This window comes from Streptomyces sp. NBC_01537 (genome assembly GCF_045040445.1).
Taxonomy (GTDB): Bacteria; Actinomycetota; Actinomycetes; order Streptomycetales; family Streptomycetaceae; genus Actinacidiphila.
The window spans coordinates 5283129-5339230 of record NZ_CP109392.1 but is presented as its reverse complement, the minus strand read 5'-3'; the positions used below and the strand labels follow the sequence as shown (position 1 = coordinate 5339230).

Below are 56102 nucleotides of genomic sequence, written 5' to 3'. Positions count from 1 at the left end.
CAGCGTGCTGCTGTCGATGACCAGGGTGCCCTCGCCGAAGACGAAGTCGGTGTCGCCCTCGACGTAGGAGCCGGTGACGAACTGACGGCCGCCGCCGGAGTAGAGGGTGTCCTGGTTTCCGAGCACCCGGATGTTGCTGTACGTCTGCTTGTCCGCGTCGGCCCAGAGGGCGACGGCCTGCTCGTTGCTGGCGGTGCCTTCGGCGTACGCGTTCTCGACGGTGAGGTTCGAGACCGTGAGGCCGGGGGCGTAGGCGCGCAGCGTCGCCGTCTCCTCGTTGGTGAGGGTCTGGTTCGCGGCGGTGCCGTCGTCGTCGCGGCCGAGGTCCGAGGTGATGACGGTGTCGGTCGCGGTGGTGGTGCCGCCGATGATCGTCAGGCCGGTGAGCGCGGCCGGGATGTTGACGGTGCCGGAGTGCGTACCCGGCTTGACCAGGATCGTCTGGCCCGCGGAGGCCGCGTCGACGGCCAACTGCACGGTCGCGTAACCGCCCTTGCCGACGGTGAGGTCGCGCAGCGGCCAGGCGATGGTGGTCGCGGTGGCTCCGGCGGAGGCCGCGGACTCGTTGCCGGAGGCGTCGACCGCGGTGACCGTGTAGGTGTAGGTCCGGCCCTCTTCGGCGGTGTCGTCGGCGTACGACGAGCCGTCGGTGATCAGGGCCGGGGTGAGCAGCGTGCCGTCGCGGTAGACCTTGTAGCCGGCGAAGTCGCTGTCGGAGACCGCGCTCCAGGCCAGCGGCACGCTCAGGTCCTTGCCGCCGGTCGCCGTCAGCCCGGTGGGCGCGGCGGGGGCGGTGGTGTCGGCGGGGGCGGGGCGGGTGGCGGTGACGGTGTCGGAGGCGGCGGAGATGTTGCTCGCCTTGTCGAGGGCCACGATGTAGTACGAGGTCGTCTGGCCGATGACCGCGGCGATGTCGGTGTACGTGGTGCCGTTCGTCGACACGACGTAGGCGAACGAGCCGTCACCGCGCTTGGCCCAGACCTGGTAGACCGTCGTGTCGTCGGTGTTCGCCGTCCAGGTGAGGACGTTGCCGTCCGTGGTGCCGTCGGCGCTGACGCCGGTCGGGGCGGACGGGGCGGTGTGGTCGCCGCGGGTGCTGCTGACGGCGGTGGACGGGGCCGATTCGTTGCCGGCCGCGTCGAGGGCGCTGACCGCGTAGTAGTAAGTCGTGCCGTCGGCGGCGGTCTTGTCGCTGTACGCCACGCCGGAGGCGGTGCCGATCGAGGTGTACGTGCCGTTGGCGGAGGCCGAACGGTAGACCTTGTACTTCGCGGCGCCGCTCACCGCCGTCCAGGCGAGGCCGTTGCCGTCGGCAGCGTCGGTGACCGTGAGACCGGACGGCTTGGCCGGGGCCGTCTGGTCGACCGTCGTGATCTTCATGGCGGAGGTGTTCGCCGAGGCGTTGCCCGCCTTGTCGACGGCCGCGACCGCGAACTCGTACGCGTCACCCGTCGACGGTGTCTTGTCCGTGTACGACGCGGCGGTGATCGGCGTGGTGCCGCTGATCAGCGTCCACTTCGTGGCCCCGGCGAGGCGGCGGTAGACCTTGTAACCGGCCAGGTCCATCTCGACGTTCTTGGACCAGGTGACCTTCGTGCCGGTGGTCTTGCTGTACGCCGCCTTGGCGCCGGAGGGCGTCAGCGGCTTGACCTTGTCCACGGTCTTGGAAGTCCGGGGCGCGTAGGTGAACTTCACGTTCGCCTTGCCGGTGAAGGCAGCGAAGTCGACCCGGATGGTGTGCGTCCCCTTCGGGACGGTGAGGTTGACCGTCTTCTTCTGGGTGGAGGAGACGTTCTTCCAGATGTTGACCTTGCGCGTGCCGTCCAGGTACACGCGTATGCCGTCCTGCACGGCGACGGTGAAGGCGAAGGGTCCGCCCGAGCCGTAGTTCCGCTTCATCTCCCACCGGACACCGAAGTTGTCCTTCGGGAGGGTGACCCCGGCCGGGTCGCCCGTCCCGTAGTTCTCATTGATCGTCGTGTCGCAGACGGTCTTCTTCGGGTCGCCCTTGAAGGTGGTGTTGGCGTAGTACTTCGCCTTCCACACCGTGTCCTTGCAAGTGACGGCGGCTTGGGCGGACACCGTGTAGATCAGCGTGCCGCCTATGGACAGCGTGGCCAGCGCGGCCACGGCCGCCGTCCGTCTCCGGTTCCAGCGACTGGCGCGGTGCCGGTGGGTGTTGAGCTCAGGCATAGGTGGGTGGGCCCTTTCTGGCCGGGCAAGGCTGGGTGCGCAGGACCTGACGCGCGGGCGCGTCAGGCTCGGCGCTGAGCGAATGTCAAAGGTGGGCGTGGCACCGGGAGAGGGACACAGCGGCCATGCCCGCACGATCTTTACAGATCCAGCACATATTTGGTGAGCGGCGGAAAGCCTTTATCGAACCGAGACGTCTGCTCATGACGATATGTCAGCGTTGCTGCCGAAGAGGGCCGGTGCCCCCGGAGGGCACCGGCCTTCTTCGCAGGTCAGCGATCGGATCAGGGACCGGATCAGGCGGCGAGTTCGGCCTCCCGTTCCTCGGTTGCGACAGCCTCGGGCTTGGCGCCGCGCATGACCAGGGTGGCCACCAGCGCGGCGGCGAGGACGCCGATCGCGCTGACGGTGAAGGTGGTTGACATCGAGGCGGTGAAAGCCTCCCGGGCGGCGGCGATCAGGCCGGCGTCGCCGTGGGCGACGGCCAGCGCTCCGGCGATGGAGTGCTTCGCCTCCTCGGGTGCGCCGGCGGGCATCTCGCGGGCGAAGCCGCTCGACAGGAGCGAGCCGAGGATCGCGATGCCGAGCGCGGTGCCGGCCTGCTGGATGGTGTCGTTCAGGGCCGAGCCGACGCCCGCCTGTTCCGCCGGGATGGTGCCCATCAGCGCGCCGACCGCGGCCGGCATGGCCAGGCCCGCGCCGAGCCCGAGCAGGCCGAGCGCGACGGCCGGGACAGCGAAGCCCGTACCGGCCGAGACGGTGGTCAGCAGCGCGAAGGAGGCGGCCATGACGAGCATCCCGGCCAGCACCAGGAGGCGGTTGCCGAGCTTCGCGGCGAGCCCGGCCCCGGCGAAGTTGCCGGCCAGCGCGGCGACGGCCAGCGGCACGAACGCCAGGCCCGCCTTGACCGGCGAGTAGCCGAGCACGAACTGCAGGTACTGGGTGAGCACCAGCAGCAGGCCGCCGTTACCGATCTGCACCAGGGCCAGCGACAGCGAACCGCCGCTGAAGTCGCGGTGCTTGAACAGGACCAGCGGCACCATCGGCGCGGTGGTGACGTTCTCCCAGATCACGAACCCGCCGAGGGCGACGACCGCGACGGCCAGGGTGATCCCCGACCGGCCGCCGAACGGGCCGCCGAACGCGCCGTGCTGCGGAAGCTCGATGATCCACCAGACCAGCGCGGTCATGCCGGCCGCCGACAGCACCGCGCCGAGCGGATCGGGCCTGAGCCAGGGCCCCTTCGACTCCGGCATGAGGACGAGGCCCGCCAGCACGGCCAGCGCCACGACCGGGACGTTGATGAAGAAGATCGAGTGCCAGGAGAAGTGGTCGATCAGCACCCCGCCGAGCACCGGAGAGCCGACCAGCCCGAGCATCGACACCGAGCTCCACGCCGCCATCGCCCTTCCGCGCTCCTGCTCGTCGAAGACCGTGATGAGGATCGACAGTGTCGAGGGCATGATCAGCGCCCCGCCGACGCCCATCGCGATCCGTACGGCGATCACCTCACCGGGGCTTGTGCAGAAGGTCGCGGCCAGCGAGGCCGCCCCGAAGAGCAGCAGGCCGATGATCATGACCTTCCGGCGGCCGAACCGGTCGCCGAGACTGCCGGAGGCGAGCAGCAGCCCGGCGAAAACGAGGATGTAGGAGTCAAGGATCCACTGGATGTCCTGCGCACTCGCGCCGATGTCCTCGGTCATCGCCGGCACCGCGACGGTCAGCGCCATGCTGTCGACCACCAGGACCAGCGAGCTCAGGCACAGCACGACGAGGATCCACCAGCGGCGTGGGTTGCGGGCTTCCATGGGTTTTCCCTCCGACTTCCGGCTTGCGTACGTCGTTCCTTCGTTGCGAACACCGTACGCACTCCGGAACAGTGTGCGCAAGTATCTATTCCTGTACGCTAAGAGCGAACGATGTACGCACCGAGGAGGGCGGAGGGCCGTATGGCCGCCAGGACGAACCCGATCAAGACGAGCCCGATCCCTTCCGTATGGGCACGCCAGCAGCGCGAGCCCGACCAGCCCGCGCTCAGCCGGGCCACGATCGTCCGCGAGGCGATCGCCATGCTGGACGCCGACGGCATCGAGGCGCTCAGCATGCGCAAGCTCGGCGCCCGCCTCAACGCCGGCGCGACCTCCCTCTACCGGCATGTCGCCACCAAGGACGAGCTGATGGAGCTCGCCGTGGACGAGGTCTTCGCCGAGATCGCCCTCCCGCCGGCCGACAGCCCTGCCGGCAGCCCCGACTGGCGCGCCGCCGCCACCGCGGCCGCCCGGTCCTTCCGCACGACCGCCCTGCGCCACCCCTGGCTGGCCTCGGTCCTCGGCCAGGCCGGCCTGGCCTACCTCGGCCCCAACCTCATGTCCTTCACCGAGCGCCTGGCCGCCCTCTTCACCGCCGCCGGCTTCCCCGAGCCGAGCCGCGCGATCGACACCGTCCTGTCCTACGTCATCGGCATGAGCACCACCGAGGCCGCCTGGCTCACCACCGTCGCCCGCTCCGGCGAGACCGAAGCCGCCTTCATCGCCCGCCTCATGCCCGCCGCGCAGCGCGCCGCGGCCGGCCACGAGCACCTAGCCGGTGCGTACGCCGCCGCCGAGGTTCTCGACCCGGCCGAGATCCGCGACGGCAAGTTCGCGTACGGCCTGGAAGTCGTCCTCGACGGCCTGGCTCTCCGGCTCCCCCGCTGAGCGCTCCGCACCCCGCATACCCTCGACACATGCGACCTACCCGAGCCATCGGCACCGTGACCCGGGGCACGACGAACCCGAATCGGCTGCGACGGATGGACCGCTGGATCGCGGCGACGCACGGGGCGGCGATCCGCCGGGCCGAGGAGCCGGTGGCCGTGGACCTCGGGTACGGCGCGGCGCCCTGGACGGCCGTCGAACTGCTGGCGCGGCTGCGCAAGGACGTCCGGTCGGACGCCCGCGTCGTGGGCATCGAGATCGACCCGGCCCGGGTGGTGGCGGCGCAGCCGTACGTACGCGAGGGGCTGAGCTTCGTCCACGGCGGCTTCGAGGTCCCGCTGACCGGCGGGGTCCGGCCGACGCTGATCCGGGCGGCGAACGTGCTTCGCCAGTACGACGAGGCCGAGGTCGCCGAGGTCTGGGCGCGCCTCACCGCGCGCCTCGCGCCGGACGGGCTACTGGTGGAGGGGACGTGCGACGAGATCGGCCGGCGCCATGTCTGGGTGGCCCTCGGCCCGGAGGGCCCGCTCCCCCGGACGGTGACCTTCGCGACGCGCCTGGGCTCGCTCGCCCGCCCCTCCGACCTCGCGGAGCGGCTGCCGAAAGCGCTGATCCACCGGAATGTGCCGGGAGAGCCGGTGCACGCCTTCCTGACGGACTTCGACCGGGCCTGGGCGGCGGCCGCTCCGTACGCGTCACTGGGCGCACGGCAGCGCTGGATCACGGCGGTCCGCACGCTGGCGGAGACCAACGGCTGGCCGGTGACCGACGGCCCGGCGCGCTGGCGGCAGGGCGAGGTGACGGTGCGCTGGGAGGCCCTCGCGCCCCGCTGATTCCCCTGCGCGGTGTCGTGCTTATTCCCGTGTGCGGTGTCGTAGGGCCGGCGTGACGCGCGCCACGCGCGCACAGGTCCCAAACGTGACGTTGGTCATGTCCGGTTCGTCCCCTCGGAGGCGAAATCCCCTGCTCGCGGCCGCATATGACACGGGTGGTTTACTCTCAGCCCTCCCGCCGGACCGCCCGCTGGCGCTATGGTCGCCACTCAACGCACCACCCTCGGGGGGAGGGAAGGAAATGGGACTTGTCCACAACCGGGGTACCTCACGCCTCCGTCCCGGGGCCGCGCCAGCAGCCGCCGGCCGACGTCCGGACCTCGGCCATGCCCTCGCCCGCTTCCCCCGCCCCTCACGCCTCCCCCGCCGTGCCCGCGCTCACGCTGCTCGCGATCGGTGACGACCCGGCCGGGGCGTTCACCGTCCCCGACCTGCTGGACGTCTCCGGCACCCGGGTCCGGATACGCCGCGCCCGCAACCTCACCGAGGCCGAGCGGCTGCTGAAGGACGACGTCAACTGCATCCTGCTCGACCTGGCCGGCGAGACCGAGCTGCTGGACAGCCTCCGCCATGTGCTGCGCCTCGCGCCCCGCACCGCCGTCCTGGTCCTGACCAGCACCGGAGAGGCCGACGCCGAACGCGCCGCCGAAGCCGTACGGGTCGGTGCGCAGGACTACCTCACCCGCGAGGAGCTCGACCCCTCGCACCTCACCCGCGCCATCCGCTACGCCGTCGAGCGCAAGCGCGCCGACCTCGCGCAGCGCCAGCTCGCCGAGACCCGGCTGCTCGCCCAGGAGAACTCCCGCCTGGAGCGCGGCCTCCTCCCGGTCCCGCTGCTGGCCGGCGCCGAGGCCTGGCTGCGCTTCGCCTCCCGCTACCGCCCCGGCCGCAGCCGGGCCCTGCTCGGCGGCGACTTCTACGACACCGTACGGACCCCCGACGGCACCGTGCACGCCATGATCGGAGACGTCTGCGGCCACGGCCCCGACGAGGCCGCCCTCGGCGTCGAACTGCGCATCGCCTGGCGCGCGCTCACCCTCGCCGGGCTGACCGGCACCGTACTGCTCTCCACCCTCCAGCAGGTCCTGGAGCACGAGCGCGCCGACGACGAGATCTTCGCGACCCTGTGCGCCCTCGACATCGCCCCCGACGGCGGCAGCGCCGACCTCTACCTCGCCGGCCACCCCGCCCCGCTCCTCTCCCGCCCCGGTGAGGTGCCCCGCCTGCTGCCCTACGAGCACGGCGGCCCCGCCCTCGGCCTGCTGCCGGAGGCGGACTGGACCAGCGAGCGGATCGAGCTCGGCGAGGCCTGGACCCTGATGCTCTACACGGACGGCCTGATCGAAGGCAAGATCGGCGAGGGCACCCAGCGGCTCGGCCAGGACGGCATGGTCCGCCTCATCGCGGCCCGCCTGTCGGCAGGGCTGCGCGGCGAGGAGCTGCTGGACGCGGCGGTCACCGAGGTGCGCGAACTCAACGGCGGCGAGCTGACGGACGACGTCGCGCTGGTGCTGCTCGACCGAATCTGACGGTCAGCACAGGCCAACGCAGATAAACACAGGTCAGCGGTTGTACGGGCCGTACGGGCCGTCGCTGCTACTGCCGCCCCCGCGCCGCCGCGGGCCGCCCTTGCCGGAGACCTCGCGGAGCTTGGGCCGTACGTCGACGGTGTAGACGATCACCGCGACCAGGCCGATGATCGGCAGGAACGAGATGACCGAGAAGAGCTTCATCACCACGGCCGCGATGCCGAGGACGATCAGCCAGAACGCCTTGGTGTTCTTGTCCGCCGCCCGATAGGCGTCCTCGCGGTGGATGGCCGCGTCGACGAACGCGTACAGCGCGAAGAAGAAGAGCGCCCAGGACACCAGCCCCAGAACACTGAAGAATCCCGCCACCAGCATGTGCCGTCCACCTCCGTCGGTCCGGATCCACCGTACCCGTAGAACGGGCCGGGCACGCATGGCGTGCCCGGCCCGCTGTCACGGTCTCGTCACCGCGGTGACTGCGTCACTGCGATCACTGCGATCACTGGCCGGGCTTGGCCGGCGTCTTCTTGGCCGTGGCCTTCTTGGCGGTGGTCGTCTTCTTCGCAGGCGCGGGGGCGGGAGCGGGCGCGGCAGCCGCAGCCGGGGCGGGGGCCGCGGCCGGCTCAGCCACGGGCTCCGGCTCGATCGCCGCCGCGATGTCCACGACCTCGTCGGCCGCCTCGCCGCGCCAGGTCGCGACCGCGCCCTTGCCGCGCTCGGCCAGCCCGTCGTACGTCTCCCGGGCCTTGACCGCGTACTCCGCCGCACGGCCGACCTGCTGCAGGGCGAAGTCCTGCGCCGCGTCGCGCAGCTTCTTCACGTCGCCGTCGATCGTCCCCAGCAGCTCGCTGACCTTGGCCTGCGCCTTGGTCTGCGCGTCCTTCGCCTGCGCGGTGACCTTCTCCTGCACAGCCTTCGGGTCGGTCCCGCGCACCTTCTCGAAGCGCTCCGGCGCCTCCGCCTTCAGCTTCTCCAGCAGCGGCGGGACCTCCTTCAGCTTCTCCGCCGCGAGGTCGGCGGTGCCGGCCAGCGCGTACAGGGGCGTCGGGTCCTTGATCGTCTTCACGATGTCTTCGGTGATCGCCATGAGGGGGTTCTCCCGTATGAGGTGAGGGTTTTGGTGGCTTTATCCGGCGGCCACGGCGTCATCGCCGCCGCCACTGGTCGTCCTCGGCTTCAATACGGCGACAGCCTTCTTCGCCGCCTTCTTCGCCACGCGCTTGCGCGGCGGCACCGGCCGCACAGGCGTCTTCGGCTGATCGTCGTCCACGGCCCCGTTCTCCTTGCGGAACGACTCGTAGATCTGCAGCAGCACCTGCTTCTGCTTCTCGTTGATCGCCGTATCCGCCAGAATCGCGGCCCGCAACTCAATGCCCTCCTGGGCACGCTCGTCCAGGATCCCCGCCTGTACGTACAGCGTCTCCGCCGAAATACGCAGCGCCTTCGCGAGCTGCTGCAGGATCTCCGCACTCGGCTTGCGCAGCCCGCGCTCGATCTGGCTGAGGTAGGGGTTCGACACTCCTGCGGCATCCGCGAGCTGACGCAGCGACAGCTGTGCTGTGCGGCGCTGATCGCGCAGATACTCGCCGAGGTTGCCGACGTTGAGTGAAGCCATACCTCGATACTGCCGGGTGGTGCTAACTTTTGCAAGCGGAGCGCTTGCAAGTGTCACCCTCGTCACCCATGGCCGTCACGCACGGCCGTCTCGACCGTTCCCGGAAATCACAAGATCACGCTCCCTCGGGCTTCCGGGCCAGCAGAAATGCCTGCGGCGTCTTCTCCGGCCCCTTCGGCTCACGCACCAGCCGCGCGTCCACCGCGATCCCGGCCCGGTCCAGCAGATCGCTCACCTGGTCGGGCCGCAACCGGTAGGCGTAGTACGACAGGCCCGCATGGCCGTACGCCTCCTCGATGTGCCGAACCTCGTCGCCCACCTGGAAGGCGAGCAGCAGATGACCGCCCGGGGCCAGCACCCGGTGGAACTCCGCGAACACCGCCGGCAGCAGCTCCGGCGGGGTGTGGATGATCGAGTACCAGGCCACAACGCCGCCGAGCGAGCCGTCCGCCAGGTCCAGGGCCGCCATCGCCCCCTCCTCGAACCGCAGTCCCGGGTGCCTCCGGCGGGCCTCCTCGACCATTCCCGGCGACAGGTCGACCCCGAAAGCCTCCAGCCCGAGCGAGTCCAGATGCGCCGTCACCCGGCCGGGGCCACACCCCAGATCGCCGACCGGCCCGCCACCGTCGGCCCGTACGAGTTCGGCGAACGTGCCCAGCATCGCCCTGTCCAGCGGCTTGGCCGCGAGTTCGTCGCTGAGCAGCTCGGCGTAGTCGACGGCAACGGTGTCGTAGGCCGTCCGGGTGATGCTCAGGTAGGTGGGCTCGCTCATGGCCGAGGACCCTAGTCGCTGCCGCTGACAGCACGAGTCCGCAAGCCGTGCAACCTGGTCCCGGGGTCAGGCGTGACAAGTCACTGAGGGCGCGAAATCCCTCGAACTGTGATGCGGAGGGGGCATATGCGCGACCCGAGTGACTTCGACGCCTTCTACGCGGGCAGCGTGCGCCGGCTGATCAGCCAGATGTACGCGATGACGGGCAGCCGCACCGAGGCGGAGGACCTGGTGCAGGAGGCCTACGCCCGCGCTTGGCAGAGCTGGGAGAAGGTGTCCGCATACCGCGACCCGGAGGCCTGGGTACGCACGGTGGCCTGTCGCATCCGGGTGAGCGTCTGGCGTAAGACGGTCAACCGGATGGCGGCCCACCGTCGCCACGGCGTGGAGGACGAGGTCCCCGGCGCCAGCGCCGACTATGTGGCGGTCGTGGCGGCGCTGCGCCGCATCCCCTCCGAGCAGCGCCGGGCGATCGTGCTGCATCACCTGGTCGGTCTGTCGGTCGAGGAGGTCGCGCAAGAGACGGGTGCCCGGCCGGGAACGGTCAAAGCCCGGCTCTCCCGGGGGCGCCAGGCGATGGCACCGTATCTGTCGGACATCGCTCCGGGCCCCCGCCCGGCGGCCGGCCCCACCGACCAGGAGGTGTCCCACCATGGCTGAGGACTTCGAAACCATCCTCAAGGCCGGTACGGCCGATTTCGCCACGCAGATCACCCCCCACCCCGCGCCATCCGTTCGAGCTCGCGGTGAACAGCTCCTGCGGCGACGCCGAACCGCCACCGCCGCCCTGGCCGTCGCCCTCATGGCCGCGGTCGCCGGCGGGGCGTTCGCCGCCACTGGCCTGTCCCTCCACAGCACCTCGCCGGCGGCGGTCGCGACCCAGCGCACGACGAGTACGGGCTCCTGCCGTTCGCTGGTTGTACCGCAAGCGGTGAAGGACGCCGTCACCGAGGCATACCGCCAGTCGCAGACCGGGCTGGTCCACATCGCACCGGTGAAGGGCAGCTTCTACTACGGCACATGCGACGGCACCTCCTACGCGGCCACCAAATTCACCCCCGCCTCCGGCGCCACGCTGGGCGAGCAAGTACAGCTCCAGGACGAAGGCAGCACAGCGAAGTACTTCACCAAGCCCCCCAACGGCACATGGACCTACGTGGCCACCGACGGATTCCCCAGCAGCCCCCGCGGCTGCGCCGCCATACCCCAGATCCCGGCCTCCCTCGCCGCCCTCTGGGCCGACTGCAAGTAGTGGACAGGCCCGCGCTCAGCGCCGGACGTCGTTGAGGAGTGCCAGCTCGTCCGCCGAGAGCCGCAGCGCGCCGGCGGCCACGTTGGCCACCAGGTGGTCCGGGTTGCCGGTGCCGGGGATGGCGAGGACATGCGGGCCGAGCTGGAGTGTCCAGGCCAGGCGGATCTGCGCGGGGGTCGCGTCGTGGGCGCGGGCCACGGCGAGCAGGTCATCGCTTTCGGCCGCGCCCGCGCCCGTCTCGCGCCCCGCGCCGGCGATCGCGAAGAAGGGGACGAAGGCGATGCCCTGCTCTCCGCAGGAGCGGAGGAAGTCGTGCTCCTCGGTGGGGGAGCCGATGCCGAAGGCGTTCTGTACGCAGACCACCGGGGCGATGGCCTGTGCCTCGGAGAGTTGGGCGGGGGTGACGTTGGAGACGCCGAGGTGCCGGATGAGCCCTGCGGTGCGCAGGTCGGCGAGGGCGCCGAAGTATTCGGCGACCGAGCGGCCGTTCAGCCTCGGCGGGAGACGCAGGTTCACGACATCGAGGTGATCACGGCCCAGCTGGCGAAGGTTCTCCTCGACCTGCCCGCGCAGCCCGGCGGGCGTGACATAGCTCCACTCGCCGGAGGGGTCGCGGCCCGGCCAGACCTTGGTGGTGATCACCAGGTCGTCGGGGTAAGGGCCGCCGAGAGCGCTGTTGATCAACTCGTTGGCGGAACGCAGCCGGGAGAAGTAGAAAGCGGCGGTGTCGATGTGGTTGACGCCGAGCTCGACCGCACGGCGGAGCACGGCGATCGAACGGCCCCGGTCGCTCGGGATGTCGGCGCCGAAGGGCTCGCTGCCGGTGAGGCGCATCGCGCCGAATCCGAGGCGGTTGACGGTGAGGTCGCCGAGTTTCCAGGTGCCGGCGGCCGCGGCGGGGATCGTCTCTGAGGCTGAAGTCATCCGACGGATCATGCCACCGCGGCCTTCGGGGGTCACCCTCTTTTCGGCATGGCGTTGCGGACAGAAGCTGACCGCAAGCCCTCGTACCGTCGAGGTATCGGAACCACCGAAATCAGCGAGAGGTGAACGCCATGCCGACACTGGTACGCGCGGAGAAGGACGAGCGAGACGGCCTCCTGGCCTTCCTGGACGCACAGCGCGGCGGCATTCGCCGGGCAGTCCTCGGGCTGACCGACGAACAGGCCACCGCCCGGCCGAGCGCCAGCGAGCTCACCCTCGCCGGACTCGTCAAGCACGTCGCCCGCACCGAGGAGGTCTGGATCCAGAGCACCCTGATGGGCCGCCCCGAGTTCGCCGGCAACGAGGCCGACTACGTCAGCGGCTTCCGTCTCCTCGAAGGCGAAACCCTCGCCTCCGTCCTCGCCCGCTACGCCGACGTCGCCCGCGCCACGGAAGAGGCCGTCAACGGCCTCCCCGACCTCGAAGTCACCGTCGCCCTCCCCGAGGCCCCCTGGTTCCCGCCCAACATGAAGGTCACCGCCCGCTGGATCCTCCTCCACGTCATCGAGGAGGTCGCCCGCCACGCCGGCCACGCCGACATCATCCGCGAGTCCCTCGACGGCCGCACCGCGTTCGAACTGGTCGCGGCGGAACGCGGCGGTGACCACGACCGCGGCGGCGTCTAGGGCCGCGTCAACCCGGCGAGGTGGGCGTCCATCGGATCGACAGCCCGGGCAGCGGCTCCTCCAGGTCCCACCACCGCATCGCCGCGACCTCCTCATTCGGCTCGAAGCCGCCGGGCGCGGCGAAGCGCCCCGCGCGTACCGCGCATACCCGACGAAGACGACCGGGCCGTCGGGCCGGCCCGTCGGACGGTAGGCGCCGTTGCGTTGCCCTCTGCCATGGTTGGCGGTTCCGTCCTCAAGCGCCGGACGGGCTGGTTGGCCTGGGGGTCGGTGCCACCACCGGGGATCTCTCCTCGGCGCTCGCGACTCTGGTCGACCCGATCCGTGTCCGGGATCCTCGCTCGTCGCGCTGCGGGAGAACCCCGGCGTGTCCCCTCCCGGCCGGAGACGTTCACTTCAGCCCGTCCGGCGTTTGAGGACACGCCCGCAGGGCGTCCGGGGGTCCAGGTGGCTTGCCCCCTGGTTTCGGGAAGGGGCGGGGTGGGGGAAACCCCCTCACCCAAGGTGCCCACGGCCCGACGGCCGGAGGCCACAGCGCACGGGGATAGGTCCGTCCGGCGCTTGAGGACGGAACCGCAAGCCATGGCAAACGGCACCGCAACAACCGGGTCAGTCGCGCGGCTCCGCCGCGACGAGCTCCGCGATCTGGACCGCGTTGAGCGCCGCGCCCTTGCGCAGGTTGTCGTTGGAGAGGAAGAGCGCGAGGCCGTGCTCAACGGTCTCGTCGGCCCGGATGCGGCCGACGTACGACGCGTCCTTGCCGGCGGCCTGCAGCGGAGTCGGGATCTCGGAAAGCTCGACGCCGGGAGCCCGGCCCAGCAGCTCGTAGGCGCGCTCGACACTGATCGGACGCTCGAAGCGGGCGTTGACCTGCAGAGAGTGCCCGGAGAAGACCGGGACGCGGACGCACGTGCCGGAGACCTTGAGCTCGGGGATGTCGAGGATCTTGCGGGACTCGTTGCGGAGCTTCTGCTCCTCGTCGGTCTCGAAGGAGCCGTCGTCGACGATGGAGCCGGCCAGCGGGAGGACGTTGAAGGCGATGGGCCGCTTGTAGACGCCCGGCTCGGGGAATTCGACGGCCTCGCCGTCGAACGCCAGTTCCGCCGCGCGGTCGGCGACCTTGCGCACCTGCCCGTCCAGCTCGGCGACGCCGGCGAGGCCGGAGCCGGAGACGGCCTGGTAGGTCGTGGCGACGAGCGCGGTCAGCCCGGCTTCGGCGTGCAGCGGCTTGAGCACCGGCATCGCGGCCATGGTCGTGCAGTTCGGGTTGGCGATGATGCCCTTGGGGCGGTCGGCGATCGCGTCCGGGTTGACCTCGGCGACGACCAGCGGCACCTGGGGGTCGCGACGCCAGGCGGAGGAGTTGTCGATGACGACCGCACCCTGACCGGCCACCTTCTCGGCGAGCGCCTTCGAGGTCGCGCCGCCGGCGGAGAACAGGACGATGTCCAGCCCCGTGTAGTCGGCCGTGGCCGCGTCCTCGATGACGACCTCGCCGTCCTTCCACGGCAGCGTACGACCCGCCGAGCGGGACGACGCGAACAGCCGCAGCTGCTCCACCGGGAAGTCGCGCTCGGCGAGCACCTTGCGCATGACCCCGCCGACCTGGCCGGTGGCTCCGACGATTCCAACCCTCATGCCGTCTCTCCGATCAGTACGTCTCTACGTTCCCGAGTATCCCCCGGCACCCCGAGTGCCCGAAGTGCCGTCTCAAGCGCTGGGCGCCCCGCCGCCAGCAGCGGCAGCCGTACGGCGGGGGACGGGATCCGCCCCTGCGCGTACAGCACCGCCTTGATCAGCACCGGATTCGGCTCCGCGAACAGCGTCGCCGCCATCCCCGCCAGATCATGCCCGAGCCCCGGCTCGTACGCCTGCCCCAGCCGCACCCACCGGTCGGTCGCGAGATGCGCCGACGCCAGGATCCCGCCCGCCGCGCCCATCGCGAGCAGCGCCGGCGCGAACACATCGTCCCCGGCGAACAGCGGCACCTCACGGACCAGCGCCACCGTGTCCGCGTCGATCCCCCCGACCGCGTGCTTGAAGCCGATGACGCCCGGGATGGCGGCGAGCCGCCGCACCGTGTCCGCGCTCAGAGTGCGCCCGGTGCGGTACGGGATGTTGTAGACGATCAACGGCACCGCCGAGACCCGAGCCAGCGCCTCGAAGTGCGCCACCACCCCGTCCTCCGACGGCCGCACGAACGACGGCACCCCCACCAGCGCCGCATCCGCCTCCAGCCCCCGCAGCTCCTCCCCCGTCCGCCGGGTGTCCGCCGACCCCGCCCCTACGGTGAAGTGCGCCCCGAACCCCCGGCACACCCGCCCCACGGCCTTCCGTACGGCGGCCTTCTCCCCCTCGTCCAGGCTCGCCGCCTCCGCCGTGGTCCCGAGCGCGACCAGCCCGGCAGCGCCGTCGTACAGCAGCCCGTGCGCCAGCCTCTCCAGCGCGCCGACATCGACCCGCCCGTCCTCACCGAACGGCGTGATCAGCGGTACGTGAATCCCCTGCATACCCATGCGAGCGAGCCTGCGCCCCCACCACCCACAAGGTCCAGTTAATTGTCCTGCACAAAACCCGTAAGCACCGCTACCCTCTCGCCCCATGACCGCCCCGTACGAGATCTCCACCGACCCCGCCCGCCTCGACATCCCCCTCATCCACCACTGGCTCTCCACCGACGCCTACTGGGCCCTCGACCGCCCCCGCCCCAAGACCGACGCCGCCATCGCCGCCTCCCTCAACTTCGGCGCCTACTCCACCACCACCGGCGCCCAGCTCGCCTACGCCCGCCTCGTCACCGACCACGCCACCTTCGCCTGGCTCTGCGACGTCTACGTCTCCCCCACCGCCCGCGGCCAAGGCCTCGGCACCGCCCTCGCCACCGCCGTCCGCGACCACTGCCGCCCCCTGGGCCTACGACGAATCCTGCTGGCGACGCATGACGCGCACGGGGTCTACGCCAAGGTCGGCTTCGAGCCGTTGGAGAAGCCGGAGCGGTGGATGGCGCTCAGCCTGCTCTGAAGGACGCGAGGATCGCGGCGATCCTCTCCACCGGAAGTACGCGTTCCACGCACAGCGGTTCAGCGGCTGCCAGGAGTGCCCGCCTGACCGACTGCGCGGAGCGCATCGGCACGGCCTCACCCTGCGGCCTGCGGGCGAGTACAACGGCTCGAATGATGTCCGTGTGCACCGACTGGATCCGCTTGTACGCGAGGTAGTGCGGGAGATCGGCCTCAGCGCCCTTGACCGCGTCCCGCCTCACACTCCCCACACCGTCCTGCCACCGCCTCACCATCTCCCTTTCCTGGTCCTCGGAATAGCGCATGAGGTGCAGATGAGTGGCGAGGTCGTACAGCGGATCCCCGATGCGGGCGAGCTCCCAGTCGATGGTCCACAGGTCGCCGGACCCGTCGATGATGAAGTTCTCGCGGTGGAGGTCTCCGTGCAGCAGCTGGTACGGGCGCGAGGTCAGCGGAACGAGGCCCGCGGCGAAGTCGGCGAGGGCGTTGTCCGGCACGCCCAGGTCGTGGAACAGGCTGTCGTACTGCCACTCCTGCGAGGAGTGAACCGTGTTGATGTTGTGTTCGATCAGGCCGACCAGGAAGCCGGACGAATCGCTGCGCCACGACACGGCAGCCTGATCGCAGACCCTCCTAAGCCCCTCGAAGGCCCGCACGTCGATTCCGGCGAGGCTCTGGAAGAGCTCCCCGATCTGGACGAGGTGTCTGCCCTCCACTCGCTTGGAGTCAGGGGTGAGCGCGCCCAGGGTGTCCCCCTCGATGAAGCTCTGTACGGACACCCTCTCGTCGACAGGCAGCACTGCCGGGATCCGGGGCACTCGGTTCTCCCGCAGCAATTCGAGAAGTGCCTCCTCGGACTGGAAACAGCGCGAGTCGTACCAGAAGACGCCCGGGCGGGGCTCACGGAGTTTCAGCCAGGCAAAGCGTGACCTGAAGGGAGAATCCGCACCGAGGCGTACTGCATAGGCTTCGTGGTGATGGCCTTCCAGGGGGCCCATAACTAAGTCCGCTCCCAAAGCAGAAGAAATTGCCTCTGAGGATGTGGTCACCGAATCCCTCAACTGTTCAGCATTCTTATGCAGCCAGCGCCGCACGGTAGAGCGGCTGAAGTGATCCGACCACATAACGAGCCCCGGCGTCCCGCAGTTGCGCTTCCTTGTCTCCCTTCACCCTCTTCTGCCCCTTGACTCTCTCGTCCTCGTAGTCTTTCAAAAAGCCAAGGAAGGAGACGCCGGCCTGTTCCGCCGCGAGAAAGTCATCGGGAGAATCGCCGATCATGAGACAGTCGGCAGCGGAGGCACCCGTGCTCTCCAACGCACGCTCCAGGATGTACGGATGCGGCTTCATCAGAGTGGTGTCGGCCAGCCTGCCATGCACATGAGGCCCGAGGGGCTCGGCAAGGCCAGGGATTCGCAGGTAGTTGGCGACGGCGCTCCCGGAGTTGTTCGTCGCTATCGCGACCTTGCGGCCCTGACGGGCCAGCAGACGCACCAGCTCGTCGGCGTACGAGGTCGGCTGGGCTGACGCTGTCGCCACGAGCTCCTGTTCGGCGAGGAGATTCTCCAACTCACAGACGCGGTCGTGCTGTGCGTGCTCGCGGACCACTTGAACCGGGTTCTTGCAGTGCTTGAGGGTCTCCTTCAGCCCGTTCCACTCCGTCAGACGTTTCTTGAGGACATCGGCGACGACGGGCGCCGGGAGACCATGGAACAGCCTGGCCAGAGGCCCGTCGAAGTCGAACAGCACACAGGTGGCCGAAGCGATCAGTCGCACAGCACGGGTATGTCCGTTGCGGGGGAAGGCTGCTGGATCACTCGAAGAGTCTCAACGGCTCAGCGATGGTTGACCAGAGCGCCTCGAACCATTGGGTAGTCTCATTCACAAATGCAGCGCTCATCGGGTCCGCCTCGGCTTTGCCGGAGGAATGGTGGAAGAGCTTCGTCTCCAGGCCCAGCACGTCGTAGATCGACACCTGCTGATCGCCGAACCATTCATCGCGCTCAACGACTCGGTAGTAGCCGGTCAACGCCTCGGTGCCATTGAGGAGATAGGCCTTCTGCAGGGGAGTGACGGCTACCGCCCGGCGTTCGATGTTGACTTCGGGTACCAACTTGCGGTCCTTGCGCGCCAGGGCACGGATGGAGCTCTCGAACGAGACCGCATGGGCCTTCACAAGCTCATGCAGACGGGCCAACGGCCTCTGGTCAGCCGGGTCGTTCGCATTCCGGGGCAGCGCGAGCACCGCCTCCAGGCTCGGCAGCAGCAGACGGATGGTGACCGACTGCGGCCGCAGCTCACCGGCCCGAATGCGCATCAGACTTGGCTGCACAGCCTGATTGAGGGTCTCCGTGGTGAGCGTGAAGGCATCGAGCGTTACATGGTCCGCCTCGAAGGCAGCCGCGACGTGTTCGCCCAGGGCCACCCCAGCCTCGGCCGGTTCCAGCTGCCGCGCCGGACGAGGAACACGGCCCTCCGACTGCCTCAGGACATAGGTACCCCGCCCCTGTTGCGAGTCGATGTAGCCCCCCTGCCGCAACTCGTCCAACGCTCGCTGCACCGTGGCACGGGACACGTCGAACCGCTTGACCAGGGACTTCTGGGTCGGGAGCTGCTGCCCCACGGGGTAGCGGCCATTGTTGATCTCATCGCGCAACGCCTTCGCGATGCGGCGATACGGCGGGGGTTGCGTGCCATTGGCAACTGCGTTCTCCGGGCTCACAAGAAAACGTTACCGCCTTTCCGTCAACTGGGACATATCTTGGGCAAGTTGACTAGCCAATGATTTGCGATGCACCATCAGACGGGAACAATACTATTGAGCATATTCAGTCAACGGCCTCGATAACTGGCGAGATTAACCTCAGTTGACCAAGGGCCGGCGCACATAAATCCCCCTCTTTCAGCCGGGCCACGTCCCTGACGTGTCACGTCCCCCCTCAGTCACGTGACGCCTCTGAGCCTTCGGCGATTCTTCAGGTGCCACTCCACGAGAGCGAACATGATCTCGGCATGCAGGGGTCCGTCTCAGAGCAAGTGGCCCACGGGTCAGCCCGAGGGCCATGGCCGTATGCATCAAACGCACCACCGAAATACCTGCGAGTTCCGCTTCCTGCTCCGGTGGATAGCGCACAAGCGCAGATGGGTGGCCAGGTCATAGACCAGATCGCCGATCCGTGCAAGCTCCCGTCAATACGCCCCACAGCCAACGTCTGGCGCTGAGCGCAGTCCTACTGCTACCCCGTCAGGACTCCAACGACGCCATTTGCACCAGCACCAGTTACGCGTCCCGCAAGGCGATGCAGAGGTCCTGGAGCGATCGGATGACATGGCTGGCTCCCGCGTCACGGAGCCGTGTCTCCTTCTGCGGTCGGTGCGCATAGCCCAGAAAGGTGACACCGACTTGCCGGGCAGCCTCGTAGTCGCCCACCGAGTCCCCGATCATCAGGCATTCCGCGGCGTAGGCGCCGGTCGATTCCATGGCGCTGACCAGGCAGTGGGGATGAGGCTTCATCAAGGACGGGTCGTGTGTCCGACCGTGGATATGCGGGCCGAACAAGTGGGCCAGTTGCCTGCCCTGAAGATAACGGGTCACGGCGAGCGGCGAGTTGTTGGTAGTGATGGCGACCTGGTGGCCACGCGCTACCAGCAGACGCACCAGATTGTCGGAGTACGGCGTAGGAGTCGCCATCGAAGCGGCGTGGATCTCCTGCTCTGTGAGCAGCTTCTCGAGCTCGCTCGTCCTGTCACGGTGGGCGAATCCCCGGATCACCTCCAAGGGGTCCTCACTGCCCCGCAGGGCGGGCGTCAGCAACCCCCACTCGTCCAGCCGATCCGTCAGCAGCCTTGCCACATCAGGGGCAGGGTGACCTGCGAAGAGCCTGGCCAACGGCCCATCGAAATCAAAGAGCACACATCTCACGGAGGCGGCCAGAGCCTGGAGGTCGGAGATATCCGTCGAAGCGGAGGGGCGCAACGTCACTCGAAGAGTCTCATCGGCTCGGCGATGGTTGACCAGAGGGACTCGAACCACCGCCTCGACTGCTCCACGAACGCCACGTCGTAGAGGTCCGGTTTCTCCCCGGCGGCAGAACGGTGGAAGAGCAGTGACCCCAAGCCCAGGAAGTCGTATATCCGCAGCTCTTCACCCCGGTACTTCACGAAACGCTCAACCACGCTGTAGTAGCCGTGCAGGACTTCTGTCTCATTGAGCAGGTAGACCTTGTGCAGTGGGGTGGCAGCCACAGACTTGACCTCAACGGAGACGTCAGGGACCAGACCGAGGTCAGACAGCGCCTGGATGGAGCTCACCAGAGTTCCGGTCTGATTGCGGACCAGTTCCCGCAGCCGTGCCATGGGACGCTCGTCGTCCGGTTCGTCGACCCTCCGGGGAACTGCCAACGGCTCCTCCAGGTTCGGGAGAAGCACCCGGACGGCGATCGACTCCGGACTGATCTCGCCGGACCTGATTCGCAGCAGCGGTAACCCCACCGCGGCATTCAGGCTCTCGGTGGTGAGAGAGAACACGTCCAAGGTGACCCTCGTGGCCTCGAACGCGGCACCGACGTGCCGCGCCAGGACGACTCCCGAAGTCCCAGGCGGATCACGGGGCACCGTCTCGTCGCTCCGGGGCTGGACGTACGACCCCCGCCCCCGTTGCGAATCTATGTAACCCTCGTCGACAAGCTCGCGCAGTGCTCGCTGCACGGTCACCCGGGACACAGCGAAGTGAGCCGCCAGTGACTCCTGAGTGGGGATCTGCGTCCCCACCTCGTAAAGACCGGACTCGATCCGGTCCCGCAGCACCTGCGCGATGCGACGGTAGGGCGCGACCGCTGCATTGGACAGCTCATTCCCCTGACTCACCAACAGTTCCTACCCAAATGTTGTCAGGTCGCATACCTATCAGGCGACTTGACTGACTCAGGTTTTTCGATGTCCAGACAATGAAGCGAGCTGGTAGAGGGCAGGATCAGTCAAATGGAGCATTTGCATGGAAGTTGCCTGGCAATGACCAACCATCACGGCGTATGACGAGGGTGTGCCGGCGCTGCTGTGCCAGTTGCTGAAGCACGCACACGAGCCTGTGATGCCGATCGGGCTGTTCGCAGCGACGGTGGAGTGGAAGACGCGCTCTCTGAAGGTGCTCTGTCTCAGCGGGCTGCTCGTGCTGACCACTATCCAGTCCACGCAGGCTCTCTGACCTCGCTAGAACCGTCCGCGTCGCCATTCACGCAGAGCCGCCCACCCGCCGCGGACCCGCATCTGGTCGCGGCGCCAGCGCAGAAGCGCTGCTCTGATTTCCTTGCGGCCGTCCACCGGTCGGAAGCCGAGCGGCTTCTGTGCCTTCAGCAACGCATGGCGCACCGCGGCGACTTCAGCATCGAGGTTGTTGACGTCCAGGTCCCCCAGAAGCCGTGTCGCGGCCCGCATTACATCCGGGTAGACCGACTGAGCGTGCTCGAAGGCGATGTAATGCGGCAGGTCTTCATCAAGGCCGGTTGCCGCTTCGGGGCGGACCGAGTGCATGACGTCGCGCCATACCTCGATGACGTCACTCTGCTGATCGTCCGGGTACCGCATGCGCACCAGATGGGTGGCCAGGTCGTGCAGGGGATCCCCGTACGAGGCCAGTTCCCAGTCCAGGAAGAAGAGCGGGCGAGCGGGATCCCCCGTGACGATGAGATTGTCCCGGTGAAGATCGGTGTGCAGCAGGGCGTAGGGGCGGGGCTGCATAGCTGGGACCCGTTCGGCGTAGGACCGCATGGCGTTGGGCGGCACACCAAGCGAGGCGAAGAGGGTACCGAAGCGGCCCCAGTTGGGCCGGCGCACACGGGCATCGGTCAGGCGGGCCAGTTGGCGCAGATACCCGCTGCTGTCGCCGGTTCTGGGCCAGCGCAGCGGCAGCGGGGGGAGATCTTCACGGCGGACCTGGCCAAGCACGCGGAACAGGTCGACCAGGGCATGGATGTAGACGTCGTCGACCCGTTTCTCCGGCGGACAGAGCGTCGAGAGCGTGACGCCGTCCACATAGGCGTGCACAGAGGAGGCCTTCCCTCCCCTGAGCAGCGCCGGCACATTCGGGACACGGTCCTTCAGCGCGATCAGCAAGCGCGCCTCGTGGCGCCACGTACGGGGGACGACCTGAAGAGCGTCGTGGATGGGTACCCGGACTTTCACCGGGCCATCGTGGAGGTGACCGAGCTGCTCGGCCAGCTCGCCGTGCAGGATCGGCATCAGGAAGTTGAGGTTGTGATGACCGCTGGTCACCCTGCCGCACTGCTTTGCGTGATCGACGAACCACTCGTAGGAATCACCCCGAGCCTCGCTCGCTCGACCGCAGCATTCACCGTCCTGCGCCGACCATTCGTCGATGCGGATGGCAGTACCCACAGGGCTGCTCCTGGCTTCTCACGGCGTCACCGAGTACCGGCCCAGCCCAGGCAGCCCCGACAAACCCGTATGGGTTCAACCGCCGTTCCGGTTTGGGGCACGAGCCTAGCGGGTAGACGGGGGGCTGCAAGTCCAGTCCCGTAGTTCCGGCTGTACGGGTGGTTACATTCACCCTGGCGGGCGCGGCTAGGCCTTCACTCAAGTACTTCACTCGAACGGCCCTGAATCCTGGTCCTCCGCGATGGTGTCCCACAGCGACTGGAACCAGTCCCGGGACTCCTCGAAGAACTCCCCCTCGGCGTTGAAGAGCTTCGCGTCGATCCCGTGCACGTCGTAGATCTGGATGGTGTCGCCCCCCGACACACCCAGCTGCCGCTCCATCAGCCGGTAGTAGCCGAAGATCGCCCGCCGGTCGTTGAGCAGGTAGAGCTTGTGCACAGGGGTGATCTTCACCGACCGCACCGTGATGTCGACGTCGCGGACATAGCCGCGCTCACGCAGATCCTTGAGTGAGTTGACTAGTCCTGACGTATGCATGTTGGTCAACTGGCGCAGCCGGTCGAGTGGACGCTCGTCCTCGGGCTCGTCGACACGCTGGGGGACAGCCAGGGAGGCATCCGAACTGGGGAGGAGCAGACGGACGCGAATACTCCGGGGGGCGGGCTGCCCTGACATGATGCGTTGCATCTGAATCAGGATGACGCTGTTGAGCGACTGAGCCGTCAGGCAGAAGGCATCGATGGTGACTTCGTCGAACCGGAACGCCTCCTCGATGGCCGCGCCGAAGTCGACAGTGCCACCGGTGGCGGAATCTTTTCGGTTCGAGGTGCCATTGACCGAAGGATCGCCTGCCGATCCGGGATGATCCTCGACGAAAACGCCGCGGCCCTGCTCGGAGTTGACGTAGCCGGCCTCCTGGAGGTCCTTGAGCGCTCGCTGGATGGTGGCGCGGGAGACCTCGAAGCGTTCGACCAGCTCAAACTGGGTGGGGAGTTGGGATCCAGCGGCGAGCTCGCCGCTCTCGATCTCCTTGCGCAGGGTTTCGGCAACACGCTTGTACGTGTGCTTGGCCACGCTCACTGGACGATCACCGGTCATGGAGTAAAGCGTACAACTTTTAGTCAGGCAGAGCGCGTTGGTTGCTTCAAGTTTACGGAGCACCAGCCAACGGGGACAACAAATACAGAGCTAATCAGTCAACATGCTCAACTCTATGCAGAGTTGAGCATGTTGATGCGACGGGGTTCGCAGGTCCGGCCGGTCCAACGGCGTACGGGCGGGAGGCTGCGATTTGGCGTCACGCAAGGAAGGGGCCCGAGATGCCCGCTCTCGCTCTGTGTGCTTTCGCCTTCGAGCAGATCGTCCAGTACCGCTACGGGGCAGCCGGCGCTGTCGCCTTCGGAATCTTCACGGTGGGCCACAAGGCCCGGAACACGACATTCACCTGTATCGGTCTGGTTGTCATCGCGTTGCTGCTGGCCGGATAGGACGAGCCAGGCCGGTGGAAATGAGCAGTCATTTCCACCGATTGTGCATCAGGTGTGCGATACCGGGCTGGGGCTTGTGTGTTCAAGCGCCATCACCCTGAGTCAGGCCCACGGGGCTGGCTCAGTAGTTGGCCCCGCGTAGCTCGCTTACCTTCAGCTCAGACCGGTCGGCGCGAAAGGCGGCTCCGGTGCCACCTGGAAGGGGGTGGGCTCATGCTGTGGATTCAGGTTGCGCTGGCGCTGCTGGGCCAGTTGCTGGAGAAGGCGTACGGGCCGCTGATGGCGGTCGGACTGTTCGTGGTGGCGGTGGGGTGGAAAGTGCAGTCGCCGAAGGCGTTCTGTGTCGGCGGGCTGCTCGTGCTGATCGCGATTCGGTCGGTGTGGTGGGTATAGCCCTGGCTCAGAAGATGTCCGGGCACCACGGCCGGCGCGGCGTCCGGAAGAGGGCGTCCGTGCGGGCGGCGGCGCCGGGGGTGTTCTCCGTGAGGTTGCCGAGGGCGGCGAGGCGGACGGCGGAGGCGTCGCCGAGGTACAGGGTGGCGAGGTCGGCGGCGGTGAGGGTGAGATCCGGGGCCGTGTCCGTAAGGGTGCAGGTGGCGGTGCCGTCTGCGGAGGCTTCAAGGCGGAAGGTGCCGGAGGCGTGGCCCTGGGGGTCGGTGATGTCGAGGACGAGGGTGCCTGCGGTGGCGTAGGTGCGGGCGGAGAGGGCCCGGGGGGTGTCCAGGAGCCTGAGCCACATGAAGTCGGTGGAGTGGGAGACGCGGGCGGCGCGGGGGTCGGTGAGGAGGGCGGGGAGGAGGTCGTCGGGGGCGCGCCAGCCGGTGCGGAGGGTGGTGACCCAGTCGACGGAGAGGAGGTAGCGCCAGAGGGCGCGTTCGGCGGTGGGGGTGGCGGCGATGAGGTGGCTGACGGTGAGGGGGCAGTTGGGGAGCATGCCGTGCCACTTCTCCTCGACGCTGTAGGTGGCGAGGCCGTCGGGGCGGCCGGTCGAGGCGTCGCGGTGGAGGACGAAGAGGGGCTCCTTCCAGTCCTCGGAGGGCATGCGGACCGTGCCGGTGGTCAGCTCCCACCAGCGGTCGGGGCGGTTGATCGCGCCGGGGGTGCGGCGGCGGAAGCGGTCGTGGAGTTCGGGGCCGAGTTTGAGGGCCTCGGCGGGGGTGATGACTTCCAGGCGGCCGGCCTCCACCACGGCGGGGGCGGACTTGGTGGCGCGGGCCACCTCGATCTCCCACTCGGTGATGGTGGTGGCGGGGCCGAAGCCGAAGCGGCCGTAAATCGGGTACTCGGCGGCGATGAGGATGGCGAGGGCGTCGCCGCGCTGCTTGGCCGCGGTGAGGTCGTTGGCCATCATGCGGCTGGCGATGCCGCGGCGGCGGTGGGTGGCGCTGACCGAGACGTTGGTGATGGCGTCGGCGGCGACCAGGGCGCCACCGGGGACGGTGAGTTCGCGGGGCATGCTGCGGAAGGTGGCCACGCAGCGGCCGGCCTCGAACGCGCCCTGGGTGCGGTCCAGGTCGATGTTGGCCCCACGGAGCTCGACCTCCTCGTCCGCCACGGTGGGGGCGTGGAGGAAGCCGACGCTCGTGGCGCTCACCCATTGGGGGAGCTCGGAGGCGGTGATGGTGCGGATGTCGAGGCTGTCGGAGGCATCGAGGCTCATGTCCGCACGGTATGCGCGCCCGAAGCCTCGGCGCACCTCGATTTCGGTGCTCCGTTCGGTCCGCTGCGTCAGTCCTCTGCCAGGAGGTCGTCGACCCGGGCTTCGCCTTCCCGGTAGCGCCGGGCGATCTCCTTGCTGCAGCCGTCGACCGTGCGCTGCAGGGTCTGCCGACGGCGCGAGACCTGCTGCTCGTGGCGGACCAGGCGGCCCATGGCGTCGTGCAGTTCGTCGTCGGTGCGGGCGGTGAGGTCGGACAGCTCGACGTCGGCGAGCATGTCGTCGGCGAGGAGGCGGTAGCGCTCGCTGACGGGGGTGCCGAGGGTGACATGGCGAGCGGAGGAGCGGTGGGCGGAGGGGGTGTCGGTGAGGATCTCGGGGAGGCGGTCGAGTACGGGGGTGTCGGGGGCGGTGCGGCGGCCGGTTTCGGCGCGGAGGATGTCGATGCGGCCCTGGAGGAGCCGGCGCAGGTAGGAGAGGTCGGCTTCCTCCTGCTGGGCGTCGCGGCGCAGGGTGCGCAGTCCGTCCAGGGTGAGGCCGGGCAGCTGCGGCGCGGGCCCCGTCTCGGTGAGCGGGCTGTACGGGCTTCGGGGGCCCGGTGCCTTGAGCATGCGCTGGCCTGTCTCTGGGTGGGGCTGGGGGTGGGGCTCGGTGTGTGGCTGGGGCTGGGTCATCTCGGTCATGGTCTGTCGTCCCCTCGTCACGGCAGGATTCGATCGTGCCACCTCCGCGCCGCCGGGCGCAGCGACTCTGCACCCGAACGGCCGCTGCGCACTGGTGCGCGGACCCGCGGCCCGCGCGCCCCCTGGGGTGAGGAGAATGGACGCATGCGTGCGGTGGCCCAGCGGGTGAGTGAAGCGAGTGTCGTGGTCGACGGCGAGACGGTCGGGGAGATCGTCGGGCCTGGGCTGTGCGTGCTGGTGGGGGTGACGCACGGGGATACGGCGGAGAAGGCGGCGCAGCTCGCGCGCAAGCTGTGGAGCCTGCGGATCCTGCCGGGCGAGAAGTCCTGCTCGGACGTGGGCGGGCCGCTGCTCGTGATCAGCCAGTTCACGCTTTACGGTGACGCCCGGAAGGGGCGGCGGCCCACCTGGAACGCGGCTGCGCCGGGGGATGTGGCCGAGCCGTTGGTGGATGCGGTGTGCGCGGAGCTGCGGGCGCTCGGTGCGCATGTGGAGACGGGGCGGTTCGGGGCGGACATGAAGGTGTCGCTGACGAACGACGGGCCGTTCACGGTGGTGGTGGACCTGTAGTCGGCGGCCTGCGGGCCGGTGGCCGGTTTGTGCCCACCCCAGTTCCTCCCCCAAGCACTTCGTGCAGGGGGCACCCCCAGCGGAACGCCTGCCCACAAACCGGCGGGCCGCGGAGCGGCCTACGGCTCTACGATCACTTCCTGCGAGGCCGCCGTGCCGTCGGCGAGCAGTGTCGCGTCGGCGGGCGTGTTGCGCTTGATGACCGCCAGTGCGATGGGGCCGAGCTCCCAGTGTCTGGCCGAGGAAGTGATCGTGCCGACAGGACGCTCGTCTTCCGCGAGGCGGAGAGGGGTGCCGTGGCCGGGGAGGGTGACGTTGCTGCCGTCGAGGTGGAGGAAGACGAGGCGGCGCGGGGGGCGGCCGAGGTTGTGGACGCGGGCGACGGTTTCCTGGCCTCGGTAGCAGCCCTTGTCGAGGTGGACGGCGGTGGTGAGCCAGCCGAGCTCGTGGGGGATGGTGCGGTGGTCGGTTTCGAGGCCTAGGCGGGGGCGGTGAGCCTCGATGCGGAGGGCTTCGAGGGCGAGGGTGCCGATGGGGTGGCCGACCTCCTTGGCGTAGGTCTCCAGCTCGTCGCGGGGGACGAAGACATCGCGGCCGTACGCGGTCTCGCGGGCCGTCCAGCCGTCGGGGAGGGGCGCGATGCTGCCGGCGGGGAGGTGGACGACGGCGTACTGGTCCGTCGAGTCGGCGACCTCGACCTGGTAGAAGAACTTCATGCTCTCCAGGTAGTCGATGAGGGCGCCCGCTGTGCCCGGCTCGACGTGGATCCAGGTCGTCGTGCCGTCGTCGACGAGATACAGCGCGTGCTCGACGTGGCCGTGCGCGGACAGGACCAGGGCCTCGGTGGCCTGGCCCGGCGGGAGGTCGCTGACGTGCTGGGTGAGCAGCAGGTGCAGCCAGGAGAGGCGGTCCGGGCCGGTGACGGTGATGACGCCGCGGTGGGAGAGGTCGACGAAGCCGGTGCCGTCCGCGAGGGCGCGCTGCTCACGGAAGAGGTCTCCGTAGTGCGCCGCTACGCCCTCGTCGGGGCCCTCCGCGGCGACGGCACCGGGGAGCGACAGCAAAGGGCTGATCGTTGAATGTCGCTGCATACGCCTAAGACTACGGCGCGGTGGTTGAATCCTTGGCCTTGGCCTTGGCCTTCGCCTTGGCCAGACAGTCGGCGCACCGGCCGAAGATCGCGAAGTGCTTCATGTCGGTCTCGAAGCCGAAGGTCGCCCTGAGCTGGTCAGTGAGCGCGCCCGCCACCGACACCTCCGCCTCGATGACCGTCCCGCAGTCCCGGCACACAAGGTGCATGTGGTGGTGCCGGTCCGCGAGGTGGTAGGTCGGTGCGCCGTGGCCCAGGTGGGCGTGGCTGACCAGGCCCAGCTCCTCGAGCAGCTCCAGGGTCCGGTAGACGGTGGAGATGTTGACGCCGGTGGCGGTCCGGCGCACCTCGGTGAGGATCTCGTCCGGGGAGGCGTGTTCGAGGGTGTCGACGGCCTCCAGGACAAGCTGGCGCTGCGGGGTCAGCCGGTAGCCGCGCTGCCTCAGGTCGGTTTTCCAGTCCGTGGTCACCACAGGACCAGTGTATGCAGTGGCCTCTTCCTCTTATACGTACTCCGTCGCGGCGTCACGCAGCCAGTCGGTCAGGTAGCCGGCGAAGGAGGAGCGGACCAGGATCCGGAAACCCTCGTCCTGGGCGGCCAGGACGACCTGCGCGCGGGCCAGCATCGTCTGGGCGCAGCGGCCCGGGGCGAAGGCGCGGGGGTGCAGGTCGAGGGCGCAGCCGTGGGCGAGCAGGTCGCGGGCGCGGGGGCCGGTGAGCAGGAGGGTGACGCGGTTGGCGGAGACGTCGGTGACGGCGGCCGCACCCGCTGTACGGACCCGGGCCTCCAGGTCGGCCGCGGTGCCGGGCGGGGCGGTGAGCAGCCATTCGTCGGGGCCGAGCCAGAGGGCGGTGAGGTTGCCGTGGGTGGTGACGGTGTTGGGGTCGGTGGGGAGGTCGAGGCCGAGGGCCACTCCTACGGCACCGGCGGCCGGGCTCTTGGGGTCCAGGCGGATGTTGAGCTGGGCCGCGTACGGGAGCTCCACGAGGCGGAGGTCCGCTGTGTCGATGTACGCGTCGGTGGTGGCGTCAGCCATCGCGGCGGGCTCCCTCGGGGTCGTAGAGGACGGGACTGGCGACGGTCACGGGCACGAGCCGGTCGCCCACGGGGGCGTAGAGCCGCTCGCCGATACGGTCCCGGCCGCCCTTGATGAGGGCGAGGGCGAAGGTCCGGCCGAGGGCGGCGCTGCGGTAGCTGGAGGTGACATGTCCGAGCATCGGGACGGGGGGTGCGGGGAGGGCGGCGGTGGCGATGAGGTGGGTGCCCTCGGGGAGGAAGTCCGCCGGGTCCTCGGGGAGGAGGCCGACCAGGTGCTTGCGGTCGGGGCGCAGCGTGTCGGCGCGGGCGTAGGAGCGCTTGCCGACGAAGTCCTTCTTCTTCTTGGAGACCGCCCAGCCCATGCCGAGGTCCTGGGGCGTCACCGTGCCGTCGGTGTCCTGGCCGATGATCGGGTAGCCCTTCTCGGCGCGCAGGACGTGCATCGTCTCGGTGCCGTACGGGGTGGCTCCGGCGGCGTACACGGCCTCCCAGACGGGGAGGGCGTCCCAGGGCGAGATGTTGATCTCGTACGCCAGCTCGCCCGAGAAGCTGATCCGGCAGACCCGGGCCGCGACCCCCGCCACGGTCGTGTCGCGCCAGGCCATGAACGGGAAGCTGTCGTTGTCCACGGCCAGGTCCGGGGAGGCCAGGCCGGCCAGCACCTCGCGGGAGCGGGGGCCGACCAGGGCGATCGTGGCCCACTGCTCGGTGACGGAGGTGCAGTGGACGCGCAGCTCGGGCCACTCGGTCTGGAGCCACTCCTCCATCCAGTCCAGGACGGTGGCGGCGTTGCCGGTGGTGGTCGTGACGATGAAGCGGTCCTCGGCGAGGCGGATGACCGTGCCGTCGTCGAAGATCATGCCGTCCAGGCGGGCCATGACGCCGTAGCGGACCATGCCGACCTTGAGGCTGGACATGAGGTTCGTGTAGAGCCGGTCCAGGAAGACGGCCGCGTCCGGGCCCTGGACGTCGATCTTGCCGAGGGTGGAGGCGTCCATGAAGCCGACGCCCTCGCGGGTGGCGGCGCACTCGCGGAGCACGGCCGCCTCGATGTCCTCGCCGGGCTGCGGGTAGTACCAGGGGCGCTTCCACTGGCCGACGTTCTCGAACAGCGCGCCGTGGGCCGCGTGCCACGGGTGGAGCGCGGTGGTGCGGATCGGGTCCAGCAGGTCGCCCCGGTGGCGGCCCGCGAGGGTCGCGAAGGACACGGGGGCGTACGGGGGCCGGAAGGTGGTCGTGCCTAGGACGGAGACGTCCACCCCGAGGAGGTGGGCGACGGTGCCGGAGGCGAGTACGCCGGAGGTCTTGCCCTGGTCGTTGGCGGTGCCGGCGGTCGTGTAGCGCTTGGTGTGCTCCACGGAACGCATGCCCGCGGAGGTGGCGCGGGCGAGGTCGGCCACGGTGACGTCGCGCTGGAGGTCGACGAAGGCGGTACGGCTGTTCTCCGCCCCGGGGACCACGAAGACGATGTCCGGGGCGGCGGCCGTTTCCTGTTCGGCTTCGGGCTCCGTGGGCGGCAGTTGCAGGGCCCGGGCGGCGGCTGCCGCGCCCTCGGCGGGCGAGGTCGCGACCTCCACGGCCTGACGGCAGGAGCCGGGTTCCGGGACGAAGGTGCCGAGCGTGTCGTCGTAGCGGAGCTTGCCTCCTGCTTGCGAGAACAGGTGACCGGCGGGGTTCCAGCCGCCTGAGACGAGCAGGAGGTCTGCCTCGATCCGGCGGTCGCCTACCAGGACGGCGGTGAGGCGGCCGTCGGCTTCCGAGCCCTCGGTGCCTGTTACGTATTCGCCGTTGCGGGTGTCGACCACCGCCGCGATCTCCACGCCTGCGGCGGCCAGGTCGCGGGCGGCGTCGTGGGCGGTGTCGTTGGTCGTGAAGACGACCGCCTTGCGGCCCGGGACGACGCCGTAACGGTTGACGTACGTACGGGCGGAGGCAGCGAGCATGATGCCGGGGCGGTCGTTGTCCGGGAAGGCGAGGGAGCGTTCGTGGGCGCCGGTGGCCAGGATGACGCGGCGGGCGCGGATGCGGTGGACGCGTTCGCGGGAGACGTCGGCGGGGGCGGCTGCGCCGAGGTGGTTGGTGCGGCGTTCGACGGCGAGGAGGTGGTTGTCGTCGTAGTAGCCGAAGACGGTGGTGCGGGTGAGGACCTTGACCTCGGGGGCGGAGGCGAGCAGGGCCGCGATCTCGCTTACGTGGGCGGGGAGTTCGCCCGTGCCCAGAAGGCTGCCGCCCAGTTCGGGCTGGTCGTCGGCCAGGATCACCCGGGCCCCGCTGCGGGCCGCCGCCGCGGCGGCGGCGAGGCCGGCCGGGCCCGCGCCGACGATCAGCAGATCGCAGTGCGCGTACACGGCGTCGTACCGGGCCGGGTCGGGCGTGGTGGCGAGGCGGCCCTGGCCGGGGAGGCCGGTCGCGACGAGGCCCTCGTAGAGCTCGGTGGTGGTGGCGGGGAGCATCGGCTCGGGGAAGGGCTCTTCGATCTGGATGACGGCGTTGGGCTCTTCGACGCCGGCGGAGAAGATGCCGCGGGGGCGGCCGAGCTTGATGCTTGTGCCGGTGCGGATGACGCCGTTGGCGAGGAGGGCGGAGGCGAGGGTGTCGCCGGCGTAGCCGGTGTAGGACGTGCCGTCGAAGGTGAAGGCCAGGGGCCGGCCACGGTCTACGCGGCCGCCCGTGGTGAGGCGGAAGGGCTGGGTCTCCCCCACCCCGCCCCTTCCCGAAACCGGGGCTCCGCCCCGGACCCCGCCAAGGGGCTTCGCCCCCTGGACCCCCGAACGCCCTGCGGGCGTGTCCTCAAACGCCGGACGGGCTGAATTTACGAACACGTTCGTCGACGTGTCGCGTACCGCGTTGAACCACTGCCGGCAGCCCGCCGAGTGCATCCAGCGCTCCGCGAACGGCCCCTTCGGGTTGTCGCGGAAGAAGAGATAGCGGGCCCACTCGTCGTCCGTGAGGGCGGCGGGGTCCTCGGGGTAGGCGATGTGCGCCTGACCGCCGTAGTGGAACTCGGCTTCGTCGCGGGGACCGCACCAGGGGCAGGGAATGAGCAGCATGGGGTCGTGGGCTCCTCAGTGGGCGACGGCGGCCGCGCCGTGCTCGTCTACGAGCGCGCCGGTGGTGAAGCGGTCGAGCGAGAAGGGGGCGTTGAGGGGGTGGGGGGTGTCGTGGGCGATGGTGTGGGCGTAGACGGAGCCGACGCCGGGGGTGGCCTTGAAGCCGCCGGTGCCCCAGCCACAGTTGAGGTAGAGGTTGTCGACGGGGGTGAGGCCGACGATGGGGGAGGCGTCGGGGCTGACGTCGACGATGCCGCCCCAGGTGCGGAGCACGTGGGCGCGGGCGAAGACGGGGAAGAGCTCCAGGGCGGCGGACATCTGCTCTTCGATGATGTGGAAGGCGCCGCGCTGGGTGTAGGAGTTGTACGAGTCGATGCCGGCGCCCATCACCAGTTCGCCCTTGTGGGCCTGGCTGACGTAGACGTGCACGGCGTTGGACATCACGACCGTCGGGTGCACGGGCTCCAGGAGCTCGCTGACCAGGGCCTGGAGGGGGTGGCTCTGGAGGGGGAGGTCGAAGCCGGCCATCTTGGCGAGGACGGAGGAGTGGCCGGCGGAGCAGAGGGCGACCTTGCCGGCGGCGATGGGGCCGAGGGTGGTCTGTACGCCGACGACCCGGCCGCCGACGATGTCGATGCCCGTCACTTCGCAGTTCTGGATGAGGTCGATGCCGGCGGCGTCCGCCGAGCGGGCGAGACCCCAGGCGACGTGGTCGTGCTTGGCAATGCCGGCGCGGGGCTGGTAGGTGGCGCCCATGACCGGGTAGCGGACGTCCGGGGAGATGTTGACGATCGGGCAGACCTCCTGGACCTGCTTCTCGTCGAGCCATTCCGCGTCCACGCCGTTGAGGCGGTTGGCCTCGACGCGGCGGACGGAGTCGCGTACGTCCTGGAGGCTGTGGGCGAGGTTCAGGACGCCGCGCTGGGAGAAGAGGATGGGGTAGTCGAGGTCCTCCTCCAGGCCTTCCCAGAGCTTGAGCGCGTGCTCGTAGATGCCGGCGCTCTCGTCCCAGAGGTAGTTGGAGCGGATGATGGTGGTGTTGCGGGCCATGTTGCCGCCCGCGAGCCAGCCCTTCTCCAGTACGGCGACGTTCGTGATGCCGTGGTTTTTGGCTAGGTAGTGGGCGGTGGCGAGGCCGTGCCCGCCGCCGCCGACGATGATGACGTCGTACGAGGGCTTGGGCTCGGGGCTGCGCCACAGCCATTCGGGGTGCTCGGGGAGATCCGCGCCGGGGGTACGGGGGCGAGAGGTGCTCATCGGGGTCGCTCCTAGCCGCGCAGGCGGGACATGGTCGGGTCGAAGAGCGGCTCGGCGGCGACCTGAGCTTCGACGCGCTGGTCGAAGTAGCCGATGTGGAGCGTGCGGCCGGGCTCGGCCAGCTCGGCGGGGAGCCAGGCGTAGGCGATGCCCTTGCCGATGGTGTAGCCGTACGCGGCGCTGGTGACGTAGCCGACGGGCCGGTCGCCGTCGTAGACCGGTTCCTTGCCCATGACGACGGACTGCGGGTCGTCGATGGTGAGGCAGGTGAGGCGGCGGCTCACGTTCTCCTTGCGGCGCGTCAGGGCCTCCTGGCCGATGAAGCCGCCCTCCTTGTCGAGCTTGACGGCGAAGCCGACGCCCGCCTCGTAGGGGTCGTGCTCGTAGGTCATGTCGGTGCCGAAGGAGCGGTAGCCCTTCTCCAGGCGGAGGCTGTTGAAGGCGCCGCGGCCGGCGACGATGCCGCCGAGGGGCTCGGCTGCCGCCCAGAGGGTGTCCCAGAGCTTGAGGCCCAGGTCAGCGGTGGTGTAGAGCTCCCAGCCGAGCTCGCCGACGTACGACAGACGCATGGCGGTCACCGGGACGGAGCCGATGTACGCCTTCTTGGCGCGGAAGTACTTCAGGCCGTCGGCCGAGAAGTCGGCGTCGGTCAGCGGCTGGAGGACCTGGCGGGCGAGCGGGCCCCAGAGGCCGATGCAGCAGGTGCCGGGGGTGATGTCGCGTACGGAGACCGAGCCGTCGGCGGGGAGGTGGCGGGTGAACCAGTCGAGGTCGAGGTTGCCGTTGGCGCCGACCTGGAAGAGGTCGCGGGCGAGGCGGGCGATGGTGACGTCGCTGCGGATGCCGCCGTCGTGGTCGAGGAGGAGGGTGTACGTGACCGAGCCGACGGACTTGGCGACCTTGCTGGAGGTCAGCCCCTCCAGGAAGGCGGCGGCGCCGGCGCCGGTGACCTCCAGGCGCTTGAGGGCCGTCATGTCGTACATGGCGACGGTCTCGCGGGTGGCCTGGGCCTCGGCGCCGACGATCGGGGACCAGTAGCGGGCCGCCCAGTCGTTGGGGGTCGGGATGGAACGGCCTTCCACCAGGCCCGCGTTGGCCTCGTACCACTGGGGCCGCTCCCAGCCGGTGGCCTCCAGGAAGAAGGCCCCCTTCTCCTCCTGGCGGGGGTGGAAGGGGCTGGTGCGGATCGGGCGGGGGGCGCCGGAGGGCTGGAGGGGGTGGAGGATGTCGTAGACCTCGACGAAGTTCTGGCAGTCGCGGGCCAGGACGTACTCCGGGGAGAGCTGGTGCTGCTCGAAGCGGTTGACGTCGCACTCGTGGAGGTCGTAGGACGAGCAGTAGCCGTCCACCAGCCACTCGGCGACGCCCCGGGCGACGCCGGCGGAGTGGGTGACCCAGACGGCCTCGGCGACCCAGAAGCCCTTGACCTCCGGCGACTCGCCGAGGAGGGGCAGGCCGTCGGTGGTGAAGGAGAAGAGGCCGTTGATGCCCTCCTCGATCTTGGCCTCGCGGGCGGCCGGGAGGAGGGACTGGGTCTCGGTCCAGGCGGGCTCGAAGTCCTCCTCGGTGAACTTCATGACCGAGGGCATGTCCTGAGCCGCTTCCACCGACAGGATGTCGTCGGCGGAGACCGGCATCGGGCGGTGGCCGTAGTAGCCGATGCCGATGCGGTCGTAGCGGTCGCGGTAGTAGAGGTCCGCGTCCTGGTGGCGCAGGATCGGGCGGACGGCTTCCTCCGTCTGGCCCTCCAGGGCCGGGACGGGGCCGGTCCACGCGAGCTGGTGCGCGAGCGGGGTGAGCGGGAGGTTCATGCCGACCATGCGGGCGATCCTGGGGCCCCAGATGCCGGCGCAACAGACCACGATGTCGGCGGGGATGTCGGCCATGACGCCGCCGGATTCGGTGCGTACGGCGGTGACCTTGCCGTCCTCCTGGATGACGTCCAGGACTTCGTGGCGGGCCAGGAAGCGCACCCCACGGTCCGTGGCGAGGCGGATCTGCGCCTCCACGGCGATGACGGCCTTCGCGAGGCCGTCGGTGGGGACGAGCAGGCCGCCGAGGACCCGGGACGGGTCGAGGAGGGGGTGCAGTTCCACGCACTCGTCCGCGCTCAGCAGGCGGGCTTCCACGCCCCAGGCGGTGATCCAGCCGTGGCGGCGGGTGAGCTCGGTGAGACGGTCGTCGGTGGTGGCCACTTCGAGGCCGCCGACCTGGAGGAAGGCGGGCTGCCCGTCAACATCGAGGGAGCAGAACTTCTCGACGGTGTAGCGGGCCATCTCGGTCATGGTCTTCGAGGAGTTGGTCTGGAAGACCAGGCCCGGAGCATGCGACGAGGATCCGCCGGTGGCGGGGAGCGGGCCTTGGTCGACGACAGTCACATCGGTCCAGCCGCGCGCGGAGATCTCGTCGGCCAGCGCCGCACCCACGACGCCTGCTCCGATGATGACCACCCGGGGTCCCGCCATTGACGCACCTCCGCCTAGTTGCTGTCAGCGCAACATGATTCAGGTTGCGCAACTCAATGTGCCGGTCCCTCCGGGTGGTGTCAAGGGGGCAAAACGCGAGTGCCCTGCGGGCTGCCGAGGGGCAGTCCGCAGGGCACTCGGGGTCATGCGTGCTGGCCGAAGCCGGGGCTCCGCCCCGGACCCCGCTCCTCAAACGCCGGAGGGGCTGATTTTCACTTGATCCACGCCGCGACCTTGTCGGGGTTGGCGTCGACCCACTTCTTGGCCGCCGCTTCGTCCGAGAGCTTGTCCACCGCGATGTACTTGGCCACGGTGTTCTGGTCGTCGTTCGTCCAGCTGAAGTTCTTGACCAGGTTGTAGGCCGTGCTGCCGGACTTGGCGAACTTGGTGCTGACGATCTTGTCCAGGTCGTAGACCGGGTAGTCGCAGGCGACCTTGGAGGCGACCGCGTCGCAGCCCGTCTTGTAGGCGGGGAGGTCGACCTTGACCAGGGGGACCTCGGCGAGGAACCACTGGGGCTCGTAGAAGTAGCCGATGACCCACTGCTTGTTCTTCTCGGCCTGGCGGTACGCCTGGATGAGGGCGGTCTCGCTGCCCGCGTACACGACCTTGAAGTCCAGGCCGAGGTTCTTGACCAGGGCCTCGTCGTTGGTGACGTAGGAGGGGTCGCCGTCGAGGAGCTGGCCCTTGCCGCCGGACTCGGAGGTCTTGAACTTGGCGGCGTACTTGTTGAGGTTCTTGTAGTTGGTGATGTCCGGGTAGGCCTTGGCCAGCCACGGGGGTACGTACCAGCCGATGACGCCCTTGTTGCCGGTCTGCCCGGCCGATTCGGCGACCTTCTGCTGGGTGATGTACTTCTTCACCAGCTCCGGGTGGCCCCAGTTCTCCAGGACCGCGTCGACCTGGCCGGTCGAGAAGCCCTGCCAGGCGACCTGCTCCTTGAGGTCCTTCTTGTTGACCGTACAGCCGAGCTTCTTCTCCGCGACGTACGCGACGACCGCCGCGTCCGCCTCGTAGCCGACCCACGGGTTGACCGCGAGGTTGAAGGTGCCGCACTTGCCGGAGCTGCCGCTGGAGGCGGAGCTGTCGTCGCCGATCTTCGCGCCGCCGCAGGCGGTGAGCGTGAGGCCGAGTGCGGCTATGCCCGCCGCGCCGGCCAGCCACTGGGGTCTTGCGTGCCTTGTCATGTGGTGGTGCTCCCTTATGCCCTGGTCCGTCGCGCCGCTGCTTGGGTGATCCGGTCGAACATGACTCCGAGCAGTACGATCGCCAGCCCCGCAGCCAGCCCCTTGCCGTACAGCTCATCCCGCGAGAAACCGGCTACGACGTCGTAGCCGAGGGCGCCCGCACCGACCAGGCCGCCCACTACAACCATCGACAGCACGTAGATCAGGCCCTGGTTTGTCGCAAGGGTGAGGGCGCTGCGTGCCATCGGCAGTTGAACCTTGGTGACGATCTGCCAGGTGCTGGACCCGGCAGCGGTGGCCGCTTCGACCGTCGTCTCGGGGACCGCCCGGATGCCGTCGGCGATGATCTTCATCGTGACGGGGGCGGCGTAGACGAAGGCGGCGACGATCGCCGTGAACCGTGTCGGGCCGAAGAGCGCGAGGAACGGTACGAGATAGACGAACGGCGGCATGACCTGTGCCGCGTCCAGGCCGGGCCGGATGAACCGGTCGGCCATCGGGCTGCGGCCCATCCAGACTCCGACCACGACACCGGCCAGCATGACCAGCAGTGTCGCGACGACGGTCGAGGCGAGCGTGGTCATGGCGTCCGACCACACCCCGGTGCCGATCAGCAGTCCTACGCAGACCACCGCCGTCACCCCCGCCCGCCAGCCGCCGACCACGGCGCCGATGGAGACGAGCACCGCGGCGACCAGCCACCACGGGGAGTCGGTGAGCAGGGTCTGGAAGGGGTTGAGCAGCCCGTTGGTGACGGAGTCGCGCACCGTGTTGGTGACGCCGGACAGGTTGTCCTGCACCCAGGTGGTGACGCTGTCCGCCGCCTTCGCGATCTGGCTGCCGGTGGTGCCCTCGCCGGGGAACTCGGCCGCCCATACGTAGGTGTGGGAGAGGTACGCGGTGACCAGCGCCGCCACCCCGCCCGCCACCAGCAGGGGCTTGCGCCACTTGGCGAAACGGTTCCCCGAACGCCTGGCCGCTTCGGCCCGCCCGCTGGCCGCCGTGGTGACGCGGTCCAGGACGATGGCCATGACGACGATCGCCAGACCGGCGTTGAAGGCGGTGCCGACGTCCAGGGACGTGAGGGCCACCATCACGGTCTTGCCGAGCCCGGGGGCGGCGATGAGCGCCGCGATGGTGACCATGGCCAGCGCGGCCATGATCGTCTGGTTGATGCCCATCACCACCGTGCGCTTGGACATCGGCAGCAGCACCTTCACCAGCGTCTGCCGCCGCGTCGCGCCGAGGGAGTCGGCCGCCTCGACCGTCGTGGCGGGCACCGAGCGGATCCCGTGGGCGGTGATGCGGATGGCGGGCGGAGCCGCGTAGACCAGGGTGGCGATCACGGCGGAGGCCGGGCCGATGAGGAAGAAGAGGGTCAGCGGCGCCAGGTAGACGAAGGTGGGCATCGTCTGCATGAAGTCCAGGAAGGGCGTCATGACCTTGTTGAAGCGGTCCGACAGCCCGGCCCAGATGCCCAGCGGGATCCCGATGAGCAGCGAGACGAAGACGGCCGACAAGGTCAGCGCCAGGGTGTCCATGCTCTCCTGCCACAGGCCCTGGAGCCCGAAGAAGGTGAAGCCGGCCACCGCGAGGAGGGCCACCCGCCAGTTGCCGAAGGCCCAGGAGACATAGCCGACGATGCCGACGACACCGAGCCAGCCGATCGTCGGGACCGGGCGGCCGCCGGAGGGCTGGGAGATCAGGTCCTGGACGAAGGTCACCAGGTTGTCGATGACCAGCCGGATCTCGTTGAAGAAGTAGAGGAAGAGCGGATTGCTGTTGCGGTCCGCGCCGATCGAGTCGTTGAGGTCGTTGAACCAGCGGTGCAGGCCGGTCAGGTCGGCGGCCGCGAGGGTGAGCGTCTGCCGGCCGCGCAGCACCGTGAAGAGCACCAGCCAGGCGACCAGGATCGCGCCGATGATCACCTTGCGCGGCACGGCGCGCAGCGAGAGCGCTCCGGTTTTCGCGGGGGCGTCCGCGACGGCGGCCATCAGCGGTCACCGCCCGCTATGACGGCCAGGATCTCCTCGTCGCCGACGATGCCGAGCAACTGGCCGTCCTTGACGACCTTGACCGGCTTCTCCGCCGCCAGCACCGCCCGGGTCGCCTCCCGGACCACCACGTCCGGGCCCAGCTCGGGCCCGTCGAGGTCGTCCTCCGGGGTGGCCGGGCGCATGATCCACTTCAGGGTCAGGACGTCCGCGCGCGGCACCTCGCTGACGAACTCCCGTACGTAGTCGTCGGCCGGGGCCCCGACCAGTTCGTCGCCCGTCCCGCACTGCACCATCTTGCCGTCGCGCATGATCAGGATGCGGTCGCCGAGCTTGAGCGCCTCGGACAGGTCGTGGGTGATGAAGACCATGGTCTTGCCGACCTCGTGGTGCAGGCGGATGACCTCGTTCTGCATGTCCCGGCGGATCAGCGGGTCCAGCGCCGAGAACGGCTCGTCGAAGAGCAGCACATCCGGGTCACCGGCCAAGGCGCGGGCCAGGCCCACGCGCTGCTGCATGCCGCCGGAGAGCTGGTCGGGGTAGGAGTTCTCGTACCCGGCCAGGCCCACCAGCTCCACGACCTCCATGGCCCGCTTGGTGCGTTCGGCCTTGCCCATGCCGCGGATTTCGAGACCGTACGAGACGTTGTCCAGGACCCGGCGGTGCGGCAGCAGCCCGAAGTGCTGGAAGACCATCGAGAACTTGCGGCGCCGCAGGTCCCGCAGGCGCTTGGGGTCCGCGTCGCGGATGTCCTCGCCCTCGAAGACCACGGCGCCGGCGGTCGGTTCGATCAGCCGGGTCAGACATCGTACGAGGGTGGACTTGCCGGACCCGGACAGGCCCATGACGACGAACACCTCGCCGGGCGAGACGTCGAAGCTCACATCCCGGACGGCCGCCGTGCAGCCGGCCTGGTCCATCAGCTCCCGGCGGGACAGCGCGCTCAGCTCTGGCGAGCCGGGCACCTTGTCTGCCTTCGGCCCGAACACCTTCCACAGCCCGCGCACGGAGATCACCGGCGCCGCGTCCTTCGGTGGCTGAGCAACCTCAGCTGTCTGTGTGGGAGTTGGGGTCGTTTGGGACACAGTCGGACCTCTTTCCGGGTTTCCGGGTCTACGGTCTACGAGCCTTCGTCAGCCGCGGAACCAGCGCTGCGGCGTCGGACGGACGTTCTGCCAGATGTGCTTGGGCTCGCGGTACTCGTCCAGGCCGGAAGGTCCCAGCTCCCTGCCCACACCCGAGTGCCCGAATCCACCCCATTCCGCTTGCGGCACATAGGGGTGGTAGTCGTTGATCCACACGGTGCCGTGGCGCAGCCGCTTCGCGACCCGCTGCGCCCTGCCCGCGTCCTGCGTCCATACGGCGCCGGCGAGCCCGTACTCCGTGTCGTTGGCGATGCGTACGGCGTCGTCCTCGGTGCCGTCGAACCGCTCGACGGTCAGTACGGGGCCGAAGGACTCCTCGTGGACGACCTGCATCTTCTGCGTGCACCCGTCCAGCACCGTCGGCGGGTAGTAGAAGCCATCGGCCAGCGCCGGGTCCTGCGGCCGGGCGCCGCCGCAGCGCAGTACGGCGCCTTCGGCGATGCCTGCGGCGACGTAGGCCTCGACCTTGTCGCGGTGGGCGGCGGAGATCAGCGCGCCGGTCTCGGCCTCTGGATCGAAGGGCCCGCCGAGGCGGATCTGCTCCGCCCGCCGCACGACCTCGTCCACGAAGGCGTCGGCGATCGCGTCGTCGACGATGAGCCGGGCGCCGGCCGAGCAGACCTGGCCGGAGTGCAGAAAGACGGCCGTGAGAGCCATGTCCACGGCAGTCTCGAAGTCGGCGTCGGCGAAGACGACGTTCGGGTTCTTGCCGCCCAGCTCCAGGGCCACCTTCTTCACGGAGGCGGCGGCCGTGGCCATGATCCGCTTTCCGGTCTCCAGGCCGCCGGTGAAGGACACCATGTCGACGTCGGGGTGCTCCGAGAACGCCGCCCCGACCTCCGGCCCGGTCCCGAGCACGAGGTTCGCCACCCCGGCCGGCAGCCCGGCCTCGGCCAGCGCCCGGATCAGGAGGATCGAGGTGGAGGGGGTCAGCTCGCTCGGCTTGAGGACGATCGTGTTGCCCGCGGCCAGCGCCGGCGCGACCTTCCAGGAGGCCTGGAGCAGCGGGTAGTTCCAGGGCGTGATCAGACCGCAGACCCCGATGGGCTCGTAGACGACCCGGCTCACCGCGTCGTCCCGGCCGGTGTCGATCACCCGGCCCGCGCTGGTGCCCGCGATCCCGCCGTAGTAGCGGAAGCAGGAGACGACATCCGCGATGTCGTACTCGCTCTCCACGAGCCGCTTACCCGTGTCGAGCGACTCCGCCCGCGCGAAGGCCTCGGTGTCGCGCTCGATCAGATCGGCGGTCCGCAGCAGCAGCGCCCCGCGCTCCCGCTCGGGCGTCCCGGGCCACGTTCCCTCGTCGAAGGCCCTGCGCGCGGCGGTGATCGCGGCCTCGCTGTCCGCCCGCGTCCCCTCGGACACGGTCGCGCTCAGCGTCCCGTCCGCGGGGCACCGGATTTCCCGGTGGCCGCCCGCAATCGGGTCGCGCCATTCGCCGTCCACATACAGGTCTGCCACTCGTGGAGCCCTTCGCTTCGTTGCGCATCGCGCATCGAATTGCTTGTGATGGAACACCATGGCCGAATGCCAGACATAGGTCAAGGGGCTGGGACATTCCGATTTCACACCTTGACCTAGGGCACCATTCGACCGGACCATGTTGCGTATCACTCACCCTGTTGCTCATTACGCACCAGCGGAGGTCGCCCATGTCCCCCCGACCGCAGCCCGGCCTTGAGTACGTACTCACGCTCTCCTGCCCCGACCGGGCCGGCCTCGTCCATGCCGTGAGCGGCTTCCTCGTCCGCAACTCGGGCAACATCCTCCAGAGCCAGCAATTCGACGACCGGCTCAAGGGCCGATTCTTCATGAGGGTCCACTTCGACGTTTCCGATCCAAACGCCGACCTGAAAACTCTGCGTTACCGATTCGGTCCGGTGGCAGAGGCTTACGGCCTCACCTGGACCCTGCGCGACGCCGCCACGCCGACCCGGACGCTCATCATGGTCTCCAAGTTCGGCCACTGCCTGAACGACCTCCTCTTCCGGCAGCGCACCGGCTCCCTCAACATCGACATCCCCGCGATCGTCTCCAATCACCGCGACTTCGAGAGCCTCGCCGACACCTACGGCGTCCCCTTCTTCCACGTACCGGTCACCCGCGACACCAAGCCCGAGGCCGAGGCCCGGCTGCTGGAGCTCGTACGCGAGCTGAATGTCGAGCTGGTCGTCCTGGCCCGCTACATGCAGGTTCTCTCCGACGACCTCTGCAAGCAGCTCGAAGGCCGCGCCATCAACATCCACCACTCCTTCCTGCCCAGCTTCAAGGGCGCCAGGCCCTACAACCAGGCCTACGACCGCGGCGTGAAGCTCGTCGGCGCCACCGCCCACTACGTCACCCCCGAGCTCGACGAGGGCCAGATCATCGACCAGGACGTCGTCCGGGTCGACCACTCGCTGGACCCGGACGAGCTGGTGACGGTGGGACGGGACGTGGAGGCGCAGGTGCTCGCGCACGCGGTGAAGTGGCACAGCGAGAGCCGCGTCATGGTGGACGGCAACCGCACGGTCGTCTTCCGCTGAGCTCCGCCGGCTCCCGGTCGTACACGATTCCCGAAGCCGGGACCGGGGCGGCGTCAGCCGCCTACGCGGTCCAGCAGTGCCCGCCGCCAGCGTTCGGTCTCGGCGATCTGGTTGAAGGTGAAGACGTGCAGGCCCGCCACTCCCGCCCCCGGGGCGGTGAGGGCGGGCGCTGTGCGTTTGAGGAGGAGTTCGGGCGAGTAGCCGCCGGGGGCGGCGAGGCGGGCGAACCAGGAGGCGTGCTTGGCGAGGAACTTGGTGGACTCGCCGACGCCGATCTTGGTGGCCATCGCGAGCAGCTTCGTACGTTCGACGGGCCCCGCGATACCCACGTGCACCGGGAGGGTGACGTCGCGGCGGCGGATGCGGGTGACCCAGTCGCCGAGCACCCTCGGGTCGAAGCAGAGGTTGCTGACGATGTAGGTGGCGTGGGCGCGCTTGTCCCACATGGCCTGGATGGTGACGTCGTCGGATATGAGGGGATGGCTCTCGGGGTAGCCGGTGATGCCGACATGGGTGAAGGGGTCGCCCAGGCGGGCGAGCGACCGCAGCACCGGCAGGGCGCCCTGGTAGGCGCCGGCCGGCGGGTCCGCGTCGCCGGCCGGTACGAAGATGTCGTCGACCTCGACGGAACGGAGCCAGTCGGCGATGTCGGCCAGGTGGGCTCCGTCCCGTATCAGCCGCGCCGGGATGTGCGGGACGACGCGGTAGCCGTGGGCGGCCAGCCGGACGGTGAGGTCGAGGGTGGGGTCGAGGCCCTTGACCGGCGACGCGGTGACCGTGATCACCACGTCGCGCGGTACGTGGGCGAGGACCTTGTCCTCCGTCGCCTTGGCGGGGAGGACCTCGTAGCGGACCTGCTGGAGGAGTGATCTCACTTCGGGTCGCGGAGCCGGTAGTACTCCGCCTTGTTGGGCGGGAGGGGGTCCTTGCCGAGGATGAGGTCGGCGGCCTTCTCGGCGATCATCATCACGGGGGCGTAGATGTTGCCGTTGGTGACGTACGGCATCACGGAGGCGTCCACGACCCGCAGGCCCTCGACGCCGTGCACCTTCATCGAGTCCGGGTCGACGACCGCCATCTCGTCGGTGGCGGCGCCCATCTTGCAGGTGCAGGAGGGGTGGAGGGCGGTCTCGCCCTCCTCGGCGACCCATTCCAGGATCTGCTCGTCCGTCTCGACCTCGGGCCCCGGGGAGACCTCGCCGCCGTTGTACTCCTCCATCGCGGGCTGGTTGAGCAGCTTGCGCGCGACGCGGATGGCCTCGACCCACTCGCGGCGGTCCTGCTCGGTGGAGAGGTAATTGAAGCGCAGCGCCGGGTGCTCGTGCGGGTCCTTGCTCTTGATCTTCACCGAGCCGATGGCGTCGGAGTACATGGGCCCGACGTGCACCTGGTAGCCGTGGCCGCCCGCCGGGGAGGAGCCGTCGTAGCGGACGGCGATCGGCAGGAAGTGGAACATCAGGTTGGGGTAGTCGACGTCCTCGTTGCTGCGGGCGAAGCCGCCGGCCTCGAAGTGGTTGGTGGACGCCGGGCCCTTGCGGAACAGCCACTGGAGGCCGATGAAGGGGGCGCGCCACTTGGCCATGTACGGCTGCATGGAGACGGGCTGCTTGCAGGCGTACTGGACGTAGACCTCGAGGTGGTCCTGCATGTTCTCGCCGACGCCGGGGAGGTCGTGGACGACGGGGATGCCCAGCGCGCTCAGCTCCTGCGCGTTGCCCACGCCCGACAGCTGGAGGAGCTGCGGGGAGTTGATGGCGCCGCCGCAGAGGATGACCTCGCCGGAGGTGACCTGGTAGGTCTTTTTCTTCTTGCCGAGGCCGTGCTCGTACTCGACGCCGACCGCGCGCTTGCCCTCGAAGAGGACGCGGGTGGCCAGCGCCCGGGTCTTCACCGTGAGGTTGGGCCGCTTTCCCATGATCGGGTGGAGGTAGGCCTTGGAGGCCGACAGGCGGCGGCCCCGGTGGACGTTGCGGTCGAAGGGCGCGAAGCCCTCCTGGCGGTAGCCGTTGACGTCGTCGGTGAGGGGGTAGCCGGCGTCCTGGACGGAGTTCAGGAAGGCGCCGAAGAGCGGGTTGGCGGCGGGGCCGCGCTCCAGGACGAGCGGGCCCTCGTGGCCGCGGAACTCGTCCTTGTCGTCGGCCGCGAGGCAGTTCTCCATGCGCTGGAAGTAGGGGAGACAGTGGTGGTAGTCCCACTTCTCCATGCCGGGGTCGGCGGCCCAGCGCTCGTAGTCCATGGGGTTGCCGCGTTGGAAGATCATGCCGTTGATGCTGCTGGAGCCGCCGAGGATCTTGCCGCGGGCGTGGTAGACCTTGCGGCCGCCCATGTGGGGCTCGGGCTCGGACTCGTACTTCCAGTCGTAGAAGCGGCTGCCGATGGGATAGGTCAGGGCCGCGGGCATCTGGATGAAGACGTCCCACAGGCGGTCGGGGCGGCCGGCTTCCAGCACAAGGACGCGGTTGGCCGGGTCGGCGGAGAGCCGGTTGGCCAGGGCGCTTCCTGCGGAGCCGCCGCCGACGATGACGTAGTCGTACTGCAAGGGAGCCATGGGCCTCTCGCTTCCCGCTCGCGCCGTCGATATGCCAGGCAGACTAGTACGAGTACCGCTATATGCACTAGGTTGCGCGCCACGCAACTTGGACGACTGACGTTTCCTTTTCGTTTCCCCCCAGGCCGTTGTTTACTGCGCGTATAGTTTCGCTGTGAGCAACTTCAGTGCAGATAACGAAACGGCGGGTTCGCAGGCGACCGGCGGTGTGCAATCCGTCGACCGCGCGATCAGCGTTCTGGAGATCCTCGCCCAGCGCGGCGAGGCCGGTGTCAGCGAAGTGGCTGGGGAGATCGACGTCCACAAGTCGACCGCCTTCCGGCTGCTGGGCGCCCTGGAGGCGCGCGGGCTGGTGGAGCAGGCCGGCGAGCGCGGGAAATACCGGCTGGGCTTCGGCATCGTCCGCCTGGCCGGGGCGGTCACCGGACGGATCGACATTACGCAGCAGGGCCGTCCGGTCTGCGAGCGGCTCGCCGAGGACATCGGCGAGACCGTCAATATCGCGGTCATGGAGCAGCACTTCGCGATCAACCTTTTCCAGGTACGCGGCCCCGGCGCGGTCACCGCGCACAACTGGGTCGGCCAGCTCACCCCACTGCACGCGACCTCCAGCGGCAAGATCCTGCTCGCCCACCTCCCCGCCCAGGACCGGGCGGAGCTGCTGTCGGAAGGCGGCCTGGAGAAGATCACCCCGCACACCCTGGCCTCGAAGACCAAGCTGGAGAAGAACCTCGCCGAGGCCAGGGAGCGCGGCTACGCGTGGACCCTGGAGGAGCTGGAGATCGGCCTGCACGCCATGGCCGCGCCCGTACGCTCCCGGGACGGCGAGGTCGTCGCGGCGGTCAGCGCGTCGGGGCCGTCGTACCGGTTCACGGAGGACCGGATGCACGAGCTGGCGCCGGTGCTCGTGAAGGGGGCGGAGGAGATCAGTCACCGCATGGGGTACCTGGGGTAGTCGTTCGCGCAGTTCCCCGCGCCCCTGACAGCTCAGGCCAGCTTTTCCTGGACCCAGTCGTGGAACGCGCCTATGTGGTGCTCGCTGGGGACCAGGACGCCGCCCTTGGCGTAGAGGCGGGAGCTCATGCCGGGCTGGGTGCGCTCGCAGGCGTCGAAGTCCTGGCGGTTGACGCGGTCGAAGAGCTCGACGGAGCGGCTGACGTCCTTGCCGGACTCCACGACGCCCGGGAGGTAGAGCCAGTCGCACTCGACGATGGTGCGGTCGGCGGCGACCGGGTACATCCGGTGGAAGATGACGTGGTCGGGGACGAGGTTGATGAAGACCTGCGGCTGGATCGTGATCGCGTAGTAGCGGCGGTCCTGGTCCTCGCTGACGCCCGGTATGCGGTCCACACCCTCCGAGCCGTCGACCGTGAAGCCGTGGATGTCCGCGCCGAACTCGGCGCCGTGGCCGACGTAGTACTGGGCGGCGTAGCCGTCGGCGAACTCGGGCAGGACCTCGGTGAGCTCGGGGTGGATGGTGGCGCAGTGGTAGCACTCCATGAAGTTCTCGATGATGAGCTTCCAGTTCGCCTTCACGTCGTAGACGATCCGCTTGCCGATCTCGAGGTTGTCGATGTCGTAGCGCTCGATCGACTCCAGGTCGCCCAGCCGGGTGACGACCGCGCCGAGGACGTCCTCGTCGAAGGAGGGCGGGTTCTCGGCCAGGCAGACCCACACATAGCCGAGCCACTCGCGCACGGCGACGCTCACCAGGCCGTACTCGGTGCGGCCGACATCGGGCATCTTGGTGAGGTTGGGGGCGGCGATCAGCTTGCCGTTGAGGTCGTAGGTCCAGGCGTGGTAGGGGCACTGGAAGGCCCGCTTGACCTCACCGGCGTCTTCTGTGCACAGCTTGGCGCCACGGTGCCGGCAGACGTTGAAGAAGGCCCGGATCGAGTTGTCGCGCGAGCGGGTGACCAGGATGCTCTCACGGCCGACCTCGACGGTCCGGAAGGCGCCCGGCTTCGCCAGCTCGGAGGAGCGGGCGACGCAGAACCACATCGTCTCGAAGATGTGCTCCTGCTCCTGGGCGAAGACCGCGGGATCCGTGTAATAGGAGCCGGGGAGGGTGGCGATCAGGCTGTCCGGCAGGCTGGTCGGGGTCGTCACGTGGGCACTCCTCAAGGGCGTTGTGCGATAAGCAACGCTATGTGCAGTACGCAACTGCATGCAGGCAGAATCTGTGGTGCGGCAGTCCGTGTCAAGACCTGGCGGCAGCTGAAGCAAGCGCCGAGGCCTGAGCCGAGGCCTGGGCCAACTGCTTGCGCCAGCGCATGAACAGCCGGGGCTGGTTCAGCCCCAGCACCGCGACCGGCTCCCCGGCACGGCGGTAGACCGCGAGCAGGCTGCGGTCATCGGCCGAGCCCTCCTCGACGGTGACGCTGTCCGCCGCGGCGGCGTGGCCCGCGAACTGGATCTTCACCCCGTACTGGTCCGACCAGAAGTACGGCGGCCGTACGGGCCCCGGCTCGGCGGCTCCCCCGGAGAGCAGGGTGGCCACCGCGGCGGCGGGGCGCTCCAGGGCGCCGGTCCAGTGCTCGACGCGGCGGTGGTGACCGGCCGCGGGGTCGTACCAGTTGGCGCAGTCACCGACCGCGACGACCCCGGCGATGCTGGTGCGGCCGTCCTGGCCGCACGTCACTCCGTTGTCCAGCGCGATGCCGGAGCCCTGCAGCCACTCGGTGTTCGGGCGCGCGCCCACACCGACCACGACGGTGTCGGCGGGCAGGCTGCGGCCGTCCTCCAGCAGGACCGCCTCGACGCGCTCGGATCCGGTCAAGCCCTTCACCCCGACGCCGCACAACAGCCGTACGCCGTGGTCCGCGTGGAGCGAGGACACGACCATGCCCATCTCCTGGCCGAGCGGCCCCGCCAGCGGGGTCGGCGCGACCTCGACGACGGTGACGTCCAGACCGAGGGCGTACGCGGTCGAGGCGACCTCGGCGCCGATGAACCCGCCGCCGATGACGACGAGGCGACCACCACGGGCGAGGTCGTCGCGCAGTGCGCGGGCGTCGTCCAGCGTGCGCAGGGTGTGTACGCCGGCCAGGCCTTCCGCGCCGGGCAGCGTGCGCGCGGCGGCTCCGGTGGCGATGACGAACCCGTCGGCGCGCACGGCGCTGCCGTCCGCGAGCCGCACGAGGCGCTCATTGCGATCAAAACCGTCCGCGCGCGTGCCGAGCAGCCATTCGGCGCCCAGGTCCTCGCCCTCCGCCTCCAGTGAGAGGGCGGATTCGTCCATCGTCCCTGCCAGGAAGTCCTTGGACAGCGGCGGCCGGTCGTACGGCCGGTGCGGCTCGTCGCCGATGAGGACCAGCCGCCCGTCGAAACCCTGCTTGCGCAGGCAGCGTGCGGCTGAGAGGCCGGCGAGCGATGCGCCCACGACGGCCACCGTCCTCACGCGGGACCTCCGCCGCCACCGGCGAGCCGGGCGCCGACACAGGGCGGCAGATTCGGCGCGGCCTCGGACGGCTCGACGTAGATCATGCCGTCCTCGACCAGGACCTGGTGGGTACGGACCGGGAGCTTGGCCGGAGGCGAGTCGACGGCACCGGTGCGCAGGTCGAACTTGGAGGCGTGCAGAGGGCATTCGACCTCGCAGCCCTCCAGCCAGCCGTCCGCGAGCGAGGCGTCCTGGTGCGTGCACGTGTCGTCGATGGCGAAAACCTCTCCGTCGTCGGTGTGGAACACCGAGACGGGCGGGTCGAGTTCGAGCCGGTAGGCCTCGCCTCGCGGTAGGTCCGCGAGCCGGCACACAGGAATCTTCATGACACCTCAGTGCGTCTCGGTGCGTATAGCGAAACGGATTGCGGTAAGCGCAACAATAGTTTGGGGGCGGCCTGTGAGCCTGTCAAGACACGAAAACCGCCCCGCGTCGCGGGGCGGTCAACGAGTGAAACAGCGAGGTCAAGGCCTGTCAGTGGCCGCGCTTGATCCATTCGTCCAGCGCCGGCGCCTCCGCGCCGATGCTGGTGCCGTCGCCGTGACCGGTGTGGACGGCCGTCTCCGGCGGCAGCGTCAGCAGCCGCTCCCGGATCGAATCGATGATCGTCGGAAAGTGCGAGAACGACCGTCCGGTCGCCCCCGGCCCGCCGCAGAACAGCGTGTCCCCGGTGAAGACCGCCCCGAGCGCGGGCGCGTACAGGCACACCGCACCCGGCGCATGGCCCGGCGTGTGCAGCACGGTCAGCTCCGCCCCGCCCACGGTGATCGTCTGGCCGTCGGCCAGTTCGCCGTCCGGAGAGCGCTCCGGATGCGTCTGCTTCCACAACGGAAGGTCGTCCGGGTGGAGCAGGATCGGCGCCCCCGTCGCCGCCGCGAGGGCCGGCGCGGCGTCGATGTGGTCGTTGTGCGCATGCGTGCACACGATTGCGCGGAGCGTCCGGCCACCGAGCGCTTCCGCGATCGCCTCCGCGTCATGCGCGGCGTCGATCACGATCGCCTCGGTGTCGTCGCCGACGATCCAGACGTTGTTGTCGACGTCCCAGGTGCCGCCGTCGAGGGAGAAGGTACCGCTTGTTACGAGGTGGTCGATGCGGGCAGTCATGCGAGGTTCCTATCCTTCCGCCCGCGCCTGCGCGCAGCGGGTGGTTGCTGTTTCGTCGGCGGCCTGCAGGCCGGTGGCCGGGCTGTGCCAGCCCTCCCCCTCAGCTTCGCGAGGGGGTACCCCCACCTCGCTTCGCTCGCCTCAGGCGGACGGCCTACCCACAGCCCGGGGGCAGATTCAGCCCGTCCGGCGTTTGAGGACACGCCCGTAGGGCGTTCGGGGGTCCAGGGGGCGAAGCCCCCTGGCTACAGGACCACGACGGACCGGAGCACGTCACCGTGGTGCATCCGCTCGAACGCCTTCTCGACACCGTCCAGCTCGATCGTCTCCGTCACGAACGCCCCCAGGTCCAACCGCCCCTGCAGGTAGAGGTCGATCAGCATCGGGAAGTCGCGGGAGGGCAGGCAGTCCCCGTACCAGGAGGACTTCAGCGAGCCGCCGCGCCCGAAGACGTCGAGGAGCGGGAGCTCCAGCTTCATCTCGGGCGTCGGGACACCGACGAGGACCACGGTCCCGGCCAGGTCGCGGGCGTAGAAGGCCTGCTTGTACGTCTCGGGGCGGCCGACCGCCTCGATGACGACATCCGCGCCGTTGCCGCCGGTGAGGGCCTGGATGGCCTCGACGGGGTCGGTCGCCTTGGAGTTGACGGTGTGGGTGGCGCCCATCTTCTTCGCCGTCTCCAGCTTGCGGTCGTCGATGTCGACGGCGATGACCTTCGCCGCGCCCGCGAGCCGCGCGCCGGCGATGGCCGCGTCGCCGACGCCGCCGCAGCCGATGACGGCCACGGAGTCGCCGCGCCCGACCCCGCCGGTGTTGATGGCGGCGCCGATGCCGGCCATGACGCCGCAGCCGAGGAGCCCTGCGACGGCCGGGGAGGCGGTGGGGTCGACCTTGGTGCACTGGCCGGCGTGGACGAGGGTCTTCTCGGCGAAGGCGCCGATGCCGAGCGCCGGGGAGAGCTCGGTGCCGTCGAGCAGGGTCATCTTCTGCTTGGCGTTGTGGGTGTTGAAGCAGTACTGGGGCCGGCCGCGCGTGCAGGAGCGGCACTGGCCGCAGACGGCACGCCAGTTGAGGATGACGAAGTCGCCGGGGGCGACATCGGTGACCCCTTCGCCGACGGACTCGACGATTCCCGACGCCTCGTGGCCGAGGAGGAAGGGGAAGTCGTCGTTGATCCCGCCCTCACGGTAGTGAAGGTCGGTATGACAGACCCCGCAGGCCTGGATCTTCACGAGGGCTTCGCCCGGCCCCGGGTCCGGCACGATGATCGTTTCGAGGCTGACGGGGGCGCCCTTGGCAAGGGCGACTACAGCACGGACCTGGTGAGCCATGGATGCTCCTCCGCTGGTTGCTTATCGCGGCACGCAGCGCGCGTGCCGCAACGAAAGCATCGGCGAAGCACCCACCGGGGTCAAGGACCCTGGCGCGCATGCGCTCAGCGGAAGAACGCGATCCCGTCGTCCGGCAGGTCCTTCAGGTCCTTCGCCCACTCGCGCGGGTCCACGACCTTCTTCAGGTGCGCCGACATGTACGGGCGCAGCGGCACGCCCGGCGTCGTCTTCTCGCCCACCCACATCAGGTCGCTGTTGACGTAGCCGTACAGCCGCTTCCCGCCGCCGTACTCCGGGGCGGACGGAATCCGCGCCACGGCGTCGGTGACCAGGTCGATCTGCGGCTTGCCCTCGGCCAGCTCGCCGTACCAGATCTCCACGACGCCCGAGTCGCGGGTCGTGGTGACCTCGACCTTGCGGTCCTTGTCGATCCGCCAGAAGCCGGACTCGTTCTCCAGCGGGCGGACCTTCTTGCCCTCGCCGTCCAGCACCCAGGTCTTCGACACGTACTCCAGGAAGGGCCGGCCGTCGTGGGTGAAGGACACTTCCTGGCCGAAGTTGCACTTCTCGTCGCCGGGGAAGTCGAAGACTCCCGCACCCTCCCAGCGGCCCAGGAGGAACACCAGCGGCACGAGCTCGGGGTGCAGGTCGGACGGGATCTCGATCATGTTCAGCGCTGTCCCTGGTAGAGCTTCTTCACCGCGAGGACGGAGAAGGCGGCGACGCCGACGCAGACCAGGACGAGCAGGGCGTCGAAGAAGATCTCAATGCTCACGAGTGTGCTCCTCGGGCGGGCGGTGTTCGCCGGGCGGTGACGGTCCTCGTACGAGGCCGCGTACGAGTCTAGTCGCCGGACGCGGGGGCGGCGCAGTGAGGTGCGCCGCCCCCGCGTGGCTATCCGAGCAATTGCGACTGAAGGATCACCGTCTGGTCGAACGGCACGCTCGGCTGGCTGCCCTTCCGGGACAGGTAGACCAGCGCGACCGTGTCGCCCGCGCTGAGGTACGCGTAACGGACGTGCTGGGCGCCGCGCGGCTTGGATTCGTCGTAGACCGTCGCCGTGATGTCCGACGGAATGGCGTCGGAGTCGTACTCCGCCAGCTCGGCGCTGGGCGCCTCGACGAATATCCCGTTGTCCGTCAGGGCCTGCTGCGCGTGGTTCGCGTACGGCGCACTGCTGTACTGCAGGAGATAGATCTCGGCCCGCGTACCGTCCGGCATCGTCCACGCCCGCGCCGCGATGTGGCGCAAGGTGTCCTGGTCCATCCGCCGGGCCAGGTCCTTGCGCCCGTCCTCCTGATACAGCTCCAGGAACGTGGCGGTCGGCAGCCAGCCGTCACTGTCCGCGAAGTCCTTGTCGGCCTTGGCCCCCTGCGGGAGCGGCAGCAGCAGCTTCCGCAGGTCGGCATAGTGCCGCACTCCCGGATTGCCGCTCTCGGCGAAGGCGCGCGGTTTGTCGGCCGGCAGCTTCGGCAGCTTCAACGCCGGATACGTCCACCGACCGTCGTCCGGCGTCTCCAACCCCGGGATGTCCGTACGCCGCGGCTGGGTCACCCCGTACGCGGCCGCGCCTCCGAGCGCGGCGAACACCAGCACAGCCGCCGTCCACCGCGCAAACGCGCGCAGTACACGCCGGTCCTTCGGCGCCGGTGGGACGGCGGCCGGGAAGGCCGGGGCGGCCCAGGGATCGTACGCACCCGCACCCGCACCCGCACCCCACGCGGGCGGCGGAGGCGGAGGCGGAGGCACGGCGGTCGTGGCTTCGGCAGGCTGCTCAGCGGCAACCGGCACGGCTGCGGCCGCGGGCTCGTCCTCGGGCTCCGAGGGCTCCGGGGACTCCGAAGGCTCCGGGGACTCCGTGACCTCCGTGACCTCCAGGGCTTCCGGGGCCTCCGGGGCCTCCGGGGCCTCCGGGGCCTCCGGGAGGGCGTCCGCCGGCTCCGGGGCCGCGGGCGAAGGGGTGTCGGTCGTCATACGGCCTCTCCCGGGTCCTGGACGCGGTCGAGCTGCTTCTTGAGCAGGTCGGCGACGGTGTCCTTGGCAAAGGGCGTCGTGCCAGTGGCGTTGAGGGTGATCAGAAGATCGCCCTCGGTGGCCTGGCAGTACATCGTGTCGAGACTGACGCCGGTGTCCTTCGGCGGCAGGAAGCAGCTCGCCTTGGAGTGCCCGGCGATCTTCGGTCCCTTGCGGAAGAGACCCGTCGCCTTGGCGAAGGCCGTGTAGAACTCGGTGGCCGAGCTCGCGGCCTTCTTGTTCTTCATCTGCACGATCCGGATCTCGACGGAGAGACCTTCCTCTCCATCGCCCGAGTAGCCGTACGCGGTGTAGGTACGCATGCCGATGCCCTGGATGTAGAGCCGGTCGATGGACTTCTCGGCCGACCGGCGCTCCTTCTTCGACAGACCCCGGTAGGCGTCCTTCATCAGGGCGGTCGCCTGCTTGCCGCTCAGCTCGACGTCGTTGCCGTACTCGGCGACATCCGGGCCGGGCACGTAGTCGTCCGGGACGGGCAGCAGCAGTTTGCCCAGCTTGCCGTAGTGACTGCCGCCGGACTGAGCACCGTAGGAGCCGGTCTTGGTGGGCTTGGGGGCCTTCCAGGGCTGGGCCTTGGCAGTGTCATCGGCGTCGTTCTGGTGCCGGAGCACGGCGTAGCCGATACCGCCTCCCGCGGCGACGGCGACGAGTGCGCCGACCAGGCCGAGGGCGAGTGGCTTGCGGCTCTTCTTCGCAGGCGCGGGGATCTCCGGCACCGCCGGGACCTCGGGCTCCGGAAGGGGGGTGGTCTCGTCGGTCACAGCCGCTCCAACTGCCGCTCGGCCAGGGACTGGATGGTCTTCATGGAGATCGGCTTCGACGAGCTGTACCAGATGTCCATCACGATGTTCCCGTGCCGGGCAAGCGCCCGTGCCTCGTACTTGTCGTAGTAACCGGCCTTGGTCCAGGGCTTGTTGTAGACCCAGGTCACGCCGTCGTCGGTGCCCGGGATCGCCTTGCCGTGATTGCCCGCGTAGTCGGACTCCGACATGTAGCCCTGCTGATCCGCCAGATGATCGGCGGCGAACATCTGCGTCTCGTCCCGGAACTGGATCAGCCGGATCTCGGTGTACTTGTACGTGTACGACTCCCAACTGCCGGAAGTCCAGTCGGCGGTGGCCAGGCGGCGGAAGCCGTTCCGGTTGAGCTCGCTGAACATGTACTTCTCGTCCTTGAACGTCTCGGCGTAGCCGTAGAGGTCCATCCAGCCGTCGGAGGCGGAAAGGTCCGTGACGTCCTTCATGCCCTTGGGCTTCTTCAGCAGCAGCTTCCGCAGGTCGCTGTCGTAGGTGACGAGCGTGTCCTGGGCCGCGGTGAGCGGCTCGGCGGACGGCGCCGCGCCCTTGGGCTGCTTCAGCTTGGGCTGGGACAGCGACGGAAGCGGGGTGTCGGGACGCAGGTACTGGATCTGGTAGCCGGCGCCGGCGCCCGCGAGGACGCCGAGAACGGCGGCGGTGGCGATGATCAGCGTCGTCCGGCCACGACGGCGCGGGGGACGCGGAGGACGCGGGGGCTGGGCGGGGGGCTCCGGGACAGGAGTGTCCAGGGACAAGGACAAGGGGTTCTCCACATGAATCGGATGGGGGGAGTTTCGGGGCGGCCGGCCGATGGGGCCGCAGGGCTCAGCGGCCGGTCGCGAGGCGCTCGTACTGCTGGTCGAGAAGCCGCCGCAACTGCCCGGCGCCCGGGGTCTTGGCCCCGGTCACGGAGAGGGTGATGTGGACGTCGCCCTGATGGGAGACGACGATCACCGAGCCGGTGCTCTCGGCGGAGGAGGAGCTCAGCCGGTACGCCTTGGCGGGGTGGCTGCCGCCGAGGGTGATCCGGGTGCCGCCGAAGTAGAGGCGGCTGTAATACGCGGTGGCGTTGGCCGGGCTGGAGAAGCGGGCGAGCTTCGCCGTGATCTGGGTGTCGCCGTCCGCCGTGAGGTAGGTGCGGCTCACGCCGGTCTTGAAACCGTAGGTGCCGAGGGCGCTCTTGACCGATGCCACGTCGTTCGCGACATCGGAGCGGGTGAGCTCGGTGCCGTCCTCGTCGCCGTAGACCTCGGCGTCGGCCGGGGGCTCGAGCAGGAAGTAGCGGAGGTCACCGGTGTGGATGCCGCCGCTCTTCACCTTGCCCCTGACCGTGCTGGACGGGGTGGGTGCCGGGGTCGGCGAGTCGCTGGGCGTCGCCGAGGCCGTTGCCGGCACGGCGGACGGGCTGGACACGGCGCGCACGGCGGCCGTCCCCGACGAGGACGAGGACGACGAGCCCAGGACCACCACGGCGCCGGCGGTGGCTCCGATGAGCAGCACCAGCCCGGCGGCCCCGGCGGCGATCAGCAGGCCACGCGCGGCAGGTCTCGCAGGTCTGGCAGGCGTATCGGATTGCGGTTGCACAAAAGCCCCCCCGGGCTGTCACATCAAGCCCGAGCGCACCACGCGCAACAAGCAGAACAGGCATTATGTCGAGTGCTGGCCGTCTCTTCACAGGGGTTTTCTTGAGTTTCGCTGTGAAACAGGCCACGCATAGGCTGGCGCCATGGCTAAGAAGCTCGTGATCAAGGTGACGGCGGGCGCTGACGCGCCCGAGCGCTGCTCGCAGGCCTTCACGGTGGCGGCCGTGGCGGTGGCCAGCGGCGTGGAGGTCTCCCTCTGGCTGACCGGCGAGTCCGCGTGGTTCGCGCTCCCCGGGAAGGCCGCCGAGTTCGAGCTGCCGCACGCCGCTCCGCTCCCCGAGCTGATCGAGGGGATCCTGGCGGGCGGCGGGATCACGCTGTGCACGCAGTGTGCGGCCCGGCGCGGGATCACGGCGGAGGACGTGCTGGACGGCATCCGGATCGCGGGCGCGCAGGTCTTCGTCAGCGAGATCATGCCGGAGGGCGTCCAGGCGCTGGTCTACTGAGGGCGGCTGTCGGCGGCGGCTACTGACGCCTGTCGTCCATTTCGCGCCACCAGCGGTCGGATTCCGGGTCCCCGGACTCGTCGAACCAGCGCTCGCCGGGATTCCGGCGGTTCGCGACGATCGCCGCGAAGGGCGGGATCACCATGGCCACGACGCACATCACCACGGCGGCCGGGACCGACCACAGGCGCACGACGCCCCAGGCCAGGACGAACAGCGTGACGCAACTGCCCATCATGGCGAAGTAGAGGTGATGGCGCTTCGGGGCGTCCATACCTCCACGGTACGGCGCAGGGCCGCACCCCGATACACGGGATGCGGCCCTGCTCCTACGCGTACAGGCGTACCGCCGCCGTCAGACGGCGATGGCGACCTCGGTCAGGTTGCCCTGCTGCGCCGCCACGACGCGGTCCACCGTGGCACCCGGGACGAGCGCGCGCAGCGTCCACGTGCCGGGGGCCGCGAAGAAGCGGAACTGCCCGGTCGCCGAGGTGGGGACCTCGGCGGTGAACTCGCCGCCACCGTCGAGGAGGCGTACGTAACCGGTGACGGGCTCGCCGTCGCGGGTCACGGAACCCTGGATGATCGTTTCCTTGGCCACGTCAATTCCGGAAACGTCCGGGCCGCCGGCCTTCGCTCCACACATATGGTCCTCTTCCCTTACTTCGCCGCGCCGAGCTCGATCGGCACGCCGACCA

The 56102-nt window shown here is 69.4% G+C and carries 57 protein-coding genes (2 of these 57 cut by a window edge); 14 read left to right on the top strand and 43 right to left on the bottom strand.

Annotated elements, in window-relative coordinates; all coding sequences use genetic code 11:
• Both OG607_RS24665 and OG607_RS24660 read right to left on the bottom strand, forming a co-directional pair.
• Positions 1-2193: the 5' portion of a pectinesterase family protein gene (locus tag OG607_RS24665; RefSeq protein WP_405727393.1), read on the bottom strand. The gene continues 1752 nt to the left of window position 1, outside the view; 2193 of the gene's 3945 nt are visible here — the first part of the coding sequence; its start codon is at positions 2191-2193; its stop codon lies off the left edge, out of view.
• A gap of 296 nt (positions 2194-2489) precedes the next feature.
• The gene (locus tag OG607_RS24660; protein WP_405727390.1) at positions 2490-4001 is read right to left on the bottom strand and encodes an MFS transporter; all 1512 of its coding nucleotides are present in this window, start codon (positions 3999-4001) and stop codon (positions 2490-2492) included.
• Between the two features lie 141 nt (positions 4002-4142).
• Between OG607_RS24660 and OG607_RS24655 the strand changes: the two genes are divergently transcribed.
• The 3 genes from OG607_RS24655 (at position 4143) to OG607_RS24645 (ending at position 7251) form a co-directional block, all read left to right on the top strand.
• On the top strand, positions 4143-4889 hold the full coding sequence (locus OG607_RS24655; RefSeq protein ID WP_405727387.1) for a TetR/AcrR family transcriptional regulator C-terminal domain-containing protein: 747 nt from the start codon (positions 4143-4145) through the stop codon (positions 4887-4889).
• Positions 4890-4918: 29 nt separating this feature from the next.
• A complete protein-coding gene (locus tag OG607_RS24650; RefSeq protein WP_405727384.1) occupies positions 4919-5722 on the top strand; it encodes a class I SAM-dependent methyltransferase in 804 nt (267 codons plus the stop codon).
• Between the two features lie 326 nt (positions 5723-6048).
• The gene (locus OG607_RS24645) at positions 6049-7251 is read left to right on the top strand and encodes a PP2C family protein-serine/threonine phosphatase (RefSeq protein WP_405737014.1); all 1203 of its coding nucleotides are present in this window, start codon (positions 6049-6051) and stop codon (positions 7249-7251) included.
• Between the two features lie 33 nt (positions 7252-7284).
• Here OG607_RS24645 and OG607_RS24640 read toward each other — a convergent pair whose 3' ends face one another.
• The 4 genes from OG607_RS24640 to OG607_RS24625 all read right to left on the bottom strand — a co-directional run bounded on the left by OG607_RS24640 (position 7285) and on the right by OG607_RS24625 (position 9638).
• Positions 7285-7626 carry a DUF2516 family protein gene (locus OG607_RS24640; protein WP_405727381.1) on the bottom strand — a complete coding sequence of 114 codons (342 nt, stop codon included), beginning with the start codon at positions 7624-7626 and terminating at the stop codon, positions 7285-7287.
• Positions 7627-7750: 124 nt separating this feature from the next.
• Entirely contained in the window at positions 7751-8338 is a 588-nt protein-coding gene (locus tag OG607_RS24635) for a hypothetical protein (RefSeq protein ID WP_405727378.1), read from the bottom strand.
• Positions 8339-8377: 39 nt separating this feature from the next.
• On the bottom strand, positions 8378-8866 hold the full coding sequence (locus OG607_RS24630; protein ID WP_405727375.1) for a helix-turn-helix domain-containing protein: 489 nt from the start codon (positions 8864-8866) through the stop codon (positions 8378-8380).
• Positions 8867-8981: 115 nt separating this feature from the next.
• A complete protein-coding gene (locus OG607_RS24625) occupies positions 8982-9638 on the bottom strand; it encodes a class I SAM-dependent methyltransferase (RefSeq protein WP_405727372.1) in 657 nt (218 codons plus the stop codon).
• A 126-nt stretch (positions 9639-9764) separates the two neighbouring features.
• On the opposite strand from OG607_RS24625, the gene OG607_RS24620 reads away from it, so the two are divergent.
• Positions 9765-10298 (top strand): SigE family RNA polymerase sigma factor, encoded by a 534-nt coding sequence (locus OG607_RS24620; protein ID WP_405727369.1) that lies wholly within the window; start codon positions 9765-9767, stop codon positions 10296-10298.
• Entirely contained in the window at positions 10291-10890 is a 600-nt protein-coding gene (locus tag OG607_RS24615) for a hypothetical protein (protein WP_405727366.1), read from the top strand. The genes OG607_RS24620 and OG607_RS24615 overlap by 8 nt, the downstream gene beginning before the upstream one ends.
• Before the next feature lie 15 nt (positions 10891-10905).
• On the opposite strand, the gene OG607_RS24610 is transcribed toward OG607_RS24615, so the two are convergent.
• Positions 10906-11814: an aldo/keto reductase gene (locus OG607_RS24610; protein WP_405727363.1), complete on the bottom strand. Its 909-nt coding sequence runs from the start codon at positions 11812-11814 to the stop codon at positions 10906-10908.
• 131 nt (positions 11815-11945) lie between these two features.
• Between OG607_RS24610 and OG607_RS24605 the strand changes: the two genes are divergently transcribed.
• Entirely contained in the window at positions 11946-12500 is a 555-nt protein-coding gene (locus OG607_RS24605; RefSeq protein WP_405727360.1) for a DinB family protein, read from the top strand.
• A 609-nt stretch (positions 12501-13109) separates the two neighbouring features.
• Here OG607_RS24605 and OG607_RS24600 read toward each other — a convergent pair.
• Positions 13110-14138 carry an aspartate-semialdehyde dehydrogenase gene (locus OG607_RS24600; RefSeq protein WP_405727357.1) on the bottom strand — a complete coding sequence of 343 codons (1029 nt, stop codon included), beginning with the start codon at positions 14136-14138 and terminating at the stop codon, positions 13110-13112.
• A complete protein-coding gene (locus tag OG607_RS24595) occupies positions 14135-15016 on the bottom strand; it encodes a dihydrodipicolinate synthase family protein (RefSeq protein WP_405727354.1) in 882 nt (293 codons plus the stop codon). Before OG607_RS24595 ends, OG607_RS24600 begins: the two co-directional genes overlap by 4 nt.
• Positions 15017-15101: 85 nt before the next feature.
• Between OG607_RS24595 and OG607_RS24590 the strand changes: the two genes are divergently transcribed.
• A complete protein-coding gene (locus OG607_RS24590; RefSeq protein WP_405727351.1) occupies positions 15102-15521 on the top strand; it encodes a GNAT family N-acetyltransferase in 420 nt (139 codons plus the stop codon).
• On the opposite strand, the gene OG607_RS24585 is transcribed toward OG607_RS24590, so the two are convergent.
• The 5 genes from OG607_RS24585 to OG607_RS24565 all read right to left on the bottom strand — a co-directional run bounded on the left by OG607_RS24585 (position 15508) and on the right by OG607_RS24565 (position 20383).
• A complete protein-coding gene (locus OG607_RS24585; RefSeq protein WP_405727348.1) occupies positions 15508-16518 on the bottom strand; it encodes a phosphotransferase family protein in 1011 nt (336 codons plus the stop codon). The two genes, OG607_RS24590 and OG607_RS24585, sit on opposite strands and share 14 nt — an antisense overlap.
• A gap of 76 nt (positions 16519-16594) precedes the next feature.
• Complete coding sequence (locus tag OG607_RS24580) at positions 16595-17293, bottom strand: HAD family hydrolase (protein WP_405727345.1); 699 nt, start codon at positions 17291-17293, stop codon at positions 16595-16597.
• 37 nt (positions 17294-17330) lie between these two features.
• Positions 17331-18239: a GntR family transcriptional regulator gene (locus OG607_RS24575; protein ID WP_405727342.1), complete on the bottom strand. Its 909-nt coding sequence runs from the start codon at positions 18237-18239 to the stop codon at positions 17331-17333.
• 558 nt (positions 18240-18797) lie between these two features.
• Positions 18798-19430 (bottom strand): HAD family hydrolase, encoded by a 633-nt coding sequence (locus OG607_RS24570; RefSeq protein ID WP_405727339.1) that lies wholly within the window; start codon positions 19428-19430, stop codon positions 18798-18800.
• A gap of 65 nt (positions 19431-19495) precedes the next feature.
• Positions 19496-20383 (bottom strand): GntR family transcriptional regulator, encoded by an 888-nt coding sequence (locus OG607_RS24565; protein WP_405727336.1) that lies wholly within the window; start codon positions 20381-20383, stop codon positions 19496-19498.
• Between the two features lie 175 nt (positions 20384-20558).
• Between OG607_RS24565 and OG607_RS24560 the strand changes: the two genes are divergently transcribed.
• Positions 20559-20720, top strand: a complete 162-nt coding sequence (locus OG607_RS24560; RefSeq protein WP_405727333.1) for a hypothetical protein — start codon at positions 20559-20561, stop codon at positions 20718-20720.
• Positions 20721-20725: 5 nt separating this feature from the next.
• Here OG607_RS24560 and OG607_RS24555 read toward each other — a convergent pair whose 3' ends face one another.
• Together OG607_RS24555 and OG607_RS24550 are read right to left on the bottom strand one after the other, a co-directional pair.
• The gene (locus OG607_RS24555) at positions 20726-21910 is read right to left on the bottom strand and encodes a phosphotransferase family protein (protein WP_405727330.1); all 1185 of its coding nucleotides are present in this window, start codon (positions 21908-21910) and stop codon (positions 20726-20728) included.
• Positions 21911-22117: 207 nt separating this feature from the next.
• Positions 22118-23008, bottom strand: coding sequence for a GntR family transcriptional regulator (locus OG607_RS24550; RefSeq protein WP_405727327.1), 891 nt, complete (start codon positions 23006-23008; stop codon positions 22118-22120).
• A gap of 221 nt (positions 23009-23229) precedes the next feature.
• On the opposite strand from OG607_RS24550, the gene OG607_RS24545 reads away from it, so the two are divergent.
• On the top strand, positions 23230-23397 hold the full coding sequence (locus OG607_RS24545; RefSeq protein WP_405727324.1) for a hypothetical protein: 168 nt from the start codon (positions 23230-23232) through the stop codon (positions 23395-23397).
• Positions 23398-23610: 213 nt separating this feature from the next.
• Positions 23611-23790, top strand: coding sequence for a hypothetical protein (locus OG607_RS24540; protein WP_405727321.1), 180 nt, complete (start codon positions 23611-23613; stop codon positions 23788-23790).
• A gap of 7 nt (positions 23791-23797) precedes the next feature.
• Here the strand turns inward: OG607_RS24540 and OG607_RS24535 are convergent, their stop codons facing one another.
• Positions 23798-25057 carry a GNAT family N-acetyltransferase gene (locus OG607_RS24535; RefSeq protein ID WP_405727318.1) on the bottom strand — a complete coding sequence of 420 codons (1260 nt, stop codon included), beginning with the start codon at positions 25055-25057 and terminating at the stop codon, positions 23798-23800.
• Positions 25058-25125: 68 nt separating this feature from the next.
• The gene (locus OG607_RS24530; RefSeq protein WP_405737011.1) at positions 25126-25665 is read right to left on the bottom strand and encodes an ABC transporter substrate-binding protein; all 540 of its coding nucleotides are present in this window, start codon (positions 25663-25665) and stop codon (positions 25126-25128) included.
• A gap of 216 nt (positions 25666-25881) precedes the next feature.
• Between OG607_RS24530 and dtd the strand changes: the two genes are divergently transcribed.
• Entirely contained in the window at positions 25882-26307 is a 426-nt protein-coding gene (dtd, locus tag OG607_RS24525; RefSeq protein ID WP_405727315.1) for a D-aminoacyl-tRNA deacylase, read from the top strand.
• 119 nt (positions 26308-26426) lie between these two features.
• Here the strand turns inward: dtd and OG607_RS24520 are convergent, their stop codons facing one another.
• From OG607_RS24520 to OG607_RS24475, 10 genes are all read right to left on the bottom strand, one after another.
• Positions 26427-27398, bottom strand: a complete 972-nt coding sequence (locus OG607_RS24520; protein ID WP_405727312.1) for a YgfZ/GcvT domain-containing protein — start codon at positions 27396-27398, stop codon at positions 26427-26429.
• 10 nt (positions 27399-27408) lie between these two features.
• Positions 27409-27870, bottom strand: coding sequence for a Fur family transcriptional regulator (locus OG607_RS24515; RefSeq protein ID WP_405727309.1), 462 nt, complete (start codon positions 27868-27870; stop codon positions 27409-27411).
• A 30-nt stretch (positions 27871-27900) separates the two neighbouring features.
• Complete coding sequence (locus tag OG607_RS24510) at positions 27901-28434, bottom strand: sarcosine oxidase subunit gamma (RefSeq protein WP_405727306.1); 534 nt, start codon at positions 28432-28434, stop codon at positions 27901-27903.
• Positions 28427-31486: a sarcosine oxidase subunit delta gene (locus tag OG607_RS24505; protein WP_405727303.1), complete on the bottom strand. Its 3060-nt coding sequence runs from the start codon at positions 31484-31486 to the stop codon at positions 28427-28429. Before OG607_RS24505 ends, OG607_RS24510 begins: the two co-directional genes overlap by 8 nt.
• 15 nt (positions 31487-31501) lie before the next feature.
• Positions 31502-32743, bottom strand: coding sequence for a sarcosine oxidase subunit beta family protein (locus tag OG607_RS24500; RefSeq protein WP_405727300.1), 1242 nt, complete (start codon positions 32741-32743; stop codon positions 31502-31504).
• Positions 32744-32754: 11 nt separating this feature from the next.
• Positions 32755-35208, bottom strand: coding sequence for an FAD-dependent oxidoreductase (locus OG607_RS24495; protein WP_405727297.1), 2454 nt, complete (start codon positions 35206-35208; stop codon positions 32755-32757).
• Positions 35209-35420: 212 nt separating this feature from the next.
• A complete protein-coding gene (locus OG607_RS24490) occupies positions 35421-36395 on the bottom strand; it encodes an ABC transporter substrate-binding protein (RefSeq protein WP_405727294.1) in 975 nt (324 codons plus the stop codon).
• A 14-nt stretch (positions 36396-36409) separates the two neighbouring features.
• Positions 36410-38389, bottom strand: coding sequence for an ABC transporter permease (locus tag OG607_RS24485; RefSeq protein WP_405727291.1), 1980 nt, complete (start codon positions 38387-38389; stop codon positions 36410-36412).
• A complete protein-coding gene (locus OG607_RS24480) occupies positions 38389-39396 on the bottom strand; it encodes a glycine betaine/L-proline ABC transporter ATP-binding protein (RefSeq protein ID WP_405737009.1) in 1008 nt (335 codons plus the stop codon). Before OG607_RS24480 ends, OG607_RS24485 begins: the two co-directional genes overlap by 1 nt.
• A gap of 126 nt (positions 39397-39522) precedes the next feature.
• Complete coding sequence (locus OG607_RS24475) at positions 39523-40995, bottom strand: aldehyde dehydrogenase family protein (protein ID WP_405727288.1); 1473 nt, start codon at positions 40993-40995, stop codon at positions 39523-39525.
• Between the two features lie 191 nt (positions 40996-41186).
• Here OG607_RS24475 and purU point away from each other — a divergent pair, with 191 nt between their 5' ends.
• Positions 41187-42059 carry a formyltetrahydrofolate deformylase gene (gene purU, locus OG607_RS24470; RefSeq protein ID WP_405727285.1) on the top strand — a complete coding sequence of 291 codons (873 nt, stop codon included), beginning with the start codon at positions 41187-41189 and terminating at the stop codon, positions 42057-42059.
• A gap of 53 nt (positions 42060-42112) precedes the next feature.
• On the opposite strand, the gene OG607_RS24465 is transcribed toward purU, so the two are convergent.
• Together OG607_RS24465 and betA are read right to left on the bottom strand one after the other, a co-directional pair.
• On the bottom strand, positions 42113-42934 hold the full coding sequence (locus OG607_RS24465; RefSeq protein ID WP_405727282.1) for a 5,10-methylenetetrahydrofolate reductase: 822 nt from the start codon (positions 42932-42934) through the stop codon (positions 42113-42115).
• Complete coding sequence (betA, locus tag OG607_RS24460) at positions 42931-44607, bottom strand: choline dehydrogenase (protein ID WP_405727279.1); 1677 nt, start codon at positions 44605-44607, stop codon at positions 42931-42933. The genes OG607_RS24465 and betA overlap by 4 nt, the downstream gene beginning before the upstream one ends.
• A gap of 208 nt (positions 44608-44815) precedes the next feature.
• Between betA and OG607_RS24455 the strand changes: the two genes are divergently transcribed.
• A complete protein-coding gene (locus tag OG607_RS24455) occupies positions 44816-45562 on the top strand; it encodes an IclR family transcriptional regulator (RefSeq protein WP_405737007.1) in 747 nt (248 codons plus the stop codon).
• 32 nt (positions 45563-45594) lie between these two features.
• Here the strand turns inward: OG607_RS24455 and OG607_RS24450 are convergent, their stop codons facing one another.
• The 10 genes from OG607_RS24450 to OG607_RS24405 all read right to left on the bottom strand — a co-directional run bounded on the left by OG607_RS24450 (position 45595) and on the right by OG607_RS24405 (position 54899).
• Complete coding sequence (locus OG607_RS24450) at positions 45595-46716, bottom strand: aromatic ring-hydroxylating dioxygenase subunit alpha (RefSeq protein ID WP_405727276.1); 1122 nt, start codon at positions 46714-46716, stop codon at positions 45595-45597.
• A 91-nt stretch (positions 46717-46807) separates the two neighbouring features.
• Complete coding sequence (locus OG607_RS24445; RefSeq protein WP_405727273.1) at positions 46808-48007, bottom strand: NAD(P)/FAD-dependent oxidoreductase; 1200 nt, start codon at positions 48005-48007, stop codon at positions 46808-46810.
• Positions 48004-48375: a bifunctional 3-phenylpropionate/cinnamic acid dioxygenase ferredoxin subunit gene (locus OG607_RS24440; RefSeq protein ID WP_405727270.1), complete on the bottom strand. Its 372-nt coding sequence runs from the start codon at positions 48373-48375 to the stop codon at positions 48004-48006. The genes OG607_RS24445 and OG607_RS24440 overlap by 4 nt, the downstream gene beginning before the upstream one ends.
• 148 nt (positions 48376-48523) lie before the next feature.
• Entirely contained in the window at positions 48524-49153 is a 630-nt protein-coding gene (locus OG607_RS24435; RefSeq protein ID WP_405727267.1) for an MBL fold metallo-hydrolase, read from the bottom strand.
• A gap of 245 nt (positions 49154-49398) precedes the next feature.
• Entirely contained in the window at positions 49399-50484 is a 1086-nt protein-coding gene (locus tag OG607_RS24430; protein ID WP_405727264.1) for an S-(hydroxymethyl)mycothiol dehydrogenase, read from the bottom strand.
• 104 nt (positions 50485-50588) lie between these two features.
• The gene (locus OG607_RS24425; protein WP_405727261.1) at positions 50589-51152 is read right to left on the bottom strand and encodes an FABP family protein; all 564 of its coding nucleotides are present in this window, start codon (positions 51150-51152) and stop codon (positions 50589-50591) included.
• Between the two features lie 226 nt (positions 51153-51378).
• Positions 51379-52458: a hypothetical protein gene (locus OG607_RS24420; protein WP_405727258.1), complete on the bottom strand. Its 1080-nt coding sequence runs from the start codon at positions 52456-52458 to the stop codon at positions 51379-51381.
• The gene (locus OG607_RS24415) at positions 52455-53279 is read right to left on the bottom strand and encodes a hypothetical protein (protein ID WP_405727255.1); all 825 of its coding nucleotides are present in this window, start codon (positions 53277-53279) and stop codon (positions 52455-52457) included. Before OG607_RS24415 ends, OG607_RS24420 begins: the two co-directional genes overlap by 4 nt.
• Positions 53276-54076 carry a hypothetical protein gene (locus tag OG607_RS24410; protein ID WP_405727252.1) on the bottom strand — a complete coding sequence of 267 codons (801 nt, stop codon included), beginning with the start codon at positions 54074-54076 and terminating at the stop codon, positions 53276-53278. The genes OG607_RS24415 and OG607_RS24410 overlap by 4 nt, the downstream gene beginning before the upstream one ends.
• A 64-nt stretch (positions 54077-54140) precedes the next feature.
• Positions 54141-54899 (bottom strand): hypothetical protein, encoded by a 759-nt coding sequence (locus tag OG607_RS24405; protein WP_405727249.1) that lies wholly within the window; start codon positions 54897-54899, stop codon positions 54141-54143.
• A 142-nt stretch (positions 54900-55041) separates the two neighbouring features.
• Here OG607_RS24405 and OG607_RS24400 point away from each other — a divergent pair, with 142 nt between their 5' ends.
• Positions 55042-55404 (top strand): DsrE family protein, encoded by a 363-nt coding sequence (locus OG607_RS24400; RefSeq protein ID WP_405727246.1) that lies wholly within the window; start codon positions 55042-55044, stop codon positions 55402-55404.
• A gap of 19 nt (positions 55405-55423) precedes the next feature.
• Here the strand turns inward: OG607_RS24400 and OG607_RS24395 are convergent, their stop codons facing one another.
• The 3 genes from OG607_RS24395 to OG607_RS24385 form a co-directional block, all read right to left on the bottom strand.
• Positions 55424-55678, bottom strand: a complete 255-nt coding sequence (locus OG607_RS24395; protein WP_405727243.1) for a DUF3099 domain-containing protein — start codon at positions 55676-55678, stop codon at positions 55424-55426.
• Positions 55679-55759: 81 nt separating this feature from the next.
• The gene (locus OG607_RS24390; RefSeq protein WP_405727240.1) at positions 55760-56050 is read right to left on the bottom strand and encodes a DUF1416 domain-containing protein; all 291 of its coding nucleotides are present in this window, start codon (positions 56048-56050) and stop codon (positions 55760-55762) included.
• Between the two features lie 14 nt (positions 56051-56064).
• Positions 56065-56102, bottom strand: the 3' portion of a protein-coding gene (locus tag OG607_RS24385) for a sulfurtransferase (RefSeq protein WP_405727237.1). The gene runs 808 nt beyond the window's last position; only the last 38 of its 846 coding nucleotides appear in the window; the start codon falls outside the window, past its right edge — the gene reads right to left on this strand; its stop codon occupies positions 56065-56067.

Coding starts and splice junctions, on each gene's coding strand:
- OG607_RS24660 (WP_405727390.1), bottom strand. CDS start 4,001: ATGGAAGCCCGCAACCCACGCCGCTGGTGGATCCTCGTCGTGCTGTGC.
- OG607_RS24655 (WP_405727387.1), top strand. CDS start 4,143: ATGGCCGCCAGGACGAACCCGATCAAGACGAGCCCGATCCCTTCCGTA.
- OG607_RS24650 (WP_405727384.1), top strand. CDS start 4,919: ATGCGACCTACCCGAGCCATCGGCACCGTGACCCGGGGCACGACGAAC.
- OG607_RS24645 (WP_405737014.1), top strand. CDS start 6,049: ATGCCCTCGCCCGCTTCCCCCGCCCCTCACGCCTCCCCCGCCGTGCCC.
- OG607_RS24640 (WP_405727381.1), bottom strand. CDS start 7,626: ATGCTGGTGGCGGGATTCTTCAGTGTTCTGGGGCTGGTGTCCTGGGCG.
- OG607_RS24635 (WP_405727378.1), bottom strand. CDS start 8,338: ATGGCGATCACCGAAGACATCGTGAAGACGATCAAGGACCCGACGCCC.
- OG607_RS24630 (WP_405727375.1), bottom strand. CDS start 8,866: ATGGCTTCACTCAACGTCGGCAACCTCGGCGAGTATCTGCGCGATCAG.
- OG607_RS24625 (WP_405727372.1), bottom strand. CDS start 9,638: ATGAGCGAGCCCACCTACCTGAGCATCACCCGGACGGCCTACGACACC.
- OG607_RS24620 (WP_405727369.1), top strand. CDS start 9,765: ATGCGCGACCCGAGTGACTTCGACGCCTTCTACGCGGGCAGCGTGCGC.
- OG607_RS24615 (WP_405727366.1), top strand. CDS start 10,291: ATGGCTGAGGACTTCGAAACCATCCTCAAGGCCGGTACGGCCGATTTC.
- OG607_RS24610 (WP_405727363.1), bottom strand. CDS start 11,814: ATGACTTCAGCCTCAGAGACGATCCCCGCCGCGGCCGCCGGCACCTGG.
- OG607_RS24605 (WP_405727360.1), top strand. CDS start 11,946: ATGCCGACACTGGTACGCGCGGAGAAGGACGAGCGAGACGGCCTCCTG.
- OG607_RS24600 (WP_405727357.1), bottom strand. CDS start 14,138: ATGAGGGTTGGAATCGTCGGAGCCACCGGCCAGGTCGGCGGGGTCATG.
- OG607_RS24595 (WP_405727354.1), bottom strand. CDS start 15,016: ATGGGTATGCAGGGGATTCACGTACCGCTGATCACGCCGTTCGGTGAG.
- OG607_RS24590 (WP_405727351.1), top strand. CDS start 15,102: ATGACCGCCCCGTACGAGATCTCCACCGACCCCGCCCGCCTCGACATC.
- OG607_RS24585 (WP_405727348.1), bottom strand. CDS start 16,518: ATGGGCCCCCTGGAAGGCCATCACCACGAAGCCTATGCAGTACGCCTC.
- OG607_RS24550 (WP_405727327.1), bottom strand. CDS start 23,008: ATGACCGGTGATCGTCCAGTGAGCGTGGCCAAGCACACGTACAAGCGT.
- OG607_RS24545 (WP_405727324.1), top strand. CDS start 23,230: ATGCCCGCTCTCGCTCTGTGTGCTTTCGCCTTCGAGCAGATCGTCCAG.
- OG607_RS24540 (WP_405727321.1), top strand. CDS start 23,611: ATGCTGTGGATTCAGGTTGCGCTGGCGCTGCTGGGCCAGTTGCTGGAG.
- OG607_RS24535 (WP_405727318.1), bottom strand. CDS start 25,057: ATGAGCCTCGATGCCTCCGACAGCCTCGACATCCGCACCATCACCGCC.
- OG607_RS24530 (WP_405737011.1), bottom strand. CDS start 25,665: ATGCTCAAGGCACCGGGCCCCCGAAGCCCGTACAGCCCGCTCACCGAG.
- dtd (WP_405727315.1), top strand. CDS start 25,882: ATGCGTGCGGTGGCCCAGCGGGTGAGTGAAGCGAGTGTCGTGGTCGAC.
- OG607_RS24520 (WP_405727312.1), bottom strand. CDS start 27,398: ATGCAGCGACATTCAACGATCAGCCCTTTGCTGTCGCTCCCCGGTGCC.
- OG607_RS24510 (WP_405727306.1), bottom strand. CDS start 28,434: ATGGCTGACGCCACCACCGACGCGTACATCGACACAGCGGACCTCCGC.
- OG607_RS24505 (WP_405727303.1), bottom strand. CDS start 31,486: ATGCTGCTCATTCCCTGCCCCTGGTGCGGTCCCCGCGACGAAGCCGAG.
- OG607_RS24500 (WP_405727300.1), bottom strand. CDS start 32,743: ATGAGCACCTCTCGCCCCCGTACCCCCGGCGCGGATCTCCCCGAGCAC.
- OG607_RS24495 (WP_405727297.1), bottom strand. CDS start 35,208: ATGGCGGGACCCCGGGTGGTCATCATCGGAGCAGGCGTCGTGGGTGCG.
- OG607_RS24490 (WP_405727294.1), bottom strand. CDS start 36,395: ATGACAAGGCACGCAAGACCCCAGTGGCTGGCCGGCGCGGCGGGCATA.
- OG607_RS24485 (WP_405727291.1), bottom strand. CDS start 38,389: ATGGCCGCCGTCGCGGACGCCCCCGCGAAAACCGGAGCGCTCTCGCTG.
- purU (WP_405727285.1), top strand. CDS start 41,187: ATGTCCCCCCGACCGCAGCCCGGCCTTGAGTACGTACTCACGCTCTCC.
- betA (WP_405727279.1), bottom strand. CDS start 44,607: ATGGCTCCCTTGCAGTACGACTACGTCATCGTCGGCGGCGGCTCCGCA.
- OG607_RS24440 (WP_405727270.1), bottom strand. CDS start 48,375: ATGAAGATTCCTGTGTGCCGGCTCGCGGACCTACCGCGAGGCGAGGCC.
- OG607_RS24435 (WP_405727267.1), bottom strand. CDS start 49,153: ATGACTGCCCGCATCGACCACCTCGTAACAAGCGGTACCTTCTCCCTC.
- OG607_RS24430 (WP_405727264.1), bottom strand. CDS start 50,484: ATGGCTCACCAGGTCCGTGCTGTAGTCGCCCTTGCCAAGGGCGCCCCC.
- OG607_RS24425 (WP_405727261.1), bottom strand. CDS start 51,152: ATGATCGAGATCCCGTCCGACCTGCACCCCGAGCTCGTGCCGCTGGTG.
- OG607_RS24420 (WP_405727258.1), bottom strand. CDS start 52,458: ATGACGACCGACACCCCTTCGCCCGCGGCCCCGGAGCCGGCGGACGCC.
- OG607_RS24400 (WP_405727246.1), top strand. CDS start 55,042: ATGGCTAAGAAGCTCGTGATCAAGGTGACGGCGGGCGCTGACGCGCCC.
- OG607_RS24395 (WP_405727243.1), bottom strand. CDS start 55,678: ATGGACGCCCCGAAGCGCCATCACCTCTACTTCGCCATGATGGGCAGT.
- OG607_RS24390 (WP_405727240.1), bottom strand. CDS start 56,050: ATGTGTGGAGCGAAGGCCGGCGGCCCGGACGTTTCCGGAATTGACGTG.